54 protein-coding genes are annotated in these 55,946 nt (G+C 66.2%); 33 read left to right on the forward strand and 21 right to left on the reverse strand.

What is annotated here, in order from left to right; all coding sequences use genetic code 11:
• The first annotated feature begins 73 nt into the window (after positions 1-73).
• A complete protein-coding gene (locus D7Y61_RS14465) occupies positions 74-847 on the forward strand; it encodes an NAD kinase (RefSeq protein ID WP_180867045.1) in 774 nt (257 codons plus the stop codon).
• 47 nt (positions 848-894) lie between these two features.
• Positions 895-1,839, forward strand: a complete 945-nt coding sequence (locus D7Y61_RS14470; protein WP_005410242.1) for a 5'-nucleotidase — start codon at positions 895-897, stop codon at positions 1,837-1,839.
• A gap of 126 nt (positions 1,840-1,965) precedes the next feature.
• Here the strand turns inward: D7Y61_RS14470 and D7Y61_RS14475 are convergent, their stop codons facing one another.
• The 12 genes from D7Y61_RS14475 to asnS form a co-directional block, all read right to left on the reverse strand.
• Positions 1,966-2,505, reverse strand: coding sequence for a DUF2939 domain-containing protein (locus D7Y61_RS14475; RefSeq protein ID WP_180867048.1), 540 nt, complete (start codon positions 2,503-2,505; stop codon positions 1,966-1,968).
• 42 nt (positions 2,506-2,547) lie between these two features.
• A complete protein-coding gene (locus D7Y61_RS14480; protein WP_180867050.1) occupies positions 2,548-3,528 on the reverse strand; it encodes an aldo/keto reductase in 981 nt (326 codons plus the stop codon).
• Positions 3,528-4,214 carry a TIGR02453 family protein gene (locus tag D7Y61_RS14485; RefSeq protein WP_180867053.1) on the reverse strand — a complete coding sequence of 229 codons (687 nt, stop codon included), beginning with the start codon at positions 4,212-4,214 and terminating at the stop codon, positions 3,528-3,530. Before D7Y61_RS14485 ends, D7Y61_RS14480 begins: the two co-directional genes overlap by 1 nt.
• Positions 4,211-5,650 (reverse strand): exodeoxyribonuclease I, encoded by a 1,440-nt coding sequence (sbcB, locus tag D7Y61_RS14490; protein ID WP_180867056.1) that lies wholly within the window; start codon positions 5,648-5,650, stop codon positions 4,211-4,213. The genes D7Y61_RS14485 and sbcB overlap by 4 nt, the downstream gene beginning before the upstream one ends.
• Positions 5,650-7,017 (reverse strand): FAD-dependent oxidoreductase, encoded by a 1,368-nt coding sequence (locus D7Y61_RS14495; protein ID WP_180867059.1) that lies wholly within the window; start codon positions 7,015-7,017, stop codon positions 5,650-5,652. The genes sbcB and D7Y61_RS14495 overlap by 1 nt, the downstream gene beginning before the upstream one ends.
• Positions 7,018-7,048: 31 nt before the next feature.
• The gene (kynU, locus tag D7Y61_RS14500; protein ID WP_180867062.1) at positions 7,049-8,323 is read right to left on the reverse strand and encodes a kynureninase; all 1,275 of its coding nucleotides are present in this window, start codon (positions 8,321-8,323) and stop codon (positions 7,049-7,051) included.
• 139 nt (positions 8,324-8,462) lie between these two features.
• On the reverse strand, positions 8,463-8,984 hold the full coding sequence (locus tag D7Y61_RS14505; RefSeq protein ID WP_180867065.1) for a 3-hydroxyanthranilate 3,4-dioxygenase: 522 nt from the start codon (positions 8,982-8,984) through the stop codon (positions 8,463-8,465).
• Positions 8,985-9,003: 19 nt separating this feature from the next.
• The gene (can, locus tag D7Y61_RS14510) at positions 9,004-9,666 is read right to left on the reverse strand and encodes a carbonate dehydratase (RefSeq protein WP_014037740.1); all 663 of its coding nucleotides are present in this window, start codon (positions 9,664-9,666) and stop codon (positions 9,004-9,006) included.
• 72 nt (positions 9,667-9,738) lie between these two features.
• Positions 9,739-10,377 carry an FMN-binding negative transcriptional regulator gene (locus tag D7Y61_RS14515; protein WP_180867068.1) on the reverse strand — a complete coding sequence of 213 codons (639 nt, stop codon included), beginning with the start codon at positions 10,375-10,377 and terminating at the stop codon, positions 9,739-9,741.
• A 7-nt stretch (positions 10,378-10,384) separates the two neighbouring features.
• The gene (locus tag D7Y61_RS14520; RefSeq protein ID WP_006453002.1) at positions 10,385-10,699 is read right to left on the reverse strand and encodes a hypothetical protein; all 315 of its coding nucleotides are present in this window, start codon (positions 10,697-10,699) and stop codon (positions 10,385-10,387) included.
• A 7-nt stretch (positions 10,700-10,706) separates the two neighbouring features.
• Complete coding sequence (locus D7Y61_RS14525; protein WP_180867071.1) at positions 10,707-11,006, reverse strand: hypothetical protein; 300 nt, start codon at positions 11,004-11,006, stop codon at positions 10,707-10,709.
• A gap of 29 nt (positions 11,007-11,035) precedes the next feature.
• Positions 11,036-12,430, reverse strand: a complete 1,395-nt coding sequence (gene asnS / locus D7Y61_RS14530) for an asparagine--tRNA ligase (protein WP_079222389.1) — start codon at positions 12,428-12,430, stop codon at positions 11,036-11,038.
• Between the two features lie 129 nt (positions 12,431-12,559).
• On the opposite strand from asnS, the gene D7Y61_RS14535 reads away from it, so the two are divergent.
• The 7 genes from D7Y61_RS14535 to zipA all read left to right on the forward strand — a co-directional run bounded on the left by D7Y61_RS14535 (position 12,560) and on the right by zipA (position 19,485).
• Entirely contained in the window at positions 12,560-12,898 is a 339-nt protein-coding gene (locus D7Y61_RS14535; RefSeq protein WP_079222388.1) for a HesB/IscA family protein, read from the forward strand.
• 85 nt (positions 12,899-12,983) lie between these two features.
• Entirely contained in the window at positions 12,984-13,526 is a 543-nt protein-coding gene (locus D7Y61_RS14540; RefSeq protein ID WP_180867073.1) for a CbrC family protein, read from the forward strand.
• Between the two features lie 177 nt (positions 13,527-13,703).
• On the forward strand, positions 13,704-14,141 hold the full coding sequence (rpsF, locus tag D7Y61_RS14545) for a 30S ribosomal protein S6 (protein WP_005410228.1): 438 nt from the start codon (positions 13,704-13,706) through the stop codon (positions 14,139-14,141).
• A gap of 11 nt (positions 14,142-14,152) precedes the next feature.
• A complete protein-coding gene (rpsR, locus tag D7Y61_RS14550; protein WP_002804494.1) occupies positions 14,153-14,383 on the forward strand; it encodes a 30S ribosomal protein S18 in 231 nt (76 codons plus the stop codon).
• 105 nt (positions 14,384-14,488) lie between these two features.
• On the forward strand, positions 14,489-14,938 hold the full coding sequence (gene rplI, locus D7Y61_RS14555) for a 50S ribosomal protein L9 (RefSeq protein WP_014037734.1): 450 nt from the start codon (positions 14,489-14,491) through the stop codon (positions 14,936-14,938).
• A 259-nt stretch (positions 14,939-15,197) separates the two neighbouring features.
• On the forward strand, positions 15,198-18,701 hold the full coding sequence (gene smc, locus D7Y61_RS14560; protein WP_180867076.1) for a chromosome segregation protein SMC: 3,504 nt from the start codon (positions 15,198-15,200) through the stop codon (positions 18,699-18,701).
• A gap of 46 nt (positions 18,702-18,747) precedes the next feature.
• Entirely contained in the window at positions 18,748-19,485 is a 738-nt protein-coding gene (zipA, locus tag D7Y61_RS14565; RefSeq protein WP_180867078.1) for a cell division protein ZipA, read from the forward strand.
• A 115-nt stretch (positions 19,486-19,600) separates the two neighbouring features.
• Here zipA and D7Y61_RS14570 read toward each other — a convergent pair whose 3' ends face one another.
• Positions 19,601-20,725 carry a pyridoxal phosphate-dependent aminotransferase gene (locus tag D7Y61_RS14570; protein WP_180867080.1) on the reverse strand — a complete coding sequence of 375 codons (1,125 nt, stop codon included), beginning with the start codon at positions 20,723-20,725 and terminating at the stop codon, positions 19,601-19,603.
• Positions 20,726-21,040: 315 nt separating this feature from the next.
• Here D7Y61_RS14570 and ligA point away from each other — a divergent pair, with 315 nt between their 5' ends.
• The 6 genes from ligA to gyrA all read left to right on the forward strand — a co-directional run bounded on the left by ligA (position 21,041) and on the right by gyrA (position 29,957).
• Positions 21,041-23,512, forward strand: a complete 2,472-nt coding sequence (gene ligA, locus D7Y61_RS14575) for an NAD-dependent DNA ligase LigA (RefSeq protein ID WP_180867275.1) — start codon at positions 21,041-21,043, stop codon at positions 23,510-23,512.
• 50 nt (positions 23,513-23,562) lie between these two features.
• Complete coding sequence (locus D7Y61_RS14580) at positions 23,563-24,048, forward strand: GNAT family N-acetyltransferase (protein WP_180867083.1); 486 nt, start codon at positions 23,563-23,565, stop codon at positions 24,046-24,048.
• Positions 24,045-25,001 carry an EF-P lysine aminoacylase EpmA gene (epmA, locus tag D7Y61_RS14585; protein ID WP_180867086.1) on the forward strand — a complete coding sequence of 319 codons (957 nt, stop codon included), beginning with the start codon at positions 24,045-24,047 and terminating at the stop codon, positions 24,999-25,001. Before D7Y61_RS14580 ends, epmA begins: the two co-directional genes overlap by 4 nt.
• Before the next feature lie 139 nt (positions 25,002-25,140).
• Positions 25,141-25,869 carry a DUF3011 domain-containing protein gene (locus D7Y61_RS14590; RefSeq protein WP_180867088.1) on the forward strand — a complete coding sequence of 243 codons (729 nt, stop codon included), beginning with the start codon at positions 25,141-25,143 and terminating at the stop codon, positions 25,867-25,869.
• Positions 25,870-25,916: 47 nt separating this feature from the next.
• Positions 25,917-26,981 (forward strand): S-methyl-5-thioribose-1-phosphate isomerase, encoded by a 1,065-nt coding sequence (gene mtnA / locus D7Y61_RS14595; RefSeq protein ID WP_180867090.1) that lies wholly within the window; start codon positions 25,917-25,919, stop codon positions 26,979-26,981.
• Between the two features lie 261 nt (positions 26,982-27,242).
• A complete protein-coding gene (gene gyrA, locus D7Y61_RS14600) occupies positions 27,243-29,957 on the forward strand; it encodes a DNA gyrase subunit A (protein ID WP_180867093.1) in 2,715 nt (904 codons plus the stop codon).
• Positions 29,958-30,038: 81 nt separating this feature from the next.
• Here the strand turns inward: gyrA and D7Y61_RS22480 are convergent, their stop codons facing one another.
• A complete protein-coding gene (locus tag D7Y61_RS22480) occupies positions 30,039-30,278 on the reverse strand; it encodes a hypothetical protein (protein ID WP_219627950.1) in 240 nt (79 codons plus the stop codon).
• Positions 30,279-30,298: 20 nt separating this feature from the next.
• Here D7Y61_RS22480 and D7Y61_RS14610 point away from each other — a divergent pair, with 20 nt between their 5' ends.
• From D7Y61_RS14610 to D7Y61_RS14625, 4 genes are all read left to right on the forward strand, one after another.
• A complete protein-coding gene (locus D7Y61_RS14610; RefSeq protein ID WP_180867095.1) occupies positions 30,299-32,824 on the forward strand; it encodes a membrane-bound PQQ-dependent dehydrogenase, glucose/quinate/shikimate family in 2,526 nt (841 codons plus the stop codon).
• A 216-nt stretch (positions 32,825-33,040) separates the two neighbouring features.
• Complete coding sequence (locus D7Y61_RS14615; protein ID WP_180867278.1) at positions 33,041-33,523, forward strand: REP-associated tyrosine transposase; 483 nt, start codon at positions 33,041-33,043, stop codon at positions 33,521-33,523.
• 289 nt (positions 33,524-33,812) lie between these two features.
• Entirely contained in the window at positions 33,813-34,049 is a 237-nt protein-coding gene (locus D7Y61_RS14620) for a hypothetical protein (RefSeq protein WP_258010377.1), read from the forward strand.
• The gene (locus D7Y61_RS14625) at positions 34,036-35,448 is read left to right on the forward strand and encodes a serine hydrolase domain-containing protein (RefSeq protein ID WP_180867098.1); all 1,413 of its coding nucleotides are present in this window, start codon (positions 34,036-34,038) and stop codon (positions 35,446-35,448) included. Before D7Y61_RS14620 ends, D7Y61_RS14625 begins: the two co-directional genes overlap by 14 nt.
• Positions 35,449-35,568: 120 nt before the next feature.
• Here D7Y61_RS14625 and D7Y61_RS14630 read toward each other — a convergent pair whose 3' ends face one another.
• Positions 35,569-35,970 carry a DUF3037 domain-containing protein gene (locus D7Y61_RS14630; RefSeq protein WP_180867101.1) on the reverse strand — a complete coding sequence of 134 codons (402 nt, stop codon included), beginning with the start codon at positions 35,968-35,970 and terminating at the stop codon, positions 35,569-35,571.
• The gene (locus D7Y61_RS14635) at positions 35,948-36,724 is read right to left on the reverse strand and encodes a HipA family kinase (RefSeq protein WP_180867104.1); all 777 of its coding nucleotides are present in this window, start codon (positions 36,722-36,724) and stop codon (positions 35,948-35,950) included. Before D7Y61_RS14635 ends, D7Y61_RS14630 begins: the two co-directional genes overlap by 23 nt.
• A 162-nt stretch (positions 36,725-36,886) precedes the next feature.
• On the opposite strand from D7Y61_RS14635, the gene D7Y61_RS14640 reads away from it, so the two are divergent.
• The 4 genes from D7Y61_RS14640 to D7Y61_RS14655 all read left to right on the forward strand — a co-directional run bounded on the left by D7Y61_RS14640 (position 36,887) and on the right by D7Y61_RS14655 (position 41,163).
• A complete protein-coding gene (locus D7Y61_RS14640; RefSeq protein WP_180867107.1) occupies positions 36,887-37,216 on the forward strand; it encodes a hypothetical protein in 330 nt (109 codons plus the stop codon).
• Positions 37,217-37,384: 168 nt separating this feature from the next.
• Entirely contained in the window at positions 37,385-39,847 is a 2,463-nt protein-coding gene (locus tag D7Y61_RS14645) for a S9 family peptidase (protein WP_180867109.1), read from the forward strand.
• Positions 39,848-39,956: 109 nt separating this feature from the next.
• A complete protein-coding gene (locus tag D7Y61_RS14650) occupies positions 39,957-40,724 on the forward strand; it encodes a hypothetical protein (RefSeq protein WP_180867112.1) in 768 nt (255 codons plus the stop codon).
• 118 nt (positions 40,725-40,842) lie between these two features.
• Positions 40,843-41,163: a hypothetical protein gene (locus D7Y61_RS14655; protein WP_180867115.1), complete on the forward strand. Its 321-nt coding sequence runs from the start codon at positions 40,843-40,845 to the stop codon at positions 41,161-41,163.
• Positions 41,164-41,176: 13 nt separating this feature from the next.
• Here the strand turns inward: D7Y61_RS14655 and D7Y61_RS14660 are convergent, their stop codons facing one another.
• Complete coding sequence (locus tag D7Y61_RS14660; protein WP_180867119.1) at positions 41,177-42,160, reverse strand: hypothetical protein; 984 nt, start codon at positions 42,158-42,160, stop codon at positions 41,177-41,179.
• A 138-nt stretch (positions 42,161-42,298) separates the two neighbouring features.
• On the opposite strand from D7Y61_RS14660, the gene D7Y61_RS14665 reads away from it, so the two are divergent.
• Positions 42,299-43,261, forward strand: coding sequence for a DUF2268 domain-containing putative Zn-dependent protease (locus D7Y61_RS14665; protein ID WP_180867122.1), 963 nt, complete (start codon positions 42,299-42,301; stop codon positions 43,259-43,261).
• 49 nt (positions 43,262-43,310) lie between these two features.
• Positions 43,311-44,120, forward strand: coding sequence for an SGNH/GDSL hydrolase family protein (locus D7Y61_RS14670; RefSeq protein WP_180867124.1), 810 nt, complete (start codon positions 43,311-43,313; stop codon positions 44,118-44,120).
• On the opposite strand, the gene D7Y61_RS14675 is transcribed toward D7Y61_RS14670, so the two are convergent.
• Positions 44,068-44,937 carry a LysR substrate-binding domain-containing protein gene (locus tag D7Y61_RS14675; protein WP_180867127.1) on the reverse strand — a complete coding sequence of 290 codons (870 nt, stop codon included), beginning with the start codon at positions 44,935-44,937 and terminating at the stop codon, positions 44,068-44,070. The genes D7Y61_RS14670 and D7Y61_RS14675 overlap by 53 nt on opposite strands.
• A gap of 105 nt (positions 44,938-45,042) precedes the next feature.
• On the opposite strand from D7Y61_RS14675, the gene D7Y61_RS14680 reads away from it, so the two are divergent.
• Positions 45,043-46,173, forward strand: coding sequence for an agmatine deiminase family protein (locus D7Y61_RS14680; RefSeq protein WP_180867130.1), 1,131 nt, complete (start codon positions 45,043-45,045; stop codon positions 46,171-46,173).
• 6 nt (positions 46,174-46,179) lie between these two features.
• Here the strand turns inward: D7Y61_RS14680 and D7Y61_RS14685 are convergent, their stop codons facing one another.
• Complete coding sequence (locus tag D7Y61_RS14685; protein WP_012511531.1) at positions 46,180-46,725, reverse strand: thioesterase family protein; 546 nt, start codon at positions 46,723-46,725, stop codon at positions 46,180-46,182.
• Positions 46,726-46,794: 69 nt separating this feature from the next.
• Between D7Y61_RS14685 and D7Y61_RS14690 the strand changes: the two genes are divergently transcribed.
• From D7Y61_RS14690 to D7Y61_RS14710, 5 genes are all read left to right on the forward strand, one after another.
• Positions 46,795-47,370, forward strand: a complete 576-nt coding sequence (locus D7Y61_RS14690) for a TetR/AcrR family transcriptional regulator (RefSeq protein WP_110712785.1) — start codon at positions 46,795-46,797, stop codon at positions 47,368-47,370.
• Between the two features lie 52 nt (positions 47,371-47,422).
• A complete protein-coding gene (locus D7Y61_RS14695) occupies positions 47,423-47,806 on the forward strand; it encodes a nuclear transport factor 2 family protein (protein ID WP_180867133.1) in 384 nt (127 codons plus the stop codon).
• A gap of 153 nt (positions 47,807-47,959) precedes the next feature.
• The gene (locus D7Y61_RS14700) at positions 47,960-48,739 is read left to right on the forward strand and encodes a hypothetical protein (RefSeq protein ID WP_180867135.1); all 780 of its coding nucleotides are present in this window, start codon (positions 47,960-47,962) and stop codon (positions 48,737-48,739) included.
• A 52-nt stretch (positions 48,740-48,791) separates the two neighbouring features.
• Entirely contained in the window at positions 48,792-49,637 is an 846-nt protein-coding gene (locus D7Y61_RS14705; protein ID WP_180867138.1) for an energy transducer TonB, read from the forward strand.
• Positions 49,637-50,509, forward strand: a complete 873-nt coding sequence (locus tag D7Y61_RS14710) for a hypothetical protein (RefSeq protein WP_180867141.1) — start codon at positions 49,637-49,639, stop codon at positions 50,507-50,509. The genes D7Y61_RS14705 and D7Y61_RS14710 overlap by 1 nt, the downstream gene beginning before the upstream one ends.
• Before the next feature lie 48 nt (positions 50,510-50,557).
• Here the strand turns inward: D7Y61_RS14710 and D7Y61_RS14715 are convergent, their stop codons facing one another.
• Together D7Y61_RS14715 and D7Y61_RS14720 are read right to left on the reverse strand one after the other, a co-directional pair.
• Positions 50,558-52,669, reverse strand: a complete 2,112-nt coding sequence (locus D7Y61_RS14715; protein ID WP_180867143.1) for a TonB-dependent receptor family protein — start codon at positions 52,667-52,669, stop codon at positions 50,558-50,560.
• Positions 52,670-52,856: 187 nt separating this feature from the next.
• Entirely contained in the window at positions 52,857-54,293 is a 1,437-nt protein-coding gene (locus D7Y61_RS14720; protein ID WP_180867146.1) for a serine hydrolase domain-containing protein, read from the reverse strand.
• Positions 54,294-54,617: 324 nt separating this feature from the next.
• Here D7Y61_RS14720 and D7Y61_RS14725 point away from each other — a divergent pair, with 324 nt between their 5' ends.
• The gene (locus tag D7Y61_RS14725; RefSeq protein ID WP_219627951.1) at positions 54,618-55,031 is read left to right on the forward strand and encodes a hypothetical protein; all 414 of its coding nucleotides are present in this window, start codon (positions 54,618-54,620) and stop codon (positions 55,029-55,031) included.
• A 108-nt stretch (positions 55,032-55,139) separates the two neighbouring features.
• Positions 55,140-55,808 carry a GAD-like domain-containing protein gene (locus D7Y61_RS14730; RefSeq protein ID WP_180867148.1) on the forward strand — a complete coding sequence of 223 codons (669 nt, stop codon included), beginning with the start codon at positions 55,140-55,142 and terminating at the stop codon, positions 55,806-55,808.
• Positions 55,809-55,946 lie beyond the last annotated feature (138 nt).

Below are 55,946 nucleotides of genomic sequence, written 5' to 3' on the forward strand. Positions count from 1 at the left end.
TGGGGGCGCCCCCCCCCCCCCCCCCCCCCACTACCGGGTATGCTCTTGCTGGCACACCCACCCGGATCCACCGATGAGCGACACCCCCCGCATCGCTTTCCTGGCCAGCTCCACCGAGCCCGCGCAGATGGCCCGCGCGGCCATGGTCTCGCGCTATGGCGACTATGCGCCCGAGCAGGCCGACGTGCTGTGCCCGCTGGGCGGCGATGGCTTCATGCTGCAGACCCTGCACCGGCATGGGCATCTGGGCAAGCCGGTGTTCGGCATGAAGCTGGGCACGGTCGGCTTCCTGATGAACCAGTACCGCGGCGACGAAGACGTGCATGCCCGCATCGGCCGCGCCGAGCCGGCCCATCTGCGCCCGCTGGAAATGGTGGCGCTTACCGAGTCCGGTACCAGTACCGGTTCGCTGGCCTACAACGATGTTTCGCTGCTGCGCCAGACCCGGCAGGCCGCGCATATCGGCATCGATCTGAACGGCCAGGAGCGCGTGGCCGAACTGATCGGCGACGGCGTGCTGGTGGCCACCCCGGCCGGCAGCACCGCCTACAACTACTCCGCGCATGGTCCGGTGCTGCCGCTGGGCTCGCACACCATTGCGCTGACGCCGTTGGCCCCTTACCGGCCAAGGCGCTGGCGCGGCGCGATCCTGAAGGCCGACACCGAAGTGCGCTTCCGTGTGCTGGACCCGTACAAGCGCCCGGTCAGCGTGACCGCCGATTCGCACGAGACCCGCGACGTGGTCGAAGTGACCATTCGCGAGTCGAAGGACCGCCGCGTGACCCTGCTGTTCGACCCGGAGCACAACCTGGAAGACCGGATCCTGAGCGAACAGTTCGTTTTTTGAGGACAATGGGCGGCCGGCCGTGCCGACCGCTTGAAGGACCCCCACCGATGGGCGACAACTCCCCCCGTTTGCTGACCGTCGCGGTGACCTCGCGCGCGCTGTTCGACCTCGAGGAAAGCCACGCGCTGTTCGAGAGCGATGGCGTGGCGGCGTATGCCGAATTCCAGCGCCAGCACGAGGACGACATCCTCGGCCCCGGCGTGGCGTTTCCGGTGGTACGCAAGCTGCTGGCACTGAACCAGGGCGCCAGCCCGGAGAATCCGCGGGTCGAGGTGATCCTGCTGTCGCGCAACTCGGCAGATACCGGCCTGCGCATCTTCAATTCGATCCAGCACTACGGCCTCGGCATCATCCGGGCTACGTTCACCGCCGGCGAGCCGACCTGGCCGTATGTGAAGCCGTTCGGCACCGACCTGTTCCTGTCGGCCAACCCGGAGTCGGTGCGCAGTGCGCTGCGCCACGGCATCGCCGCGGCGACCATCCTGCCCAAGCCGCCGGGTGAAACCGCTGCGGCGGCGGCTGACCAGATCGATACTGGTCGCCCGGCCGGGCAGCTGCGTATCGCCTTCGACGGTGACGCGGTGATCTTCGGTGATGAAAGCGAGCGCATCTCGCGCGAGCAGGGTGTGGAGGCGTTTGGCCGACACGAGCGTGAACGTGCGCGCGAACCGCTGAGTGGCGGACCGTTCCGCGGCTTCCTGTCGGCCCTGCATACGCTGCAGGAAGTCTTCCCTGCCGGCGAAAGCGCACCGATCCGCACCGCATTGGTGACCGCGCGCTCGGCACCGGCGCATGAGCGGGTGATCCGCACCCTGCGTGAGTGGGGCGTGCGCCTGGACGAGGCACTGTTCCTGGGGGGGCGGCACAAGGGACCGTTCCTGCAGGCCTTCGGTGCCGACATCTTCTTCGACGATTCGCAGCACAACATCGACAGCGCCCGCGAACACGTGGCCGCTGGCCACGTGCCGCATGGCGTCGCCAACGAAGGTTGACCCGACGGGGACATCCGGCGGGGTAGAGTCGACTGTTAGTCGACTGGCGCGCCAGCGCGTGTCTTTTTTGGGCGCTGAAGAGCAGTCGATTAACAGTCGACTCTACCGATACGCTCAACGGGCGGCCTACATCCCCAGCTGCAGGTCCACCACCTTCCAGCGCAGCCCCTGCGGCTCCAGCACCACCTTCATCGGCGGCTGGCCGGGACCGCGATCGACATCGATCACGAAGCGGTCCAGCGCTTCGAAATGATGTTCGGCATTCTTCAGCGGTTGCGCCGGTTCGGTCGGGCCGAAGGCATCGCCGCGCTGCAGTTCATTGCGACCGCGCTTCCACAGCACGTGGCCCTGCAGCATCGCGCCGATCCCGGTCGGGGTCACCATCGTCTCCACCGCGGCACCGCCCAGCTGGTCGCCGAGCCCATAGAGCAGGGCGCCGAACGGGCTGGCCGCTACATCCGGACTGGTCTGGCGCACCAGGTAGTCGTTGAGCTGGGCGCGCAGGCTGCTGCGCACGCGCGGGAAGTCGACATAACGTTCCAGACGCGCGGTGTCGCGCTGTTCGATGGCCTTGGACAGGCCATTGACGGTCATGTAAGGGCCGCCGAACCACCAGGCCGCCACGGCCAGGACCAGCAGCACAACCAGTGCGATGAGCTTCTTCATGCTGGACAGACTGCCGCAACGGCGGCAGTGCGGGGTGAAGACTCAATGACTGGGCGAACCATGGCCATCGCCAAAGGCGTCCACCAGTTGCTGGCGCTCGGTAGTGCCCAACGCCTCCAGCCGTGTCGCCAGCACTTCGTCCAGGCTGCGGATGCGGGTGGTACCGAGGATGCCGCTGGCCACGCCCGGGTGTCCCAGCGCATAGGCAAAGGCGGTCTGGGCAGGGCGCTGGCTGCGGATCGCGGCCACGGCGCGACGCATCTGGTGGGCACTGCGCATCAGTTGCCGGCTGCTGGGCTTGAGCCAGGCGCGCGCCAGATACCAGGCATCGGCCAGCCGCGGCAGGCGCGGACGTGCGGGCAACAGGTGGCCTTGTGCCAGTACGGTGCCTGCCAGTACACCGATGCCTGCGGCGTGCAGCTGGTCGATCAACGGTTCGCGGTCCTGCTGCAGGGCGTTGTAATCCAGCAGGACCACGTCGAAGGCGGTGGGGTGGTCGATCATCCAGCGCAGGGTCGATGCCGTGTGCGTATTGATGCCGGTGTGCCGGATCAGCCCACGTTCGCGCAGGCGTTGCAGCGCGGCCAGCAGGTCATCGTTGATGTCGTGCTGGCTGGCACCGTGCAGCTGGTAGATATCCAGGTAATCCAGGCCGAGGTTGCGCAGCGAGGCCTCGCAGCTGGCAGTGATGGCTGCCGGCGAGAAATTGCGTTGCTCGGCGCCGCTGACGCCGGCCTGGCCGGTCAGCGTGCCGCCTTTGCTGGAAATCACCAGCGACTCGCGCGGGTATCGCTTCAGCAACGGGCGTAGGATGCGGCCCAGCCGCGGCTCGGCGTGGAAACCGGAATAGTTGTGGCCGGTGTCCAACAGGTTCACGCCCTGTGCCAGTGCATGCTCGACCACGTGCGCGGCCGACTGTTCCGGGAAGCGGCGATGCCCCCAGAAGCCGGAGCAGCCAAGGCCCACCGGCGAAACCGCCAGGCCGGTGCGGCCCAGCGTGCGACGTTGCTGTGCCAACGGCATCAGAACTCCAGGTCCAGCGCCGCGCACAGGTAGTCGACGAACGCGCCGAGCCCGGCCAGATCCTTGCCCAGCGTGGACAGCAGGCGCGGGCCGGTCATGGTGGCGTCGTCCAGCGAGCGCCACATCACCCAGTTGCGGTGCTTGAGGTCATCGATGAATTCGAAGTCGGCCGGGAAGCCGCGCGGCGGCCGCACCAGCTTTTCGCTCTCCTCGAAGTCGAAGCGTTTGCGCAGGGCCGGTGCATGCGCGGCGGCCTTCCAGCTGCCGGGGTTGTCGAGGATGAAATGGCGCACGCGCCGCTGGGTCTCCGGTTCCGGGTGCCACAGGCCGGCGCCGACGAAGCTTTCGCCGGGCTGCAGGTGGATGTAGAACGAGGGCGCGGCCACTTCACGGCGGCGCTCATGGAACAGGCGCGCGCCCTGCCAGGTCTTGTACGGCGATTTGTCGTTGGAGAAGCGCGCGTCGCGGTGGATGCGGAACAGCGAGCCACCGACGCCACGGGTATCGGCGCGGAAGTGGTCGCTGACCTCCGCCAGTGCCGGCTGCAGGTCACCCAGCAGGCGCAGGAACGGCTGCCGGACGTGGTCTTCATACTGCTGGCGATGATCGTTGAACCACGCCTTGTCGTTATGCCGCGCCAGGCTGCGCAGGAACTTGAAGCTGGCGTCCGAGAAATAGGTACTCACAAGGTCTCCTGCAGCTGCTGGCCCCAGTCGCGCAGCGATTGCAGCAAGGCCTGGCGCCGGGTGTCATCGGGCGCTTCGGCGGCCAGTGCATCGAGCTGCTGCTGGTACTGGGGCAGGTTGAGTTCGCCCAGGCCGCCGTCTCCGAGCAGGCGCTGGCGGCGGTAATCCTGCCAGCGCTGGCGTTCAGCCGGCGCGAGGCTGTCGGGATGGTTGCGCGCACGGTAGCGGAACAGCAGTTCGGGCAGGCGCGGGTCGCGGAAGCGGCCTTCCAGCGCGGTCAGCTGTTCCGGCGCCGTGGTGCGGGCCAGCGCCAGCAGCGGCTTGTCGCCGTTGCCGAGGAAGCCGTCGTACAGCGATGCATCGACATCGGCCACGGTGGCCACGCGCGGTTGGTTGTAGACCTGGCGCGCCTTCTCTGCCAGCTGTGGGGCGAATTCGCGCAGGCGCTCGATCTTGGCTTCGATGGCCGCCACGTCCAGGCCCAGGCGCTCGTGGTCGTCGGCACGCAGGTGGTTCCAGGCGATCAGCGCCGGCACCTTGTTCAGGTGCACTTCCTTCAGCGGCACCCGTGCGACGCCTTCGGGCAGCTCGCTGGCGCGCATGTACAGGCGTTGTGCGATCACATCGGCCGGCAGTGCCAGCAGGTCGTCGATGTCGCCGTCCAGGTCGAACACGATCACGCGGTTGTTGATGGTGGGGTGCACGGCCAGCGGCAGCACCGGTGCCGCGCACAGGCGGCTGGCGGGGTAGCGCATGGAAATGTGCAGCACCGGCTTCATCGCGGTCACGTCCAGCAGGCTGCCGACGAAGCGCTTGTCGCGCAGCTTCAGCGCGTACTCCCACAGCCGCGGCTGCGACTGCTTGAACAGCCGCGCCATGCCGATGGTGGCGCGCACGTCGGACAGCGCTTCGTGCGCATCGCCTTCGCGCACGTTGTTGGCCTCGGCCAGGTGTTCGAGCTTGAACGAGGTGGCGCCGTCTTCGCGCAACGGCCACTGGATGCCGTCCGGGCGCATCGCGCGCATCAGCCGCAGCATGTCCAGCAGGTCCCAGCGCGAATTTCCGTTGCGCCACTCGCGCTCGTACGGGTCGTGGAAGTTGCGGAACAGGCCGTAGCGGACGAACTCGTCATCGAAGCGCAGCGTGTTGTAGCCCAGCGCGCAGGTGCCGGGGCGGGACAGCTGCTCGTTGATGCGGTCGAAGGCTTCGGCTTCGCTGATGCCATTGGCAAGCGCCTGTTGCGGGGTGATGCCGGTGACCAGGGTCGCCATCGGTGAAGGCAACAGATCATCGGCCGGGCGCACGAAGAAGCTGACCGGGGTGTCGATCTCGTTCAGATCGGCGTCGGTACGGATGGCGGCGTACTGCGATATGCGCGTGCGCCGCGGGTCCTGGCCGAAGGTTTCCAGATCGTAGAACAGGAAGCTGTCAGCCATCAGTGCGCGCCCTCCAGGACCGGCAGCTGCGCATGGACCTTCGCTTCCAGTGCGGCCCAGTCGATGTTGTCCAGTGAATCGAGGCCAGCCGTGGCCGCCACCAGCATGTCGCGCTGAAGCTCGGTACGGCGCTGGGCGTCCGCGTACGGCGTATGCAGGAAGGTGACCATCGTGTAGTGCGGCACGAAGCGGGTCGGCCAGCGTCGCTGCAGTTCCTGTTCCAGTTCGCGCTGTAGCAGGAAGGCGGGATCGGCGACGCGGTCGCGCATTTCCAGGTAGTTCTCCAGCGCCATCTGCTGGATGGCACGTGCGTTCGGCTTGCGCTCGTTTTCGAACGCCGCGAACGCGCCTTCCAGGTCGTCGGCTTCCATCAGATGGCGGGCCAAAGCCACGCAATCCTCGAACGCGCAGTTCATGCCCTGGCCGTGGAACGGCACCATCGCATGTGCGGCATCGCCGATCAGTACGGCGCGGCCCTGCTGGTGCCAGCGATCGAGCGTCAGCGTGCCAAGCAGGCCGGGTGGGTGCTGTTCCCAGTCCGCGCGCAGGTTCGGGATCAGCGGCAGGGTATCGGCGAACTCGCGCGCGAACAGTGCTTCGGCCTGCGCGCCGGTGTTGACCGTGGCGAAGCTGGGATCACCCTGGTTGGGCAGGAACAGGGTGACGGTGAAGGTGCCTTCGTGGTTGGGCAGGGCGATGCACATGTAATGGCCGCGCGGCCAGATATGCAGCGCGTTGCGCTCGATGCGGAAGCTGCCGTCGGCGGCAGGCGGAATTTCCAGCTCCTTGTAGGAGTGGTCGAGGAACGCGATGTCCTCACCCAGCGGCGCCCGCCGGTTCATCGCCGCGCGCAGCGCCGAGCCTGCACCATCGGCACCGATCAGGGTGTCGAAGCGGATGTCGTGCGGGCTGTCGTCGCGGTCATCGATGAAGCGTGCGTAGCCGGCATCGAAATCGACGGTATGCAGACGGCGGTGGAAGTGCACGGTCGCGCCAGCCTGTTCGGCCAGTTCCAGCAGCGTCGTGTTCAGATCGCTGCGATGGATCGACCAGATTACTTCGCTGTCGTCGCGGCCGTAGCGTTGCAGCTGCGGTTCGCCTTCGCGCGGATGCACCATGCGTCCGCGCATCATCACCGCACGCGCCATGACCTCGTTTTCCACACCGGCCTGGCGCAGCGCGTTGCGCCCACGCTCGGCCAGCGCCAGGTTGATCGAGCGGCCGCTCTCGTAGTCGGCTACGCGAGGATCGCCGCGGCGTTCGTACAGGGTGATGCGCCAGCCCTGCCGTGACAGCAGGATGGCCAGCAGGGACCCGGCAAGGCCGGCACCGATAATGCTCAATGAGCGGGAAGCGTGTGCGATCAACGAACTGTCCAGCAGTTGGGGAGGGGACGGCTCAGAGGCCGGCCCAGGCTTCCACTTCCTCGACGAAGTGGTGCACGTCCAGGTAGCGGTTGTAGAGCGGGGTAGGCGAGATGCGGATCACGTCCGGCTCGCGCCAGTCGCCGAGCACGCCGATGCCGCGCAGGTGCTCGAACAGGGCACGGCCGCGCTCGCGGCCACCGATCACGCGCAATGACAACTGGCAGCCACGGCGCTGCGGCTCGGCCGGGGTGATGATGTCGAGCACGCTGGACAGGCGTGCGCGTACAAGCGCTTCGAGCATGCCGGTCAGTGCCAGCGATTTGCTGCGCAGCGACTCCATGCCGGCGCGCTCGAACAGGTCCAACGAGGCCCGCAGCGGCGCCAGGCCGAGGATCGGCGGGTTGCTCAGCTGCCAGCCTTCGGCGCCGATGGCAGGGGTGAACTGTGGTGCCATCTGGAAGCGGGTGGACTCTTCATGGCCCCACCAGCCGGCAAAGCGCGGCAGCGTGGAGTCACGATGGTGGCGTTCGTGCACGAAGGCACCGGCGACCGCGCCGGGGCCACTGTTCAGGTACTTGTAGTGGCACCACACGGCGAAATCCGGGGCGACGTCATGCAGGCGCAGCGGCAGGTTGCCGACCGAGTGCGCCAGGTCGAAGCCGATGCGCGCACCCTGCAGACGGGCGGCGCGGGTGATCGCATCCAGGTCGAAGGCCTGGCCGGTGCGGTACTGCACGCCCGGCCACAGCACCAACGCCAGGCGCGGGCCATGTTCGGCGATGGCACGTTCGATCGCGGTGAGCGAAATCGTGCCGTTGGCTTCATCTGGCTGCACTTCCACCAGGCACTCGGCCGGGTCGAACCCGTGGAAACGGATCTGTGCTTCCACCGCGTGGCGGTCGGTCGGGAATGCGCCGGCTTCCATCAGGATCACCGGGCGCTCGGCTGTCGGCCGGTAGAAGCTGACCATCATCAGGTGCAGGTTCACGCTCAGCGTGTTCATCGCCACCACTTCGCTGGGCAGCGCGCCGACCACACGGGCCAGCTGGGCACTCACCAGGCGGTGGTAGGACAGCCACTGCGTCGGGCCGGTGAAGTGGCCTTCCACCGCCAGTTCGCCCCACTGCTTCATCACTTCCTGCACGGCCGCCTGTGCACTGCGTGGCTGCAGGCCCAGCGAGTTGCCGACGAAGTAGGTCTGCTCGCCGCCGCCATGGCGCGGAATCAGGAATTCATTGCGCAGCGGGCGCAGCGGATCGGCGGCGTCCAGGGCAATGGCGTGGGTGCGGCTGAGCAGGTCGGACATGGTCGGGCAACAGGCTGCAACGGGGCTGCCAGTGTAGCGCTTGGCTGCGTGCCTGCCGCTGATCCTGTAGAGCCGAGCCCATGCTCGGCTACGGGGGGGGCGGCAGCCGAGCATGGGCTCGGCTCTACAAGGCGGTGGCTCAACCCGCCGCCGGCGCCGGCAATGGATCCACGTGCCCGCATTCGCTGCAGGTACGCAGCTCCAGGCTGGCGTGGTAACGCGCGAACACCTTGGGCAGGTCGGTTTCGATGTTCTGCAGCGCGAAATACTCTTCGTGCAGCTTGTGGTTGCAGCGCTCGCAGTGCCAGATCACGCCGTCCATCTCATGCGGCAGGCGCTTGCGCTCCACCACGAGGCCGATACCACCGGGTGGGCGCCGCGGCGAGTGTGGCACTTTCGCGGGCAGCAGGAAGATCTCGCCGGCACGGATCGGAATGTCGCGCACCGCGCCGTCTTCCTGCACCTTCAACACCATCTCGCCTTCAAGCTGGTAGAACCACTCCGGGCCTTCGTCGTAGTGATAGTCGGTGCGCGAGTTCGGCCCGCCCACCACCATCACGATGAAGTCGCCGTTGTCGATCATCTTGTTGCCCACCGGCGGCTTCAGCAGGTGGCGGTTTTCTTCGATCCAGGCGTGCAGGTTGATCGGCGAAGCGAGCATGGTGGTCATCCGTAAGGGATCAGTCGCGCTTGCCCTTGCGCGGGACGTAGGACAGGGCCTTTTCATACGCCGGCTGCAGCTCTTCCTGCGAACCGACGTCGATGCCCATCTCGCGCACGCGTCCGTCCTTCAGGCTGTAGACCCAACCATGCACCATCAGCTTCTGGCCGCGGGCCCAGGCGTCCTGCACGATGGTCGAGCGGCACAGGTTGGCCACCTGCTCGATCACGTTCAGTTCGCACAGGCGTGCGTGCTTGAGCTCGTCGGTCTCGATCGCATCGAGGATGCCGGTGTGCTTCTGCATCACGTCGCCAACGTGGCGCAGCCAGTTGTCGGCCAGGCCGACGCGGGTGTTGTGCAGGCAGGCATGCACGCCGCCGCAGCCGTAGTGGCCGACGATCAGGATGTGCTTCACCTTCAGCTGGTCCACCGCGTACTGCACCACGCTCAGGCAGTTCAGATCGGTGTGGGCGACCACGTTGGCGACGTTGCGGTGCACGAACACTTCGCCCGGGGCCATGCCGATGATCTGGTTGGCCGGCACGCGCGAATCGGAACAGCCGATCCACAGGTATTCGGGGTGCTGCTGCTTGGCCAGCTGGTGGAAGAACTCGGGGTCTTCCTTCTCGATCCGGTCGGCCCAGTCGCGGTTGTTCTGCAGCAGTTTGTGGATGTCTTTCATGTATGGGTCCCTGGCGTCGGGTGGGGGCTCGCCGCAGCCGTCCGGCTGCGGCGTCGCGGGAATCTGGGGCGTTCAGTCGCTGCGGGCGGCCTGTTCGCGGTGCCAGCGCATCCACTGCGCCAACTCGGTGGAAGCGGGGGTGCCCAACTGTTCCAGTTCGGCGATCACCGCGCGCTGGTTGGCATCGGGATGGTTCTGGCTCAGTTTGAGCTTCAGCTGCACCTGCTCGACCTGGAAGCGGAAGCCGGCGATGGCACGCAGCTCCGGGCCATGTTCGGCGCGCGAGGCATCGAACTGCCAGGTCTGGCCGACCCTGGCTTCGAAATGATCGCTGATCGCGCCGACCAGCCCGGCCAGCGCGTCGACGTCGTCGAAGGGCTGCAGCTGGCCGCGCAGTTCGGCGACGGCGTAGTTCCAGGTCGGCACCCGCGCCGCAGGTTCCTTGTCCGGATACCAGCTGGCCGAGACATAGCCATGCGGGCCGTCGACCAGCATCTTGGCCGCACCGTTGTGGCGCGACTGCGGGTTGGCGCGGGCCCAGTGGCCGCGCAGTTCGATCTGCTGCCCGTCACGCCGGTACAGCACCGGCATCCGGGTCAGTTCCGGCAAGCCATCGCTGCCGGTCGTGAGCACGGTGACGAACGGATCGCGCGCCAGCAGGCGATCCAGCCAGAGCAGGTCGGTCTCGGCGAAGGCGCGCGGGGTGAACATGCTGGGGTCAGGCGCGCCCGCCCAGCGACTGGATCATGCGGCCACGCAGGCCCTCGTCGCTGTCGGCCTGCGGCGGCTGCACTTCGTGCAGGCTGAAGCCGCGCACCAGCGCGTCTTCTTCGTCCAGGCCGTCGTACTCGACGAATTCGGCGTCGAACAGCTGCGAACGGGCGGTGTCTTCGCTGTCATAGCTCAGCGTGTTGCCGTCGCTGTCGAGCACTTCGGCGGTACCGGCCGGGCGCACGCGCAGGCGCGCCCAGATCAGGGTGTTGCCGAGGCTGGCCAGCCACCAGCTGTCGCGCGAGGCGGTGATGTCATTCATGGATGTGTTACCAGAGCGAGGCCAGCCAGAGCAGGGCGGCCATGCCCAGTCCGGCCAGCAGGGTCAGCAGCGATACCCAGGCCGGCGTCGCCAGCCCGGACAGCGAACGGTCCGGCTGCTGGCGGTAATCGCGGCGCAGCAGCCAGGCCAGGGCATCGGGCTTGAGGAAGGCGCCATTGCCGAAGCGCGCGGCAAGCGCCGGGTGGCGGTCGCGCACGTGCACCAGGGTCAGCGGCCAGAAGATCACGAATGCACTGAACCCGGCCACTGCGACGCCGACGAAACAGAGGGCGAAGAACAGGGTCATGGGGCAGTACCTCCGTGGTCGTATGGGGCTTAGAAGTCCGCGCTGCCCGGGGCGCGCGGGTAGGGGATCGCATCGCGGATGTTGGACAGGCCGCAGACGTAGACCACCAAGCGCTCGAAGCCCAGGCCGAAGCCTGCGTGCGGCACCGAACCATAGCGGCGGAAATCGCGGTACCAGCTGTAATGCTCGCGATCCAGGCCGAACTGGGCCATGCGCGCGTCCAGCACGTCAAGGCGCTCTTCGCGCTGGCTGCCGCCGATGATCTCGCCGATGCCCGGAGCCAGCACGTCCATCGCGGCAACGGTCTTGCCGTCGTCGTTCAGGCGCATGTAGAAGGCCTTGATGTGCTCCGGATAGTTGGTCACCACCACCGGGCGGCCGACGTGCTCCTCGGTCAGCCAGCGCTCGTGCTCGGTCTGCAGGTCCAGGCCCCATTCGACCGGGAAGTCGAACTTCTTGCCGGACTTCTGCAGCAGGCTGACCGCATCGGTGTAGTCGATGCGCTCGAACGGGGCATTGATGAAGTCTTCCAGCTTGGTGATCGCGTTCTTGTCCACGCGCTCGGCGATGAAGGCCAGGTCGTCGCCACGCTCGTTCAGCACCGCGCGGAACAGATACTTCAGGAACTCCTCGGCCAGGCGTGCGTCTTCGGCCAGATCGGCGAAGGCGATTTCCGGCTCGATCATCCAGAACTCCGCCAGGTGGCGGGTGGTGTGGCTGTTCTCGGCGCGGAAGGTCGGGCCGAAGGTGTATACCTTGCTCAGCGCCAGGCAGTAGGCCTCGACGTTCAGCTGGCCGGACACGGTCAGGAAGGTTTCCTTGCCGAAGAAGTCGCGGCTGAAGTCGATCGCGCCCTTCTCATCGCGCGGCAGGTTCACCATGTCCAGGGTGGACACGCGGAACATCTGGCCGGCACCCTCGGCGTCGGAGGTGGTGATGATCGGGGTGCTGATCCAGTTGAAGCCGTTCTCGTGGAAGAAACGGTGCACGGCCTGGGCCAGGCAGTTGCGGATGCGGGTGACCGCACCGAACAGGTTGGTGCGCGGGCGCAGGTGGGCCACTTCGCGCAGGAACTCCGGCGACATCGGCTTGGGCTGGATCGGGTAGGTGAGCGGGTCTTCGACCCAGCCGACCACCTCCAGCGCGCTGGCCTGGATCTCGAACGACTGGCCCTTGCCCTGCGACTTCACCAGGGTGCCGGTGGCGATGACCGAGCAGCCGCTGGTCAGGCGCTTGATCTCGTCGAAGTTGGCCAGAGTGTCGTTGGCCACGACCTGGATCGGGGCGAAGCAGGAGCCGTCGCTCACATTCACGAAGGCCAGATTCGCTGAACCGCGCACCGTGCGCACCCATCCGCGTACCGTGACTTCGCCGCCTTCCGGGATCTTCCCGGCAAGCGCATGTTCAACGCTGACCACCGTCATGACTTGAATCCTCTGCTGATCGACTCGATCTGTGAACACGGGAGTTTACCGGTTGCAGCGTTCTGCTTGCGAGGCATTTTTTCGGCCGCTGGCTCCCTATAATGCCCCTGTATTCCTGGAGTGAGCCTCATGGCCGTCAGCCTGACCCCCATCGCCTTCGAGCGCGTGCAGCGCTTCGTTGCCCAGACCCCCGGCGCACTGGGCCTGCGCTTCGGCGTGACCAAGACCGGTTGCTCCGGCTGGGGCCACGTGACCGACCTGGCCCGTGACGAACGCGACGGCGACACCGTATTCGACCAGGACGGCGTGAAGATCTATGTCGATGCCAAGAGCCTGGCCTTGGTGGACGGAACCGTGATCGACTTCGGCAAGCATGGCCTGAGCGAGACCTTCACGTTCAGCAACCCGAACGCCACCGCCGAGTGTGGCTGTGGTGAAAGCTTCACCACCGACGCCGACAAGGCCTGAAGCACGGCTTTGGCGCCCGCCGGGCATGGCCCGGCGCTACCCGCCTGGTAGGTGCCGACCTTGGTCTGCACGAAAGGATCCACGGATGGAACGACCGGTTTTCACCTATCACCCCAACGCCTACGCATTGTCCTTTGAGGACATCGATGGTGTCTGCGACTGCTGCGGCGAGCCGCGGACACTGCGCTACCGGGGGCCGTTCCACACCTGCTTGGCCCCGGACTACCTGTGCCCGTGGTGCATTGCCGATGGCAGGGCCGCCGCCAGCTACGGCGGCGAGTTCACTGCCTGGAGTGATATCGAGGGGGTGTCGCCGGACCCGGACGATCCGCCGCCGAGCATCGCCCGCCCGCTGCTGCTGGAAATCTGCGATCGCACGCCGGGCTACGCCTCCTGGCAGCAGTCGGTCTGGCTCAGCCACTGCGAACGGCCCTGCGCCTTCCTGGGCTACGCCGGCAGTGACGATCTGCTGCCGATCCTCGATCAGGTCCGGCCGGACGTGGCGGAGGCCAACCCGGGCGACGCCGACTGGGTGCTGGAACACCTGACCCGTGACGGAGAGATGGTCGGGTGCCTGTTCCAATGCCTGGAATGCGGCCAGCACCGCCTTCACGTCGATCTGGGCTGATACCGTCACTGTTCAGGCTTGGTTGGCACGACGGCCGGGCGGGGCGGGTTGCCCGGCTCCCCCATCTGCGCCATAATATGCGGCTTCCTGCCTACCCGGCGGGAATCCTTGCCCCACCGCGGTATCCACGGCGGGGGGCTGTCCGGCCGCAAGGCCACATCCGAAAGGTAGAAAAACATGAGTCGTCATTACGAAATCGTGTTCATGGTCCACCCGGACCAGAGCGAGCAGGTCCCGGCCATGATCGAGCGCTACAAGTCGCTGGTCGAGAACGGCAACGGCACCATCCACCGTCTGGAAGACTGGGGCCGCCGCCAGCTGGCGTACCCGATCCAGAACCTGGTGAAGGCCCACTACGTGCTGATGAACATCGAAGCCGATCAGGCCGTTCTGAACGAACTGACCGAGAGCTTCCGCTTCAACGACGCCGTGCTGCGCAACCTGGTCATCAAGCGTGACGAGGCTGACACCGAGCAGTCGCTGATCATGAAGAGCAAGGACGAGAAGGGTGACAAGCCGGAGCGCGGTGAGCGCCGTCGTCGTGACGACGAAGAAGGCGAGTCCAACAACACCGCTGACAACGAAGCCGGCGACGACGCCGCTTCCGCCGCCTAAGGAGCCTTCCCATGTCCAAGTTCTTCCGTCGCCGCAAGTTCTGCAAGTTCACTGCTGAAGGTGTGAAGGAGATCGACTACAAGGATCTCAACACCCTGCGCCAGTACCTGACCGAGAACGGCAAGATCGTGCCGAGCCGCGTCACCGGTACCAAGTCGAAGTACCAGCGCCAGCTGGCGACCGCCGTCAAGCGCGCTCGCTTCCTGGCCCTGATCCCGTACACCGACAACCACGACGTCTGATGCCCGGCGGGGCGGCCCGGTGCCGCCCCCGCTGTGCCAGCTATTCGGACAGCCTTTGTTGCGGGGCACTGCCTCGCTAACGAATAACTCATCTGGAGCAATACCATGCAGCTGATCCTCCTGCAGAAAGTCACCAACCTCGGCAACCTGGGCGACCTGGTCGACGTGAAGCCGGGCTACGGCCGTAACTTCCTCGTGCCGCAGGGCAAGGCCGTTCCGGCCACCGAGAGCAACAAGGCCGAGTTCGAAGCCAAGCGCGCCGAATACGAAGCCAAGGCCCAGGCCATCCACGCCGATGCTGACGCCCGCAAGGCCAAGCTGGAAGGCGCGAGCGTGACCATCCCGGCCAACGCTTCGACCGAAGGCAAGCTGTACGGCTCGGTCGGCGCCCGCGAAATCGCCGATGCCTTCACCGCTGCCGGCCTGCCGGTCAGCAAGAGCGAAGTCATCCTGGGCGAAGGCGCCTTCCGCAACATCGGCGAATACGACGTGCTGGTCCACCTGCACGCCGACGTCGAGACCACCGTCAAGGTCGTCGTCGTCGCCGAAGCCTGATCCCACGCCGCAAGGCCTGGCATCACCGCAGAACGGGCGCCCGCAAGGGTGCCCGTTTTGTTTTATGGCTCGGTTTCGTGGGGTCGGGCCAGGTCCGGCCGACGGGGCGGGGCTGGACAATGTTCCACGCCCATTCGTAGAACACGGCCACATCGGTATACTCAGGGCGTCACACCCGTTCCACGGGCATCGATCCCAACAGGATCAATGACTTGGAGGGTAAACGCAGGCCGCTTGCCGGCCCCAGTCCGGAACCCCTATGCGTCTTTCCACGATCAAGCTGTCCGGCTTCAAGTCGTTCGTCGATCCGACCACCCTGCACCTGCCGACCAACATGACCGGCGTGGTGGGGCCCAATGGCTGCGGCAAGTCGAACATCATCGACGCCGTGCGCTGGGTCATGGGCGAGAGCTCGGCCAGCCGCCTGCGCGGCGACTCGCTGACCGACGTGATCTTCTCCGGTTCCAACGCCCGCAAGCCGGTCTCGCAGGCCACCGTCGAGCTGATCTTCGACAACTCCGACCACACCATCTCGGGCGAGTACGCCTCCTTCAACGAGATCTCGGTCAAGCGTACGGTCAGCCGCGACGGCACCAGCAATTACTATCTCAACGGCACCAAGTGCCGCCGTCGCGACATCACCGATCTGTTCCTCGGCACCGGCTTGGGCCCGCGCAGTTACTCGATCATCGAGCAGGGCATGATCAGCCAGATCATCGAGGCACGCCCGGAAGACCTGCGCGTCTACCTGGAAGAGGCGGCCGGCATCTCCAAGTACAAGGAGCGCCGCAAGGAGACCGAGACCCGCATCCGCCACACCCGCGAAAACCTGGACCGCCTGGGTGACCTTCGCGACGAGATCAGCAAGCAGCTCGAGCATCTCAAGCGCCAGGCCAAGCAGGCCGAGCAGTACCAGGCGCTGCAGGAAGAGCGCCGGGTCAAGGATGCCGAGTGGAAGGCGCTGGAATTCCGTGGTCTCGACGGACGCCTGTCCAAACTGCGCGAAGGGCTGTCGCAGGAAGAGACCAGGCTGCAGCAGCTGATCGCTGACCAGCGTGATGCCGAGGCCCGCATCGAGACCTCGCGCGTGCGCCGCGAAGAGGCGGCCGACGCGCTCAACACCGCGCAGGCGGCGGTCTATCAGGTCGGCAGCACGCTGGCCCGCCTGGAGCAGCAGATCCAGCACCAGCGCGAGTTGTCGCAGCGCCTGCACAAGGCACGCGATGAAACCCAGCAGGCCCTGGCCGAACTGGGGCAGCACATCAGTGGCGACGAAGCCAAGCTGATGGTGCTGGCCGAGGCGGTGGAGGCCGCCACTCCGCAACTGGAAGAGCTACAGGAAGAAAACGAGATCAAGCAGGAAAGCCTGCGCGAGGCTGAAGACCGGCTGGCCAGCTGGCAGCAGCGCTGGGAACAGCACACCTCGCAGAGTTCGGAAGCCTCGCGCGCCGGCGATGTCGAGCGCACGCGTGTGGACTACCTGGACAAGCAGATTCTCGATGCCGACCGGCGTCGTGAAGCCCTGGCCGCCGAGCGCACCGGGCTGGACGTGGACGCACTGGAAGAAGCCTTCGAGCAGCTGCACCTCCAGCACGACACGCAGAAGACCGCGCTGGATGAGCTGAGCGAAGACGTCGAGCTGCGCAAGCAGGGCGTGACCGCTGTGCAGGAGCAGCAGCGCAATGGCCAGAACGAACTGGCGGAACTGCGCAAGCAGGCCAACGGCCTGCGTGGCCGCCTGGCCTCGCTGGAAACCCTGCAGCAGGCCGCACTGGGCCAGGAGCAGGGCGCGGCCTTGGCATGGCTGAAGGTGCATGGGCTGGATTCGGCAGCGCGTGTCGGCGAGCGCCTGGACGTCGATGCCGGCTGGGAAAACGCGGTGGAAAGCGCGCTTGGCCAATTGATCGAAGGCGTGCTGGTCGATGACCCGGCGAGCCTGGTCGACGCGCTGGGCGAACTGGGCGATGGCCATATTGCGCTGGTCGCCAACGGCGGTGCCGACTTCAAGGCTGCACCAACCTCGCTGGCGGCACGCGTGCGTGGTCCAGCAGCGATCCGTCGCCTGCTGGCGCACCTGCACGGTGCCAAGGATCTGGCCGAAGCCAAGGCACTGCAGGCCAGCCTGCCGGAAGGCGATTCGATCATCACCCAGGGTGGTGAGCGCCTGGGCGAGGGCTGGTTGCGTGTGTCGCGTTCCGGCGCGGCCCAGCAGGGCGCGCTGCTGCGCGAACGCGAGATCAATGAGCTGCGCGAGCAGATCGAGCAGCTGCAGGACCGCGAAGCCGAGCTGGAAGAGCAGCTGGCAGGCTTCCGCGAGCAGTTGCAGGCCACCGAGCAGCAGCGCGAAGACGCCCAGCGTGCGCTGTACCAGGCGCACCGCGCGGTGTCCGAGCTGGCCGGGCAGCTGCAAGGCCAGCAGGGCAAGGTGGACGCGGCGCGTACCCGCATCGATCGTATCGAAGGTGAGCTGAAGCAGCTGCAGGATACGCTGGAGGCCAACAACGAACAGGCGCGCGAGGCGCGTTCGCGATTGGAGAACGCGGTCAGCAGCATGGGTGACCTGGAATCGACCCGGCAGCGGCTGGAGGGTGAGCGCCGCCAGCTGACCGAGGCCCGCGACCTGGCCCGCGACGCCGCACGTGCGGTGCGCGAGCGTTCGCATGCGCTGGCGTTGACACTGGAATCACAGCGGGCGCAGCTGGCCTCGTTGAGCCAGGCACTGGAACGCATGGGCACCCAGCGCGGGCAGCTGGATTCGCGCCTGGGCGAGCTGCATTCGCAGCTGGACGAGGGTGATTCGCCGGTCGAATCACTGCAGGCCGAGCATCAGAACGCGCTGGAAGAGCGCGTGCGGGCCGATCGCGTGCTGACCGAGGCGCGCACGCTGCTGGACGGCATCGACGCGGAGCTGCGCAATTACGAACAGACCCGCCACCAGCGCGACGAACAGGCGTTGGCCCAGCGCGAGCGCATCTCGCAGCGCAAGCTGGACCAGCAGGCGCTGGTGCTCAGCGCGGAGACCCTGCAGGGGGCGGTGGAGAAGGCCGGGTTCGTGCTGCAGGATGTACTCAACGCACTGCCCGAGGACGCCCGCCTGGGCGACTGGGAGCAGGCCGTGCACCAGATCGATGCCCGCATGCGCCGGCTGGAGCCGGTCAATCTGGCCGCCATCCACGAGTACGGTGAGGCGTCGCAGCGCTCGGACTACCTGGATTCGCAGCACACCGACCTGACCACCGCGCTGGAAACCCTGGAAGATGCGATCCGCAAGATCGACCGCGAGACCCGCGGTCGCTTCAAGGACACCTTCGATCGCGTCAACGCCGGCGTGCAGGCGCTGTACCCGCGACTGTTCGGTGGCGGCCATGCCTATCTGGAACTGACCGGTGAAGACCTGCTCGACACCGGCGTGACCATCATGGCGCGCCCGCCGGGCAAGCGGGTGTCCAGCATCTCGCTGCTGTCCGGTGGCGAGAAGGCGATGACCGCAGTGGCGCTGGTGTTCGCCATCTTCCAGCTCAATCCCGCTCCGTTCTGCCTGCTGGACGAGGTGGACGCACCGCTGGACGAAGCCAACGTGGGCCGCCTGGCCAACATGGTCAAGGAAATGAGCGAGAAGGTGCAGTTCCTGTTTGTCAGCCACAACAAGGCGACGATGGAGGCCGCGCACCAGCTGTCGGGTGTGACCATGCGCGAGCCGGGCGTCAGTCGCCTGGTCAGCGTAGACCTGGAAGAGGCTGCGCGATTGGCGGGCGCGGCCTGACGTGCCATCCTAGTTACCTGAATGAACTAGCCGGAGAACCTATCGAATGTCCGACACGGCACTGTTGCGCATCGGCATCCTGGCCGCCGGCCTGCTGTTGATCGCCGCGATCTTCCTGTTTGGTCGTCCGAAGAAGAAGCCCCAGGGGCGCCGCGTGGAAGGCGCGGAACCGACCAGCGGCGAGCGCCGCGAACCGGTGCTGGGCGAAGACGGCGTCACCGTGGCCGAGGGCCGCGTGGAGCCGGGCATGGCCGCGGAAGGCGAGCAGGCCGAGCTCGGTCTCGCCGACACCGACCCGGGGGCCAGCGACCTCGGCAAGCGCGCCACCCAGGACTTCGACAAGATCGTTTCGCTTTTCGTGGCCGCCCGCGCCGGCGAGCAGCTGCGCGGCGAGGACATCGTGGTGGCAGCGGAGAAGACCGGTCTGGTGTTCGGCCACATGAACGTGTTCCACCGGCTGGTGGAAGGCCACCCCGAGCGTGGTCCGATCTTCTCCATGGCCAGCATCATGAAGCCGGGCAGCTTCGACATGGCCAACATCCGTGCCATGGAAACCCCGGCCATCGCCTTCTTCCTGACCCTACCGGCGCCGCTGACCGCGCTGGACGCCTGGGAGAAGATGCTGCCGACCGTACAGCGCATGGCCGAGCTGCTGGACGGCGTGGTGCTGGATGACAGTCGCAACGCCCTGGGCCGCCAGCGCATCGCGCACATCCGTGACGAGCTGCGCGCGTATGATCGCCAGCACCAGGCACCGCCGCTGACCAAGACCCCGCGCTGGTAAAACCTGATGTGCCGACCAACGGTCGGCACCCACCGCCGGCCGTCGATTGGTATCCCCGGGTAGATCCACGCCATGCGTGGATGGGGCGAACCAAGGTTCGCCCCCACCAACAGGGTCAGGCCGGTACGCCGGCCACCTTCGCGAACGCATTGCGGAACGCGGCCATCTCGTCTTCGGTGCCGACGGTCACGCGCACGCGCTGCGGCCAGATCGGCCAGCTGCGGCCGATGACCACGCCGTTGTCGGCCATCGCCCTGGCAAAGGCAGCACCGTCACGCTGCACATCCACCACGAAGCAGTTTGCTTCCGACGGAACGCAGCTGAAACCGCGCTTGCCCAGCCACGCGATGGTGGCCTGGCGTGCCTTGGCATTCTGCAGACGCCGCTGCGGGATCAGCTGCGGGTCGCGCAGGCTGGCCAGTGCCGCGGCCAGGGCCGGCGCCGGTAACGGGTTGTCGCCCAGGCGGGCCAGTTCGCGCAGGCGGTCGGGATGTGCGGCCGCCAGGCCCAGGCGCAGGCCGGCCATGCCGTACAGCTTGGAGAACGTGCGCAGCACGATCAGGTCATCGCGCTGCGTCACCTGCGCGATCAGGCTCGGCTGCTCGCTGTACTGCAGGTAGGCCTCGTCGATCAGTACGCGGGTGGCGGCTGGCTTGTGGGCCAGCAGCCAGGCAAGCTCATCGGGAGGGCTGATCGAGCCGGTCGGGTTGTTCGGGTTGCAGACATACAGCAGGCCGGTCGGTTGCGCGTGCGCCGCAGCCACCATCGCGCGCAGGTCATGTGCGCCGTCGTCGCGCAATGGCACTTTCTGCACTTGGGCACCGTGGGCCGCAGCCACCTCGCCCAGCGTCTCGAAGGTCGGGTCGGCCACCACCAGACCGGCCTGCGGGCCGGTCCATACCATGGCGGCGCGATTCAACGGTTCACTGGAGCCGGGATAGAGGCGCACATGGTCGGCCGGCAGTCCTGCCTGTTCGATGAAGCTGTCGCGTACCTGCCCGGCCAGCTCGAAACGGTAGCGGCCGCAGCTGGCGATGCTGTCCCGCGCGGCCTGCTGGGCTGCAGGCGAGGGGCCGTAGGGGCATTCGTTGAAATTCAGCAGCACCGCGTCTTTGCCTGATGCAGGGGCCGCTGTCGCAGCCGCAGCGGGTTGGGCATCGGCAAGGCGGGGCACGCCGGCGACGGCGAGGCCGGCACCGGCCAGTTGCAGGAAGCGTCGACGGGAAGCGGGCAGGGTCACAGGCGGGATTCCGAAGGGCAGCCAGCGCACGCTAGCGCTGGTGGGGATTGGCGGCAAGCTGGTTCTTCAGAGTCGAGTCGTGCTCGACTGCAGGCGCGCCAACCAAGGTTGGTACCTACCGGGGCGAGGGGCGAAGGTTGGCACCTACCGGGGCGAGGGGCGAAAGTTGGCACGTACCAGGGCGAGGGGCGAAAGTTGGCACGTACCAGGGCGGGGGAACACCCGTCGGGCATGGCTCGACGCCACAAGGGCGGAGGCGTTACCGGGCTTGACGGCCGGGCGCGGTAGAATCCCCGGCCATCCCAGAACCACCGGATCTCGATGAGCCCCAGCCCCGCCGAACGCGCCGAAGACCTTCGCCGGCAGATCGCCCAGGCCAACCGCGCCTACCACGAGCTGGACGCGCCGGAGATCCCCGACGTCGACTACGACCACATGGTGCGCGAGCTGGAAGCGCTGGAGCGCGAGCATCCGGAGCTGGCCCGTGTGGACAGCCCGACCCAGCAGGTCGGTGCGCGTCCTTCCGGCCGCTTCCCGGAGGTGCGCCACGCGGTGCCGATGCTGTCGCTGTCCAACGCCTTCAGCGACGAGGAAGTGGCCGACTTCGTACGCCGCATCGACGAGCGCCTGGGCCGTCGCAGCCTGCAGTTCTCCGCCGAGCCGAAGATGGACGGCCTGGCAATCAGCCTGCGCTACGAGGATGGCCATTTCGTGCTGGGCGCGACCCGCGGCGATGGCAGTACCGGCGAGGACGTGACCGCCAACCTGCGCGAGATCGGCGATGTTCCCAAGCGGCTGCACGGCAGGGACTGGCCGGACGTGCTGGAGGTGCGCGGCGAGGTCTACATGGCGCGTGCCGATTTCGAGGCCTACAACGAACGTGCACGTCAGCACGGTGGCAAGGTGCTGGCCAATCCGCGCAACGCCGCGGCCGGCTCGCTGCGCCAGCTCGATCCGAAGATCAGTGCGCAGCGCAGGCTGAGTTTCTTCGCCTACGGCACCGGAGAAGTGCAGGGCGGTGAACTGCCGGACACCCATTCAGGCACCCTGGCCCAGCTCGGTACGTGGGGTTTCCCGGTCAGCACACTGTGCAAGGTCGTGGAAGGCACCGACGGCCTGCTCGGCTACTACCGCGATATCGGTGAGCGCCGCGACGGCCTGCCGTTCGATATCGATGGCGTGGTCTACAAACTCGATGACCGTGCCGGCCAGCAGGCGATGGGCTTCGTCTCGCGCGCACCGCGCTGGGCCATCGCGCACAAGTTCCCGGCGCAGGAACAGAGCACGACGGTGGAGGCGATCGAGATCCAGATCGGCCGCACCGGTGCCGCCACGCCGGTCGCGCGACTGGCGCCAGTGGCGGTGGCCGGCGTGATTGTGTCCAACGCCACGCTGCACAACGCCGACCAGATCGCGCGCCTGGACGTGCGCGTCGGCGACAGCGTGATCGTGCGTCGTGCGGGCGATGTCATTCCCGAGGTGGTCAGCGTCATCCTCGACCGGCGACCGCAGGGCACCACGCCGTGGCAGATGCCGACGCGTTGCCCGGTATGCGGCTCGGAGATCGTGCGCGAGGAAGGTGCTGCGGCGTGGCGCTGCTCCGGTGAGCTGTCGTGCCCCGCGCAGCGCAAGGAAGCCATTGCCCATTTCGCTTCACGCCGCGCGATGGACATCGACGGCCTGGGCGACAAGTACATTGAAACCCTGGTCGATGCTGGCATCGTCAAGAGCGTGGCCGACCTGTACCGGCTCAGCCGCGATACGCTGCTGCACTTGAAGCTGGTGCTGGATTCGGAGGACCCGTCGGCACTGGCGGCGGCGCTGAAGCTGCACCTGCCCGCCGAAGGGAGTGGTGCCGTGCTCAATGCGGCGCTCAAGCTGGACGGCAACGATCCGGGCTGGCGCGCGCAGGCGCTGGTACAGCCGGCCAGCTTTGAATGGAACACGAAGAAGATCGCTACCAAGTGGGCCGACAACCTGATCGCGGCGATCGACGCCAGTCGTGCCGCCACGCTGGAGCGTTTGCTGTTCGCGCTTGGCATCGAACATGTGGGCGAGAGCACGGCCAAGGCGCTGGCGCAGTGGTTCGGTGACCTGGAACTGATCCGCCACCTGCCGTGGCCGCTGTTCAAGCGCGTGCCGGACATCGGTGGCGAAGTGGCGCGGTCGCTCGGCCACTTCTTCGAGCAGCAGGGCAACCAGCAGGCCATCGATGACCTGCTGCAGGTCGGCCAGGTCCGCATCAGCGATGTGCACGCGCCCAGCGCCAAACTGCGCGAGGGGCTGGATCTGGCGCAGCTGCTGGTCGAATCGGAGATCCCTGGCATTACCCGCCTGCGTGCGGAGAAGCTGGTCGCGGCGCTGCCCGGCGCGCAGGCGGTGCTCGACGCCGAGCATGGCCAGTTCGTCAACGCCGGGTTGCCGGACGACACCGCGCGTGGCCTGGCCCTGTGGCTGGACAGTGAGGGCCATGGCGCGATGCTGCTGGCGGCCGAGAAGGCGATGCAGCAGATTCTGGCCAAGGCACCGGCGCTGGCCGAGATCGTGGCCGGTCCGCTGGATGGGCAGACCGTGGTGCTGACCGGCACCCTGGCCCAGCTTACCCGCGATGTGGCCAAGGAGCGCCTGGAGGCGCTGGGTGCCAAGGTCTCCGGCAGCGTCTCGAAGAAGACCAGCTTCGTAGTGGCCGGCACCGAGGCCGGCTCCAAGCTGGACAAGGCGCAATCGCTGGGCGTGCCGGTGTGGGACGAAGAGCGCCTGCTGGCCTATCTGGCCGAACACGAATGATGACCCCGCCGGGTGCCCCCGCGCCCGGCATGAAACACGAAGGAACACCGATGCAGACCGCCCCGCTGGATTTCCGCCTGGCCACCCGTGCTGACGAGGAGCTGCTGATCGCATTGATGCGCGAGTTCTACGCCGAAGACAGGATCGACTTCGACGATGCGCGCGTGCGTCGCGGCGTGGATGCGTTGCTGGCCGATCCGCGCAATGGCGAAGTGCTGCTGTGGCTGGACGAGGCCGGCGAGGTGGTCGGCTATGCGGTGATCGCGATGGGCTTCAGCTTGGAACAGGGTGGCCACTTCATGCTGCTGGACGAGCTGTACCTGGCCCACCGGGCGCGCGGTCGTGGCCGCGGCAAGCAGGCGCTGGCGATCTGCGAACAGCGTGCGCGCGGCCGTGGCGTCAGCCGCCTGCGCCTGGAAGTGAATCACCACAACGAGCTGGCGCGTCGCCTGTACCTGGCCAGTGGCTACATCGACGACACCCGCGACCTGCTGACCCTGCCGCTGGATCATCAGCGTCCGGAGGGCATCCTGTGAGCGAGGCCCTGCTGCACGCGCTCCAGCAGCGCGCTGCGCTCAATGCGCTGGTGCGTCGCTTCTTCGCCGATCGCGATGTGCTGGAGGTGGAGACGCCGATCCTGTCGGTGGCGGGCAACACTGAGCCGAACATCGACAGCTTCCATACCGATTTCACCGGCCATGTCGATGCCGGTGGCCGGCGTCGATGGCTGCGCACCTCGCCGGAGTATCCGCTCAAGCGCCTGCTGGCGGCCGGCGTGGGCGACTGCTACGAGCTGGGCCGGGTATTCCGCAACGGGGAGGCTGGCGGCCGCCACAACCCCGAATTCACCATGCTGGAGTGGTACCGGGTTGGTTGGGATCATCATCGCCTGATGCAGGAAACCGCCGAGCTGGTTGGCCAGGCGCTGGCGCTGGTCGGGCGTAGTGCGACGCTGCGCGTGCTGAGCTACCGCGAGCTGTTCCAGCAGTACGTGGGCGTGGACCCGTTCGAGGCCGACGAGGCTGCATTGCGGGCCGCGCTGGGCGATGTGCACATCGACCCGGTAGGCCTGACCCGCGATGACTGGCTGGACCTGCTGTTGACTCACCACATCCAGCCGCACTTCGATGACGCCGTCATGACCGTGGTGCATGACTGGCCAGCCAGCCAGGCTGCGCTGGCGCGCATCCGCCCTGGCACGCCACCGCTGGCGGAGCGTTTCGAGCTGTACCTGGGCGCGGTCGAGCTGGCCAACGGCTACCACGAACTGAATGATGCCGGCGAACAGCGTGCACGATTCCAGCGTGACCTGCAGCGTCGCCACGCGCGGGGCCAGGTGCAGCCGGCTCTCGATGAGGCATTGCTGGCAGCATTGCCGTCGATGCCTTCCTGTGCCGGTGTCGCGGTAGGTGTGGATCGCCTGTTGATGGCGATGAAGCGCACGCCGCGCATCGCCGATGTGCTGGCCTACGATTTCGCCCACGCATGAGCGGCACCCTTTCCTGAACATCGGAGACTGAACGGATTTCCGCGTTTCCGCGCTTGCTTCGGTCAGCAGGATGATGCTCTTATCACGGCAGATGCGGGACACTGGCATCGGAATTCGTTCACTCCTGTTGGGGAATGCATTGGTCAAGTGGTTTGCGATCATCGCGGCACCGGTTTACTCCATCGCGTTGTGGGGCGCCTGGCTGCCATCGTCGGCGTCTGCCCAGCAGGCGGGCTATGACGGCGAAGTGGTGACCTGTGAATCCCGCGACATGGGGTGGGTGCACTGCGATATCGATGTCAGCAACGGCATCGATCTGGTCCGCCAGCTGTCCAGCAACAGCTGCATCCGTGGCAGCGAGTGGGGTACCGACCGCAGTGGCGTGTGGGTCACCCTTGGCTGTCGTGCCGAGTTCCGTGCGCGCCGTGCGGAGGGCGCAGCACCTGCGGCAAACGAAGGCAAGCGCCTGGTCCGGCGAGTGGTGCGCTGTGAATCCAACGGCCGCCCGCAGAGCTGCCCGGTCCGCCTGGACGGGGCGCCGGTTCGACTGCTGCGCCAGTTGTCGGTGCTGCCTTGCCGGGAGGGGCAGGGATGGGGTTACAAGCGCAATGAAGTCTGGACCACCCGCGGTTGCCAGGGCGATTTCGAAGTCGCTGACGAAGATGGCCGTTTCGTAGACGTACCACGTCGCCTGACCTGCGAATCGAAGTCGAAGAAGCGCCGGTTCTGTGGTGCCAGCATCTCGGTTGGCGCGGTGGTGACCGAGCAGTTGTCCAATACGCCCTGCGAGGAAGGCAGCACCTGGGGCTGGAACCGCAACGGGGTCTGGGTGGACGGCGGTTGCCGCGCCGAATTCTCGGTGAACTGAGCCTGGGCGGGCTCCAACCACGCGGGGTGTGGCCCTACAATGGGTCCATGAACACTGCCTCCGATATCGACTACGCTCGTTACGACCATATCCGCCCGATCCTGTGGACCGGCGATGCCCTGCAACTGCTGGACCAGCGCAAGCTGCCGTTCGTGGTCGAGCATGTGGTCTGCCATGACAGCGACGAAGTGGCCGCGGCCATCCACGCGCTGACCGTGCGCGGTGCACCGGCGATCGGCATTGCGGCCGCCTGGGGCGTGGTGCTGGCGGCGCGTGACGTGCAGGCGGCCGATGGCGTGCAGGCACTGCAGCAGCTGGAACCGGCGCTGCAGCGGTTGAATGCTTCGCGTCCGACCGCGGTCAACCTGGCCTGGGCGCTGGCGCGCATGCGCCGTTGCCTGAACGCTGCCGGCCCGGACTGGAAGGCATTGCTGGCCGCGGAAGCGCAGGCCATCGCCGAGGAAGACCTGGCCGCCAACCGGCACATGGGCGCGCTGGGCGCGGGCCTGATCGACGCCGGCAGCGGCGTGCTGACCCATTGCAACACCGGCTCGCTTGCCACCGCCGGTTTCGGTACCGCACTGGGCGTGATCCGTGCCGGCATGGCCCAGCATCGCATCGCCCGCGTGTTCGCCGGCGAGACCCGGCCGTGGCTGCAGGGCGCGCGCCTGACCGTGTGGGAGCTGCAGCAGGATGGTATCGACGCCACCCTGATCGCCGATTCGGCCGCCTCGCACCTGATGAAGACCGGTGCCGTGCAGTGGGTGATCGTCGGTGCCGACCGCATCTGCGCCAACGGCGATACCGCCAACAAGATCGGCACCTACCAGCTGGCGATTGCCGCGCGCCACCACGGTGTGAAGTTCATGGTCGTGGCGCCGTCCTCGACGGTGGACATGGAGACCGTGGACGGCAGCCAGATCGAGATCGAGCAGCGTGACCCGGGCGAGCTTTACGGCGTGGGCGGTACCCGCACCGTGGCCGAAGGCATTGCCGCCTGGAACCCGGTGTTCGACGTCACCCCGGGCGAGCTGATCGACGCCATCGTGACCGAACGTGGGGTCATCCTGAACCCGACCCCGGAGAACATGCGGGCCGCCTTCGGCGGTTGAGGCGGGGCTGGTTCGAGGATGTCTGTAGAGCCGAGCCCATGCTCGGCTCCGCCGGGGAATCCGCCGCAGCCGAGCATGGGCTSGGCTCTACAGGGGCGGATGAATCCCTAAGTTCCTGATTTATGCCGGTAAAATCCCCGTAAAGGGAGGCGGAAAACGACCCGTTGTGGTAGTATCCACAGGTTGAATCGAGGTTCCGGCGCGACCCCCTCCCGCAGAGGGCTGCGCCGGACTGGACCGCTACCAGACAACGGAACCCGAATGGCAGAAACCGCCAAGGAAATCATCCAGGTCAACCTGGAAGACGAGATGCGCAAGAGCTACCTCGATTACGCCATGAGCGTGATCGTGGGCCGCGCGCTCCCGGATGCGCGCGACGGCCTCAAGCCGGTGCATCGCCGCGTGCTGTTCGCGATGAACGAGTTGAACGCGCACAGCAACAAGCCCTACTTCAAGTCGGCGCGTATCGTCGGTGACGTCATCGGTAAGTACCACCCGCATGGCGATCAGTCGGTGTACGACACGCTGGTGCGACTGGCACAGCCGTTCTCGCTGCGCTACATGCTGGTCGATGGCCAGGGTAACTTCGGTTCGATCGACGGCGACTCCGCCGCGGCAATGCGATACACCGAAGCGCGCATGTCGCGCCTCGCGCATGAGCTGATGGCCGACATCGACAAGGAAACCGTCGATTTCCAGCCCAACTACGACGAAAAGGAATTGGAGCCGACGGTCATGCCGACCCGGTTCCCGAACCTGCTGGTCAATGGTTCGGCCGGTATCGCGGTGGGCATGGCGACCAACATCCCGCCGCACAACCTGAGTGAATCGATCAACGCCTGCATCGCGCTGATCGACAATCCGGAAATCGACGTCGACGGCCTGATGGAGTACATCCCGGGCCCGGATTTCCCGACCGCCGGTATCATCAATGGCACCGCCGGCATCGTCGCCGGCTACCGCACCGGCCGTGGCCGCGTGCGCATCCGTGCCAAGGCCGATATCGAAGTGGCCGACAACGGCCGCGAATCGATCATCGTCACTGAAATTCCTTACCAGGTGAACAAGGCGCGTCTGATTGAAAAGATCGCCGAGCTGGTCAAGGAAAAGAAGATCGAAGGCATCAGCGAGTTGCGCGATGAGTCCGACAAGGACGGCATGCGCATCTATATCGAGATCAAGCGCGGTGAATCTGCCGAGGTTGTGCTGAACAACCTGTACCAGCAGACGCAGATGGAATCGGTGTTCGGCATCAACATGGTGGCGCTGGTCGACGGCCGCCCGCAGTTGATGAACCTCAAGCAGATGCTGGAGGCCTTCGTCCGCCACCGCCGTGAAGTGGTCACCCGCCGCACCGTGTTCGAGCTGCGCAAGGCGCGCGCCCGTGCCCACGTGCTGGAAGGCCTGACTGTCGCGCTGGCCAACATCGACGAGATGATCGAACTGATCAAGACCTCGCCGAACCCGAACGAAGCCCGCGAGCGCATGCTTGCACGCGTGTGGGAGCCGGGCCTGGTCGGTGCGATGCTGGGCGCCGCCGGTGCCGAAGCCTCGCGCCCGGAAGACCTGCCCAAGGGCGTGGGCCTGATCGAGGGTGGCTACCAGCTGACTGAGATCCAGGCCACCCAGATCCTGGAAATGCGCCTGCACCGCCTGACCGGGCTGGAGCAGGACCGCCTGACCGACGAATACAAGCAGCTGCTGGAAGTGATCGCCGGGCTGATCCACATCCTGGAAGATCCCGACCGCCTGCTGCAGGTCATCCGTGAAGAGCTGGTCAGCGTCAAGGCGGAGTTCGGCGACGAGCGTCGTACCGAGATCCGCCACAGCGAAGAAGACCTGGACATCCTCGACCTGATCGCGCCGGAAGACGTGGTGGTCACCGTGTCGCACGCCGGTTACGTGAAGCGTCAGCCGGTGAGCGTGTACCGCGCGCAGCGCCGTGGCGGCCGTGGTCGTAGTGCGGCGGCGACCAAGGAAGAGGATTTCATCGAACAGCTGTGGCTGGTCAACACGCATGACACGCTGCTGACCTTCACCAGTTCGGGCAAGGTGTTCTGGCTGCCGGTCTACCAGCTGCCGGAAGCGGGTTCCAACGCCCGTGGCCGTCCGATCATCAACTGGATTCCGCTGGAACCGGGCGAACGCGTGCAGGCCGTGCTGCCGGTGCGCGAGTACGCCGATGGCCAGTTCGTGTTCTTCGCTACGAAGAACGGTACGGTCAAAAAGACCCCGCTGGGCGAGTTCGCCTTCCGTCTGGCCCGCGGCAAGATCGCGATCAACCTCGACGAGGGCGATGCGCTGGTTGGCGTCGGCCTGACCGACGGTGAGCGCGACATCCTGCTGTTCGCCTCCAACGGCAAGACCGTGCGCTTCGGCGAGGACAAGGTCCGCTCGATGGGCCGTACCGCCACCGGCGTGCGCGGCATCAAGATGCCGGCCGGCGAGGAAGTGGTCAGCCTGATCGTGGCCGAAAGTGCCGGTGGGGTCGAGGACGAGAACGAGGACGACAGCGGTGTCGAGGAAGCCGTCGCCAATGGCGATGCGGTGATCGACGGCGCCGACGACGCCAGCGTGCAGTACATCCTGACCGCCACCGAGAACGGCTACGGCAAGCGCACCCCGCTGCCGGACTACCCGCGCAAGGGCCGTGGTACGCAGGGCGTGATCGGCATCCAGACCACCGAGCGCAACGGCAAGCTGGTGGCCGCAGTGCTGATGGGGTCGGATGACGAAGTGCTGCTGATCTCCGATGGCGGCACCCTGGTGCGTACCCGTGGCTCGGAAATCAGCCGCGTCGGCCGCAACACCCAGGGCGTGACGCTGATCCGCCTGTCCAAGGACGAGAAGCTGCAGGCGGTGGAACGCATGGATGCCTCCATCGACGAGGGCGAGGACGAGGTGGCTGCCGCCGCACCGGCCGCGACCGACGGCGCACCGGCTGCGGCCAGTAGCGAGGACGCCGCGCAGGAGTGATCCTGCCGCGAAGCCGAGGTACCCGACGACGCCGGCCCTGTGCSGGCGTCGTCGTTTCTGCGGATCATCCGATTTGGCGGGTCATCCGATCATGGCGGTAGAGTCGACTGTTGGTCGACTGCTCTGCACATGACGATGAAACGCCCGCGCTGCGCGCGAAAGTCGACTAACAGTCGACTCTACCCAGTCGACGATCGCCCAGTCGACGATCGCCCAGTCGACGATCGTCCAGTCGACGATCGTCCAGTCGACGATCGCCCCCTTCAGGTCCACCCAGAAAATACGCGCGCGCTTCACGCAGGCGGTGGGATAACGGCGCATGCTGCCCCCGGAGATCGACGATGTCCGCCACGCCGCAGTCTGCTCCCCCCGTCCATGCGCCACGCCATCCGCTGGTGACCGTGCTGTCGCTGCTGCTGGTCGTGCTCGGCCTGGTCATCGGCGGCCTCGGCGCGTGGCTGCTCAGCCTGGGAGGTTCGGCGTACTACGCCAGCGCCGGCGTCGGCCTGCTGGCCAGCGGCATTCTGCTGTTCGGCAATCGCCGCAGTGGCGCGCTGCTGTACGCGCTGGTGTTCATCGGAACGCTGCTGTGGACCTGGTGGGAGTCGGGCAGCGACTACTGGCGGTGGGTACCGCGATTGGGTCTGGTGACCGCACTGGGCATCGTGCTGGCGTTGCTGGCGCCGACATTGCGTACTCCAGTTCCCAAACGCCTATCGCGTGCAGCGGCTGCTGTGCTGATGCTGGTGTTCGTGGTGGCGTTCGGCCTCGCGTTTGCGCCGCATGGTGAAGTGGATGGGCAGCAGCCGTTCCCGGAAGGTGCGGTCAGCGCCGGCCTGGAACCGACCCGTGATACCACTGGCCTGCAGCCGGCCGACCTGCCCGCCGACGGCGATTGGCCAGCGTGGGGCCGCAGCAACGCCGCCACTCGCTACTCGCCGCTGCAGCAGATCACGCCGGCCAATGTCGCCACCCTGCAGCTGGCCTGGCAGTTCCGCACCGGCGACCTGCCGAAGAAGCGGTGGGGCGCGGAAACCACACCGCTCAAGATCGGCAGCCGACTGTACCTGTGCACCGCACGCAACCGCTTGATCGCCCTGGATGCCGGCAGCGGCAAGGAGCTGTGGCGGTTCGACCCCAAGGTCAAGGATGCTTCGATTCCATACACGGCCGCCTGCCGTGGTGTGAGCTACTACGAACAACCGAGCGGGCCGACCGTGGCCGATGTGGCGCTGGCCGATGTGGCTGCGGATCTGGCCCTGCCAGCGCCGCCACCCACGGTCACCCGAAGTGCCGCGCCCGGCAGCCGCCCGGCGTGCTGGGCGCGCATCATCGAAGGCACGCTGGACGGTCGCATCATCGCGGTGGACGCTGACAGCGGGCGTCCCTGCGCCAACTTCGGCAACAACGGCCAGGTCGACATCACCTTGGGCATGGGCGAGGTGCCACCCGGTTACGTGTCGATCAACTCGCCGCCGGCCATCGTACGCGGCGTGATCGTGACCGGTCATCAGGTGCTGGACGGGCAGCGCCGCGACGCGCCGTCGGGCGTGATCCAGGCCTACGACGCCATCACCGGCAAGCTGCGCTGGGCGTGGGACATGGACCAGCCCGATCGCAGCGGCCTGCCGTCGCGCGAGCAGACCTATACGCGCGGCACGCCCAACATGTGGACCACGGCCACCGGGGACGAGGCGCTGGGCCTGGTCTACCTGCCGCTGGGCAATTCTGCGGGCGACTACTGGAGCGGCTCACGCACGGAAAACCAGAACCGCTATTCCACCTCGCTGGTGGCGATCGACGTGACCACCGGCAAGCCGGTCTGGCATTTCCAGGCGGTGCGCAAGGATGTGTGGGACTACGATCTGGGTTCGCAGGCCAGCCTGATCGACTACCCGACGGCCGCGGGCAAGGTGCCGGCGATCCTGCTGCCGACGAAGCAGGGGGACCTCTATATCCTCGATCGCCGCAACGGCCGGCTTTTGACCGCCGCCGAAGAGCGCAAGGTACCGGTGGGCGGTGTCGAACCGCAACAGCGTTCGCCCACCCAGCTGTTCTCGCTGTACCACACGCTGCGTCGCGAGCATGACCTGACCGAGCGCGACATGTGGGGGTTGACCCCGATCGACCAGCTGGTCTGCCGCATCCAGTTCCGCAAGGCCTACTACGAAGGCTTCTACACGCCGCCGAGCAGCGAGCGCCATTCCATCGAGTACCCCGGCTACAACGGTGGCTCGGACTGGGGCAGCGTGTCCATCGATACGCGCCGCGGCGTGATCGTTGCCAACTACAACGACATGCCCAACTACAACCGGCTGGTGCCACGCGCGGAGGCTGACCGGCTGGGCTGGCTGCCACGCGAGAAGATCCGGTTCGACAAGGGGGGGGGCGAAGGCGCGGGCGACCCGCAGGTGGGCACACCGTACGCCATCCAGGTCAATGCGGGCTGGCGACTGCCGTTCACCGGCCTGCTGTGCAAGCAGCCGCCCTATGGAGGCATCCGCGCCATCGACCTGCGCACCGGTAAGCTGCTGTGGGACCGTCCGTTCGGCAGTGCGCGCGGCAATGGGCCGTTCGGCATCCGTTCCGGCCTGCCGATCGAAATCGGCACGCCGAACAATGGTGGTTCGGTAGTCACCGCCAGCGGCCTGATCTTCATCGCAGCCGCCACCGATGATCTGCTGCGTGCCATCGACCTGAAGACCGGCAAGGAGCTGTGGCATGCCAAGCTGCCAGCCGGCGGCCAGGCCAATCCGATGGTGTACGAGCAGGGCGGACGCCAGTACGTGGTGATCATGGCCGGCGGCCACCATTTCATGGAAACGCCGAAGGGCGATTACGTGATGGCCTACGCGCTGCCAAGATAGATCCGGCAGGATAGAACCGACTGGGTAGAGTCGACTGTTAGTCGACTGCACTTCTCTCCCCAGCTGGAAAGCCCGCGCTTATCGCGATAGTCGATTGGCAATCGACTCTACCCGGGCGACTCCACATCTCCGGGTGCAGTATCGAGATGATCCCTGATCCTGGCATTGGTAGTGTACCGATGCCGGGAATCCATGCAGACGGGCATTCTCGAGTTCATGCCCAGTCCCCAACTTCTTGTCGGCCGTCGTTCCATCGTTGGCAATGTCTACACCATCACCATCGTGTGCTGGAACCGCCATCGGGTTTTCGATTGCCCGGTCAACGCCGACCTTGCCATGCAGCTCCTCGAATCGATGGATCGGGAGGGCCTGACTGCGTCGCTTGCCTGGGTGATCATGCCGGATCACATCCACTGGCTGGCTCAGCTTCGCGGCCACTCCCTCGGCTACTGCGTGCAGCGTTTCAAGGCGCGCAGCAGTTTTCTCATCAACCGGCAGCGAGGGAGCCAGGGTGCAATCTGGCAGGCGGGTTATCACGACCATGCGATCCGAAGAGAAGCATCGCTACGTAGGCATGCGCACTACATTCTGGCAAATCCCATTCGCGCAGGCCTTGCTGCGCAGATCGGTGAACACCCATACGGGTGGTGTCGCTGGCCGCTGAACGAGCTTGAGTTGGCTTACGAGGACGAATGCTGAAACGGCCAACTGGGCAGATTCGACTGGGTAGAGTCGGCTGTTGGTCGACTGCTCTTCCCGATCACACTGGAAAACCCCGCGCTTCGCGCGACAGTCGACTAACAGTCGACTCTACCCCGTCGATTCGCCAACGTATCAGACTTTCGCTACCACCTTGCCGATCTGTTCGTTCGATTCCAGGCGACTGCGTGTCTCTGCAGCCGACTGGGTAGAGTCGACTGCTCTTCCCGATCACGCTTGAAAGCCCCGCGCTCACGAGTGCCTGGGCTTCGCGCATTCGATCATCCGCATGCGCTGGAGCTTCCGCGATGCCGATGGCATCGTGCTGACCGTGCCGGTGTCCAGCCGCTTCATGGTCAACCAGGCCGAGCCGCTGCTGACAGCGGCCGTGGGTGGTCTAGGGGTGATCCTGCAACCCTACGAAATGCTTGCCGCCGCGCTCGCGCAGGCAGTGATCCACCGCGCAGGATCTACTAGCATGGCCACAGGCCCCGTATGCGGAAGGAAGCGCCATGCCACTACGTAGTCGTTCTGCCTGCCGCGCGTTGCTGTTCTCGTGCCTCGTCGCTCTGGCTGTCATTGCGTCGGCGCGTCCTGCGCCAAGCGCACGGCAGGCTGCCGAAGATTGGCTGGTTGCCTTCAACGCAGGCAGTCTTGATGCGCTGCAGGCATTCGCCGACCGACATGCGAAGAAGGAAGGTGGTGGCCCCAGTGACTATCTCGAGTTTCGTGAAAGCAGCGGTCCGCTGCGCGTACTGGAAGCCAGCGGTAGTGCTCCTGCCGAGGCGAAGTTGCTGTTGCTGGGGCAATTGAACGAGCGGGCGTTGCTGCTGACTGTCGAGATGGATCCTGCCAACCCGGCGCACCTGAAAAAGTTCCGGATCGAAGGCACCGAAACACCAGACAAGTACAAGCCGGAGCGTGTTGCGTTGGCGGCGCTGATGGCGGATGCCAGGACGCGGCTGGAGGCGCTGCGTACACAGGACGCGCTGTCGGGAGCGCTGCTGGTGGCGCGCAAAGGCGAGGTGCTGCTGGACTGGCGCGGTGGCGATGCAGACCGGGAGGCTGGCATTCCGGTGGACGCGGATACGCGCTTCCGGTTGGCGTCATCCAACAAGATGTTCACCGCGGTGGCCATCCTGCAGCTGGTACAGGCCGGCAGGCTGGGCCTGGACGATAGGATCGGCGAGCGCCTTCCGGACTACCCGAACCAGGGCGTCGCCGATGCGGTGACCGTTCGCCAGCTGTTGACCCACACCAGTGGCCTTGGCGACTTCTTCGGCGATGATTTCGAGCAGTATTCGTCCTCGCTGAAGACGCTGGATGACTACGTGCAGCACTTTGCCAAGGATGCGCCGCATTTCACGCCCGGCAGCCAGGACAGCTACTCCAACTATGGCTTCATCGTGCTTGGGCGCATCATCGAGGCGGTTTCAGGGCAGTCGTACTACGCCTATGTGGAAGACCACATCCTGCGTCCGGCTGGCATGACCGGCACCGGCTTCGAGCCGGAAACAGTGAAGGTGCCGCAGCGCGCCGTCGCCTACACGAAGACGAACGGTCAATGGACGCGTGAAACGAAGTCGCTGCCCTGGCGCGGCATGTCCTCCGGCGGCGGTTACAGCACGGCCACGGACATGCTGAAGTTTGCCGAGGCATTGCGCGGCGGAAGGCTGGTCTCGCCGGCACTGCTGCAGCAGGCCACCACGGCGCAGAATCACATGCGCTGGTATGGCTTTGGCTTCGTGGTGCAGGGCGAGGGCAGGGAGCACCAGTATGGCCACGAAGGCGGTGCGCCCGGTTCCAATAGTGCCATCGTGGTGTTGCCTGCACAGGGCTATGTGATCGTCGGCCTCGCCAATGTTGATCCGGATGCGATTGGCAACATGGTCAACTACATCGCGCGGCGGTTACCGTTGCAGTGAGCGCGGGCGTTTCGATCTTTCCGCGAACGGCAGTCGACTAACAGTCGACTCTACCCAGTCGAGATCACCCAGTCGAGATCACCCAGTCGAGATCACCCAGCCAGCGTCACCCGATCGTCGCTATCCGGTCGGCGCAGGCACCCGCACCATCTTCGTCATCAGATGCTCCACCACACCCGCAGGATCGGCGGTACGACCCACATGCGTGCTGGACATCTGCACGATCGAGCTGCGCTTGGCGGTGAGGAAGTGGAAGCGCGCACGCGCGGGCAGCTGCGCGATTGGTCCGGCGCTGGCGTCGCCGCGGCAGATGGCCACGATCGCATCCAGCCATGGCTGCAGCGCATCCTGGTCCAGCGCCGGCGCAAAGGCGCGCAGGCGCGCAGGATCGATCCCGATGGCCGCCTCCAGATGACGCGCGCCAGGACAGGACACGATCACCCCGACGTTGATGAACTCTTCGCGTTCCACCCGCGGCACCACGCGGATGACCGCATAGTCATACGTGTGCAGCGTGGGCATGGATGGCCTCCTGCACGAACACCGCACGCACTTTCAGGCGATGCTTGAGATAGTCGATGTAGCCTTGGCGGTAGGCCTGCGGGCTGTCGAACGCTGGCTCATCCACCAGCCAGCTGTCCGGCACCAGGCCGACGATGCGCTCGATCTCGACATTGGTCAGGCGTGCAGCCAGCTCGGCGTCTACCTCGGCGATGCGGTTGGCGAACGACAGCAGCACATGGTCGCGGATCAGCACGAACGGCTTTTCGCAGGCATCTCCGGCATTGGCCCAATCATGATGGAAGTACATTGCCGCACCGTGGTCGATCAGGTACAGCTTGCGGTGCCAGACCATCAGGTTGGGATTGCGCGTGGTGCGGTCGACGTTGCTGGTGAACGCATCAAACCAGACGATGCGCGAGGCCAGGTCGGCATCCACCGGCATCGCCGCCGGGTCGTAGTTGATCGCGCCGGGCAGATAGTCCAGGCCCAGATTCAGGCCCTCGCTGGCGCGGATCAGTTCCTGGATCTCAGGGTCCGGCTCGGTGCGAGCAAACTCCCGATCCAGCTCCACGAACAGGATTTCCGGAATCGGCAGGGCCAGCGTGCGCGCCATCTCGCCGGCGATCAGCTCGGCGATAAGCGCTTTCGGACCTTGGCCGGCGCCTCGGAACTTCAACACAACCATGCCATCGTCGTCGGTTTCGACCACGGCGGGCAGGGAGCCACCTTCCCGCAAGGGGGTGATGTAGCGGAGGGCATGTACGGTGCGCATGGGCGCATTCTATCGTGGGCCTTCGGTGGGAGTGTCCGTGCGTCCGCTGCCACTTCACGCGATGCTGCTGCGGCAGGGCGCAAGATCCACGCGCGCCAACGTTGTTCTTCGGGGGCAGGGTCTCTGCCCGGTGCCAATCGCTGCGAATTCGGAGGTACAGGGATGAGCGACGAACTGAATGCGGCGCTGCCGCCCTTGGATGATGCCAAGGTCGAAGAGATGATCGGCAAGGTCGTGCTGGTCGGGGTCACCCGCTATGGGGGCGATGGCCAGGTGCAGGCACTTGAACAGTATGCAGGCACGGTGCTGCGCATCAGCGCCGACGAAGGCGTGGTTCTGGCCGACGAGAAAGATGGCCATGAGCGCTACCTGCCGCCGATGCTCGACCAGTACCAGCCAGCCGAGCCCGGCGAGTACCGCATGCGCAGCAGCGGCATGATCGTGATCGACCCGGACTATCTGGCCACCTGGGATCTGCACGCCCAGCAGTAGTGCCAGGCCATGCCCGGCAGGTGCCGCCCACCCGCGGCGCCTCCTGGCGCGGCTTACTTTGCTCCATCCGGCCACTAGCCCTTCCGGCCCATTCACGACACCCCCCGCGGTGCTAGATTCGGAACCTTGCCTGACCACGGGCGCCCATTCACACCCCAGGGGATAAGGATGCTGATCCGTCGAACCTCTCTGGCGGCGGCCGTTGCCGTTGCCACCGTCGGCCTGTTGGCCGCTGGCCCGGCGCTGGCCGATTACGCAAAGCCGCCGGAACACCTGCTCAAGGTGCTGAAAGCACCGCCGCCGCCGGCGCCGAACGTGGCCCCGGGCGGACAGCGCCTGCTGCTGACCACCGCGCAGACCTATCCGTCGATCAGCCGCGTCGCGCAGCCGTACCTGAAGCTGGCCGGCGTGCGCCTGGAGCCGAAGAACCGCAGCCGCCATGACACCCCGGGTGGCTATGGCATTCCGGCCTGCGTGGCCGACTTCACCCTGGTCGATATCGCCAGCGCCAAGGAGACCAAGGTCAACCTGCCGCAGGGCTGCGCCACTGGCGCGCTGTGGTCGGCCGATGGCAGCCATTTCGCCTTCCAGAATGCGGTCGATACCAGCGTGCAGCTGTGGGTGGGCGACGCCGCCACCGGGCAGGTGAAGCAGATCCCGAACGTGCAGCTGAACCCGATCTTCGGCAACACCGTGCAGTGGCTGGGCGGCAGCCAGAAGCTGCTGGTGAAGCTGGTGCCGGCCAACCAGGGCCCGGCGCCGTTCGACGGTGGCGTGCCGACCGGCCCGGATGCGCAGGAATCGCTGGGCAGCAGCGGCGAGAGCAGCACCTATGAAGCGCGCGATACGCTGACCAGCGTGCATGACGAAAAGCTGTTCGCCTACTACGGCGCCTCGCAGCTGGCCGTGGTCGACACCGCCGCCGGCAGCGTGCGCCCGGTCGGGCAGCCGGCGCTGTTCAACGAGGTCAGCGCCGCGCCCGATGGCGTGCATGTGCTGACCGAGTCGATCAAGGCTCCGTATTCGCACGCGGTGACCTACCAGCGCTTCGCCAACGACGTGGCGGTGCTGGACATCACCAGCGGCAAGGCCACCCCGATCGCCAGCCTGCCGCTGGCCGACCGTGTGCCGGTTCACGGCGTGCCGGAAGGCCCGCGCGGTTTTGACTGGCGTGCTACCGACCCGGCCACCCTGGTCTATGCCGAAGCGCTGGACAAGGGCGACTGGAAGGTCAACGTGCCGCACCGTGATCGCGTGCTGATGCTGAAGGCCCCGTTCAACGGCAGGCCGACCGAAATCACCCGCACCGCGCAGCGTTTCGAAGGCTTCGCGTGGACCGCCGATGCGGCTGTGGCCTTCCAGTACGAGAACGACGAGAACCGCCACTGGATGCAGACCCGCATCGTCGATGTGGACCAGCCAAAGAAGGAAGGCCGCCTGCTGTGGGACATGTCCAGCGATGAGCTGTATGGCAACCCCGGCAACCTGGTCTTCACCCGCCTGCCGAATGGCGCGCAGGTCGTGCGTCGTGAAGGCAACCATGTATTCCTCAGCGGCCGTGGCGCTTCACCGCAGGGCGACCGCCCGTTCCTCGACCGCCTGGACCTGGGCACGCTGAAGAGCGAGCGCCTGTTCCGCAGCAGTGCCGATGCCTACGAGCAGTTCCTCGGTTTCAGCGCCACGCCGGGCCGCTACCTGACCTGGCACCAGTCGGTGATCGATCCGCCGAATGCCTTCATCCGCCAGCAGGGCGAGGCGGTGGCCGATGCGAAGGCCGGCGAGGCGCAGTTCGCCTCCAGCGCCACTGCGCTGACCAGACTGGTCGACCCGACCCCGGAAGTTCGCCAGATCAAGAAGCAGCTGGTGACCTACAAGCGTGCCGATGGCGTGGACCTGTCGTTCACCCTGTACACGCCGCCAGGCTACAAGGAAGGCCAGCGCGTGCCGGCGATCCTGTACGCCTACCCGGCCGACTTCGCCAACGCCGCACAGGCCGGGCAGGTGTCCGGTTCGCAGCAGACCTTCACCCGCCTGCAGCCGTACCGCCTGATGCTGCTGGCCGGCTACGCGATCATCGACAACGCCTCGTTCCCGATCGTCGGCGACCCGAAGAACGCCTACGACACCTACCTGGAGCAGCTGGAAGCCGACGCCAAGGCCGCCGTGGACAAGGCCGTTGACATGGGCGTGGTCGACCGCAACCGCATTGGCGTGACCGGCCACAGCCACGGCGGCCTGATGACCGCCAACCTGATCGCCCACACCAACCTGTTCAAGGCCGGCGTGGCCACCAGTGGCTCGTACAACAAGACCTTCACCCCGTTTGGTTTCCAGAACGAGCGCCGCTCGGTGTGGCAGGCGCAGGACGTGTACCTGAAGGCGTCGCCGTTCTTCTATGCCGACAAGATCAAGCTGCCGCTGCTGCTGGTCCACGGCGAGGATGACGCCAACCCGGGTACTGAGCCGTTCCAGTCGCGCAAGCTGTACCAGGCGATCCGTGGCAACGGTGGCACCACCCGCCTGGTGATGCTGCCCAACGAGCCGCACTGGTACACCGCGCTGGAATCGAACGAACAGTTGGTGTCGGAAATGCTGAACTGGTTCGACACCTATGTGAAGAACGCCAAGTAGCGTCGAGCCTGCTCGACGGCGTTGCAGAAGGCCGCCTCCGGGCGGCCTTCTGCATCCGGTGGAACCGGTCCTACGCTGGGCTGCTGTTTGAAAGGGATGGGGAGGCCTCATGAAGACTGGATTGCTGGCACTGGCTGCGCTGTTGGTCTCTCCGGTTGCCATGGCGGTCCCGCCACGGATGAGCGTGCACGTGACGTACGACTGGTCTAGCTGGGGTTCGGTATCGGAGCGCTGGCTCATCCAGCGCGATGCCTATGGCATGACCACCCGTGTGCAGGTGGTGGATGCGCCTGACGTGAAGGCGCGCCTGCCTGAGCTGCTGCCGGTCGACGCCATGGCGGCCTTCGAGGCCGCGCTGCAGGCAGCACCACTGACACGGGAAGCCACAGTGAATCTGATCAGTTCGCGGCTCGACCGGGCCGCGATACTGGCGCTGGACCCGGGGCTGCGCAGCCTGCAGCCGGGCGCATGCTCGTTCGTCCAGCAGCGTGCGTTCGCCCGCCAGGCGCTGGCCACCTTGAGCCTGCAGGCACGTGTCGCACGCCATTTTGAAGGTCTCTGGACCGACGATTACCCGATGATGACCGTGGTGGTGACCCGGCCGGGACGCCCGGATGTCGTACTGGTATCGACATCGCAGGCGACGATGATGCTGCCCTGGAAGCGCCTGCCGTCGGCGGAGTTCGATCAACAGGTGTTGGCCGGCGCGCAGGAAGAGTGGCGCCCGGCATTGAGCGAAGCGGTGAATGCGCTGTTGCCGGAAGGCGACGCGACGCGCAGTCGATTCCAGATGGGGTGGCTGCAGGACCGGTTGCGCAGTGACCTCGCACTGGAGTCGCTGGACTGTGGTGCCTGGCGCAGACGGCGCGCAGAGTGATCCATCAGGCGTGCACTGCAATCAACTGTGGAGGCTCGGTAACGGCGTGTTACCGGCACATTCCCGCGTCAGACAAATGAGCTAGGCTGACCCTGTGAGTTTGTCCCGGGTCGGTGCAATGAAAGCCATCCTTGTTGCTGCAACGTTGTCCTTGGTCCTGGTCTCGACTGCAGGTGCGCAGCCACTGCCCACCGAGCTGGTGCAGCTGGGGATCATCGCCGGTATGCCCTACGCCAAGGCCAAGCGCCTGCTGGATGCTGCGGGATGGCAGGTGAAGCCGCTGCAGGGCGCGCCGGAATCGCTGGAGGGCTTTCCGGAAGTTGGATGCCAGAAGGGCGGAAAGCAGTGTGCAACGACCTTTGAGAAGGGCGATCAGCAGGTCGCGGTGCGGCTGGGCACTACCCTGGCAGGGCAGCCGTTCGTGCAGGGCGCTGACTGAGCGTCTGCCGCGCTCAGGCCAGTGGCAGCCGGTCCAGCGCGTGCGACAGGCGATCATGCAGGTCGCGCACATGTTCGGCCTTGGCGTGGGTCCGCGTGGTATCACCAAAGCTGCGCAGATAGGCGCAGGCGGCGAAGCCAGCGCTCTTCTTCTCGTAGTCGGCAATCCAGGCCAGGCGGTCCGGGTTGTTGGCCTGCTCGGCTGACCACGCGGCCACCGGTGGACGGATGCGGTACTTCAGGCCGACGCGCCAGGGTTTGGGTGTCAGCCGTGCGCGGAAGCAATGCTGCAACCGGCACATGCGCGCGTACAGGGTGTCGGCGCCCAGTGCCTTGAAGAACGCCTGCAGCTGTTCGTCCTCGGGTGGGAACGTGGCGTGCATGGCCAGCACGCGCAGTCCGGCCGGTGTCCGGTAGGCGCGCAGGTGCCAATCCGGATGCTGCTCGCTGAAGGCCGCGACCCGCTGCAGGGCCACTCCCTCGGCGCCACCGGCCGCGGCCAGTCGGCGCCTGCGTTGCATCAGCAGCGCGGTATTCACCAGCACCACTGCCGCCACGCCCAGCACCAGTCCCACCAGCCAGTGCCAGAGCAGGGTGCCGATGATGGCGCCGGCAAACAGCAGCACCGCCGCGATGAGGGCGGGCATCACGCAACCTGCCGGGGGCGGCGCGTGGTCGATGTCGGCGAACAGCACGTCCGGGGTGTTCAGGCACAGCGCACCGTAGCTGTTGCGGGTGATGACGACGTCGCCATCGCGCTGCACGATCTGCTCGCGGATCGGCACGCCTTCCACACCGTAATTGCTGCGCACCTCGCGTCGCGGCAGCGCCTGCCCGGCGAGGATGGCATTGAGGGCTTCATTGGCGCGGCGGTCGGCGTGCACCTGCGCCTCGGCAGGGCCTTCGTCGGACCAGCCGAAGCGGCGCACCACCACCGGCCGGCCACGGAAACGGGCCTGCAGGCGAGCTTCGGCCCAGTACGCGGGAACGATCATCATCGTGGGATGCTCCATCTTCCATGGCAGGTGCCGAAGCGAGTCTGGCACAGCGGCGGGGCGCCCGCATCCGCCTGCTGCAGTGGGCCGGGCGGAGTGATAGATTGCGCGCTTCGCATGCACTCCACCAAGGACGGAGCGATGTACATGATCCTTCGCGGCCTGCTGGCCCTGGCCTGTGCCGGGGTGGTGGGCGTGGCCGCCGCCGCACCAGCGGGGCCGCAGATCCTCACCGAGGATGTCGGCCGTTTCTATGCGATTTACGACAGTACCGAGGGAAAGCCCAGCGTGGCCCAGTTGCGCAGCTACATGGCCGAGGGCTCAACCGGCCTGGCCGAGCTGGCCAAGGCGCGCCGGGTCACCGCCGAACGCATCGCCGAAGCCATCGCCAACCAGCCGGCGCTGTACGCGCAGGGACGGAACTGCCTGGCCGAGCTGCCGGCGGTGAAGCAGCGCCTGGTGCAGGTGTTCGCCAACCTGCAGGCGATCTACCCGCAGACCACATTCCCTCCGGTGACCATCGCGGTGGGCCGCGGCCGGCCGGTCGGCCTGACCTCGAAAAGTGGCGTGATCATTGGTCTTGAAGCGTTGTGCGCGGCCGACTTCATGAATCCCGTTGTGCAGGATCGCTTCGTGCACGTGATCGCACACGAATACGTGCACATCCAGCAGACCGGTCTGACCGACTTTGAACCGGGTGATCCACGCGCGACGGTACTGCGCATCTCGCTGGGTGAGGGCATTGCCGAGTTCATCGCCGAACTGATTTCCGGCAACGTCGGCAACGGGCGCCATGCGGCGTGGACGCGTGGCCGGGAGGTGCATATCGAAAGCGCGTTCGCGCTGGACCTGGACAGTACCGATCTTTCGCCGTGGCTGTACAACTACACGCCGGGCTCGCAGGAGCCCTATGACCTGGGCTATTGGGTGGGCTACCGCATCGCCAAGGCCTATTACCTGCAGGCCAAGGACAAGCGTGACGCCGTGCGTACGCTGATCCAGCAGGACAACCCGAAGGCGATCCTGTCGGCCAGCGGCTGGACGCCGGGCATGTGGATGCCGGCCAAGGTGACCGGTGTGGCGGCGCGGTCGGCTTCGCGATGACGCTACGGTACGGCGCTAGACTGCGGGCCTGGCTTCCTGGAGAACCCGCATGCGTGGACCCGTGCTGCTTGCCGCTGCCATCGCCGTTTGCATGGCGCAGGGTGCGCCGCTGAAGGCGGCCGAACCTGCGGCGGTCAATCCGCTGCTGCTGAAGCCTGTCGAACAGCTGCGCCCCGACGAGGTTCGTTTCATGCAGCAGCGCTTGGCCGACTGGCCGCAGCTGCAGCACTATCGCGACGCCAACGCACGGTTGCCTGTCGCAGTACCCGGGCAGCCGCGCGTAGTGTTCTTCGGCGATTCCATCACCGAAGGCTGGGGCAGGGAAGGCGGCGCCTCGTTCTTTCCCGGCAAGGGCTGGCTCAACCGTGGTATCAGTGGCCAGACCACGGCGCAGATGCTGTTGCGCTTCTCGCAGGACGTACTGGCGCTGCAACCGAAGGTGGTGGTTATCCTGGCCGGAACCAACGATCTTGCCGGCAACACGGGGCCATCCACCCAGGCGATGATCGAAGACAACCTGCATGCGATGGCGGACCTGGCACGCGCGCACGGCATCGGCGTAGTGATGGCGTCGGTGCTGCCGGTCAGCGAGTATCCGTGGATGCCGGGCATCACGCCTGCGCCGAAGGTGCGCGCACTGAACGCTGCGCTGAAGGGTTATGCCGAGGCGAAGCAGCTGGTCTATCTGGACTACTACACGCCGATGGCCAATGCGGCCGGTGGCCTCGATCCACAGCTGGCCGAGGACGGTGTGCATCCCACCGCGAAGGGGTATGCGGTGATGGCGCCGTTGGCCGAGGTGGCGGTCAAGCGCGCGCTGGATCAGGCAGGCTCGCCAGCAACCACTCGCAGAAACTGATCACCAGCGGATCGGCTGCGCTGTCCTGGTGCACCAACCAGCTCCAGCGCGGGCCGCGCACGCGCGCCTCATCCAACGGCAGCAGCAGCCCTTGCTCGCAGGCGCGAGCCGCCAGCAATTCGCTGACCAGGGCAATGCCCAGGCCCTGGCATGCGGCATCCAGTAGCTGTCCAGGCTCGGAGAAATTCATGCCTTCGCGGCGCTGGCCGACATCCGCTCCGCCTTGTACCTGCCACTGGCTCCAATCCATTTCGCGCTCGCCATGCAGGGTCAGGCGTTCATGCACGGGCGTGGCCAGCAGGTCTGGATGACAGGCCGGGTAGAGACGGTCCTGCAGCAGCACGCGGTGCTGGCACTGCGCCTGGGATTCCAGGTCGTCGCGCACCGCCACGTCCAGCGTCTGCGTGGTCATGTCCGGTGCGTCCTCGCTGGTCAGCAGCCACACGTCAACGCCGGGATGCAGGCGATGGAACCCGGCCAGGCGCGGCACCAGCCAATGGCGAGCAAAGGCCGGGCTGGTGTTGACGATCAGTTGATTCGGCTTGCGGTACTGATCGAGCCGGCGGATGCCGCTGGCCAGCTGGCGCAGCAGCGACTGGGTGGTTTCCAGCAGATCCAGACCGGCGTCGGTGAGGGTGACGCTGCGGCCCTGGCGGAAGAACAGCGGCTGCTGCAGGGCGTCTTCCAAGCCGCGGATCTGCTGGCTGATGGCCGATTGGCTCAGGTGCAGTTCCTCGGCCGCGCGATGGAAGCTGCCGAGCCGGGCGGCGGCTTCGAAACCCCGCAGGGCGTTCAGCGGTGGCCAGTGCTTGAGCATTTCAGATAAGCAGAACTGTTCAGATGATGGCTGAATCTATCGTTTGTTCTTATGGGTCGGCAAGCGCAGCATAGCGTCCATCCCACACCGGCCCTGGAGCCTGTCATGAGCAACCGACGTCACTTCCTCACCCAGCTGGCGGGCGCCGCCGGTCTTGGCGGCCTGGCCGCCCTGGGTCTGGCCGGCCTGCCGGGTCGCGTGGCGGCGGCGCCGGGCGCAGGCATCTGGCGCATGCCGGACGAGCACGGCCCGCAGGAACGCGTGTTTCTGGCCTTCGCTGCGCAGCCGCGCGTGTGGGGCGCGCAGGCCGATGCGGTGAACACCGCCGTGGCGAGGCTGGCGCGCACCATCGCCCGCCATCAGCCGGTCAGCGTGCTGTGCCGCCCGGCGCAGTTGAAGCAGGCGCAGGATCGCTGCGGCCGCGACAACATCGAGTTCCTCGAGGTGCCGCTGGATGACATCTGGGTGCGCGACTACGGCGGCTGCTTCGTCACCAACGGCCGGGGCGGGCTGGGCCTGGTCGACTTCAACTTCAACGGCTGGGGTGGCAAGCAGAGCGCGCGCAACGATGGTGCGGTGGCACCCTGGCTGGCGCAGGTAACCGGCGCAACGCTGCTGGAAAGTGACCTGGTGGGCGAGGGCGGCGGCATCGAAGTCGATGGACATGGCACCGCCATCCTCACCGAGAGCTGCTGGGTGAACCGCAACCGCAATCCCGACTGGTCGCGCGCGGATATCGAAGCCGAGCTGAAGCACCACCTCGGCCTGCGCAAGATCATCTGGCTGCCCGGCATCGCCGGTGAAGACATCACCGATGCGCACGTGGATTTCTATGCACGCTTCGTCCGTCCGGGCGTGGTGATCGCCAACCTCGACAACGATCCGAACTCCTACGATTACGCGCTGACCCGTGAGCACCTGCAGATACTGTGCGGGGCCACTGATGCCGATGGCCGCCGCCTGCAGGTGCATACGCTGCCGCCGCCGCTGGACGGGCGCGACAACGCGCATACCCGCGACAACGATGACCTGGCGATGGGCTACATCAACTACCTGCCGATCAATGGCGCCGTGGTCGCACCGCAGTTCGGAGACGACGACGCCGATGGATTCTGCCGTGAACTACTGGAAGACATGTATCCCGGCCGCGTGATCGAACAGGTGGATATCGATGCCATCGCGGGTGGTGGTGGCGGTATCCATTGCGTGACCAAGAACATGCCGAAGGTGGGCTGACGCGCCTCAGGCATCGTCCTGCTTCAATGCGGCATCGGCCGCCAGCAGCGCCTCGGCGGCCGCACTGAGCGGCGGCGACGGCGGGGCGACCACGCCGATCGCTTCCATCATCTTCGGCATACCGAGGAACTGCCGCGCACGGCGGTCGTAGATGCCGGTGACCAGCAGCGCGCGCGTGGCGATCTTCTGTTCGGCGCCGATCAGCACGCGTTGCTCCATGATGCCGCGCGAACCGACCCAGCCGACCAGCCGCGTTTCCAGGGTGAAGCGCTGGAATGGCTTGAGTTCGCGGCGGAACTGGATGGTGCCGGCACCGACGATCGGTGCCCACTTCTCGCGTAGCGCCACCCGGCCCAGGCCCATGCGCAGGATCAGGTCCAGCCGGCCCAGGTCGAAGATGTTCCAGTAGCGGCCGTTGGTCATGTGCAGGTTGCTGTCCAGGTCATTGGGCAGTACCCGGAACTGCAGCCGCGAGACCCCGAACGGCGCCTCCAGCTTGGGCCGGAACAGGCTGCACAGCAGCAGATGGAGCAGGCGGAACCAGAGATTCATGGTTATGACGACTGTTATAGAATCGCCGGTACGCTAATCTATGACGACTGTCCTGGCAAGGAGCCTGCCGTGAGCCCGCGCCCCTCTGATGCGCCACAACGCGTGATTGATGCTGCGGCACAGATGCTGGCGCGTGTGGGCCTCAATGCCACCAGCATCCGTGAGGTGACCAAGCTGGCCGAGGCGCCGCTGGGTTCCACCTACCACCACTTTCCCGGCGGCAAGCAGGAGCTGCTGGCGCGCGCCACTCATATGGCCGGCGACAAGATCGAAGCGCTGCTGGTGGAGCTGCTGAAGGGCGGCGCAGTGCAGGGCCTGCAGCAGTTCCTGGCGATGTGGCGCGAGCGCCTGCTGCGCACCGATTTCCGCGCTGGCTGCCCGGTGCTGGCCGCTGCGGTTGAGGAGCCGGTGGAGGCCATGCCCAGCCAGCCGCGTGCCGCTGCTGCCGAAGTGTTCGCGCGCTGGCAGGGCCACCTGGCGGCGGCGTTCGTCGCCGAAGGTCACAACCCGGCCGCGGCGGCCGGCCTGGCCAGCCTGGTGATTGCCAGCGTGGAAGGTGCGGTGGCGATGTGCCGCGCGCTGCAGGACATCGGCCCGTTCGACCAGGTGGCCGCGCAGTTGCTGAAAGCCGCTGCGCCGCCTTGATCCGGCTGCACGGTCGCGGGAGACTCGGCGCAGGCCCTGACTGGACGCCGCCATGGACGAATCGCACTGCCGCTACCTGATCGAGCACTACCTGCTGGCCTACAACCGCTTCGACATCGATGCCATGCTGGCGGTGCTGGCGCACAACGTGCGCTTCGAAAACCATAGCGGTGGCCAGCTGACGATGGTCACCGAAGGCATCGATGCCTTCGGCGAACTGGCGCGGCAATCGGCCCAGATGTTCCACGAGCGCGAGCAGCGGTTGCTTGAGCTGACGTTCGAGGATGATGTGGCGCTGGCCAGCATCGGCTGGCGTGGCGTGTTCGCGCAGGACATGCCCGGTGGTCCCCGCGCAGGCACGGAACTGGCCCTGCAGGGACGCAGCGAGTTCGCTTTTGAGGACGGTCGCATCGTGCGGATCATCGACCGCAGCTGAGGAGCGGCTGCACAGGTCCACCGTCTGGACAGCGGACCTGCCCGCGGTAGAATCCGCCCACCACCGCTTACGCGTGCCCGGCAAGGATGTCCGCATGCAGTATCAGGTTTTCGAGCTTCCACGCTGCACGATCCGCGGCATCCGTTGGCGCCGATGAAACGCACCCGTTTCTTTTCACGCAGCCCGTTGAAGTTGCCGGTGAACCGCGGCAGTGAAGTCGTGCGCGCGCGGCAGCATCTGCAGCAACGCGGCTGGCCGCGCCTGCAGATGGCGCTGATCGTGGCCCTGACCGCTGCGGCCGGTTTCCTCGCCTCGCATCTGCTGCGTCTGGCCGGTATCGACGCAATGCTGCTTCGCTACCCGATGGCCGTGCTGTTGGCCTATGGCGTGTTCCTGCTGCTGATGTGGATCTGGATCCGCTGGCGCTGGGACAACGTGCTGGATGGCCTGTCGCCGGATGTGGGTAGTGGCAGCCCATCGCCTCGCGGAAGTGCCGTGGAATCACCGTGGAGCGGCGTCGGCGGCCGTTCCGGAGGTGGCGGCGCGTCAGCTTCGTGGAATGAGTCGGCGCGGGTCAGCGGCGGCGATGCCGGTGAGCTGCCGTTGACCGGCCTGGCCGAAGACGAAGCGGGCCTGCCGTTGCTCGCGATCCTCGGCATCGTCGCGCTGGTGGCGACCGTCCTGCTGGCCAGCGTGTGGGTGGTGTGGGCGGCGCCGGTGCTGATGGCCGAGCTGCTGGTGGACGCCGCCATCGCCGGTGGCCTGTACCGGCGCATGCAGGGCATGCAGGAGCAGGGATGGTGGCGGGTATGCGTGACGCACACGATCTGGCCGCTGCTCGGCCTGCTGCTGTTCTTCGCTGTGCTGGGTTGGCTTGCGCAGGCGCTGGCGCCAGGAGCGACCCACCTGCTGCAGGTCATTCAAGCGCTGTAGCGCCACGTTCCCGGCTGATATCCCAACCTGCTTCATTTCTTCGAGGAGCTTCATGCGACAGCGCATTGCACGGAAGCACATCCTGACGACAGCGGTCGTCCTGTTCGTGGCTGCTGGCGCAGCGCTGATGGCCAGCGTGCGCCCACAGTGGCGGCAGGATGTCAGCCCGCCTCCGATCAACCTGGGAACGGCACGGATGCAGGCCGAGGTGATGGCAGAGCTCATCGACCTGCGACCGACACCGCCAGGAACGCCGCCGGTACCGCCGATTCCAATGAAGGCAGTCTCCTCCGCGATGCTGACCGGCAACAGTGGGTTCGCGACCGCGGAGGTGCCACTGGCAGATGTCGCGCCAGCACACTTCGAGCCGCGCGACCGGGAGCCCGACATGCCATTCGCTGTGATGGAATGGACTGCGCCTGCCTGCGGTGAAGGAGACCCCGCCCCGGTCTGCCAGGTTCGTCACAACGTCGTCGAGTGGCGCGATGATGACAGTGCGGCGTCCTTTCAACTTCAGCAGCATCTGGAGGCGATGCTGCAGGTTGCGAACCGCCGGGCTGTACGCGTACCCGACCTCGCGTTTGAGCTTGCGCATGTGCGAGCGCAACGGATGACGTGGGACGAGCTTCAGCAACGGCGCGCACGCGGCGTCGAGGGATGCACGGGTGGCCCGGGCAAGCCGGATCTGGGCGTTGTCTATCTGCAGCGTCCTGTGTTCAGCCTGGACGGGAACTGGGCAATGGCATCGATCGCCTCGGATCTGTGCAGTGGAGGAACGGCGATGCGCGTCCTCTACCTTCTGCACCGCAGCAAGGGCGGATGGGAGCGTGTTCGAGTGGAGCCTGTCCGCTATATGAGCTTTGGCCACGGCCTGTGGCCCGCGTTACCGGAGTCGTGATGACAGATACCTCGTTCAAGCCAGACCGTGACTGCCAACAGCGGATCGCCTGGCGGCGCATTGCATCGTTGGCGGCGGCGCTGTCGGCTTTGGCTCTCATGGCCGGAATCTGCAGCCTGCGCCCGAGGTGGCAGCAGGAAACCGGTCCGCCGCCGGTCAACCTGGGAACCGCGCAGATGCAGGCTGAGGCGATGGCGCTGGTGATTCGGCAGGGTCCTCCATTCCGTCTTCCAGCCCCGCCAGTGCCGCAGCCGACGCCGGTTCTGCCATTGCCGTCGAGCGGCGTGCCCACCGCACCGCAGACGCCGTCCGCCCCCGTCGATCGATGGCGCCCGCAGGAGCAGCCGCAGTTGACCGACCCGGTGGGGCAGGACATCTACGTGATGGAGCAGACGTTGCCCTATTGCTGGCCGGGCAGCAGTGCCTCCACCTGCCAGGAGGTGGATGATCTGGTCCTGCCGCTGGACGACCGGTGGCCGCCGCAGATCCACGCGCTGCGGTTGCAGCTGCAGGCGGATCTGGTTCCTGCCAATCGCCGTCCCGCGCCAGTACCCGCAGCCGCATTGGCCGGTGCGCAGCGGATGGATGCCGAAGGTCTTCGAGCGCTGCGGGAGCGCGGGTGCGCATCAACGGCGCAGCAGCCGTCCCATCCGTATGATCAGTTCGTCCATCTGACCCGGCCCGTTTTCAGCGGCGATGGGCGGTGGGCCATGATCGCCGTCGCCTGGGATTCGTGCTCCGTCGATTTCGTCTACCGGGAGCTGGTCGTACTGCATCGGGAACAGGGACGCTGGATGAGCGAACCCCCGGAACGAGGTCTGGGCGGCGTATGGGATGGCCGCGTACTGCGGCCCTGGAAGTACGCCCATTGACGAGAGGGGCAGAGGGCGCCGGATCACACCCGGCGCCGCCTGCGGTCATCAGTCAAAGCGCAAGCGCACGCCTGCATAGACGCCACGACCTTCGCCCGGCGTCGAGCGGGCGACATCCTTGCCGGCATCGTCGTAGCCCGGTGTGACCGTGGCGGCGTAGCGGCGGTTGCCGATGTTGCGCATCTCCGCCCAGGCCTGCCAGCGGCCACCGGGTGCGTCGTAGCCGATGCGGCTGCCGAAGATCACATGGCTGTCGGCCCAGTAGCTGTTGGCGTAGTCGACGGCGATGCGCGAGGCGTATTCGGTATTGAGCGCAGCGTACAGGCCGGAGGCGTGATCGAAGCGCAGCTCGGCTTGATAGGCGTGGCGCGGCAGGCCGGGCAGGCGGTTGCCGCCGAAACGCGCGTCGTGGCGGTAGCGGAAATCGCTGAAGGTATACGCCTGGCGCAGCGACAGGCGGCCCGGTGCAGCCTGCCACAGCGTGCTGTCCAACCCGGCTTCGATGCCGCGGTGAACGGTGGGGCTGGCGTTGTTCTCGGCGATGAACAGGTTCGGCACCGGTTGCAGTTCAACGCTCAGCAGTTCGTGGTTTACGTGCGCGTAGTAGCCGGTCAGTTCCCAGCGACCCAGCGCTGTGTCACCGCGTGCGCCCAGTTCCAGCGTGGTGGCGGTCTGGTTCTGCATTGGCACCGGCGCGCGCTGGCGACCGCTGGACGGGCCATTGCCCGGCCCGAAGTACTGGTTCGAGCCCCAGATCATCGACCACGGGTGCGGCGCCTCCACCGAGCGGCTGAGGTTGCCGAACCACTGGGTCTGGGTGCTGTGCTGCCAGGTGAAGCCCAGTCGCGGCGCGTAGTCCCAGTCGTGGCCGCGCAGGCGGCCGCCGCTGCTCGGCCAGGTCACCTGCACATCGCGACGGGTGTTGATCAGTGCCAGCCCGGTCTGCAGGCGCAGGCGGTCGTTGAAGGTGAGGGTATTGCCGACGTGCAGCGTGCTGTCGGTGCCGTGGTGGCGGAAGTCACGCGTGCGCGTACCGGCGGCATAGCCGTTGCTGGCAAAGCGCAGCGACTCGCGCACATCGGCGTCCAGATCGTGGGTGACGCGCAGGCCGACCGTGGTCTCGCTGTCCAGGCCGAACAGCAGGTGGCGGCGGCGGTAGTCCAGCGTGGCATTGAGGTTGGCGTAGTCCAGCTGCTGCCGGTACAGGCTCTCGTTCAAGTCCATCGGGTACGTGTGATAGACCAGCCCGGCCTGCAACGAGGAGTCCTCATCGATCTGCAGCGTGGTGACGTTGCCCACCCAGGTGCTGCCCGGCTGCGGGCGACGCGCATCGATGGCCAGGTTGGCCGGGTTCGCGGCGCGTGGATCGTTGCGGATCTGATCGCGGGTCAGGCGGCCGGGCGTTTCATGATTCGTTTCGCGATAGCGCACGAAGAAACGCGTCTGCAGGTCGGGCGTGATCTGCCAGCCGATGTTGGCCATCGCACCCTTGCCGTCGCCGCGCGCGTGGCGCTGATAGCCATCGAATTCGGTATCGGTGTAGGCCAGGAAGTAGTCGACATCACCACTGACGCCGCCCCAGCTGATGCCGCGCTTCTGGTAGCCACGGCTGCCGGCTTCGTAGTGCAGCTGCACGCCCGCCGAATCACGACCGCTGCGGCTGACGTAGTCGATGGCACCGCCCAGCGCCAACGCGCCGCGCTCGAAGCCGTTGGCGCCGCGCAGGACTTCCACGCGCGACAACCACAGCGGTTCCAGCAGCTCGTAGGGCGTGCCACCCGGGCCGGTCAGTGGCAGACCGTCGATCGACACGGCGATACCCGAAGCATGCGCGCCCGGGCCACGGTTGATGCCCGAGCCACGGATCGAGATCTTGGTGCCCTCGTTGCCCGGCGACTGCGCACTGATGCCCGGCTGGTAGGCCAGCACATCGGCGCTGCTGGACAGGCGGCTGTCGGCCTTGGCCACGTCGATGACGTTGCTCGCGCCGGGTACGCGCTTCAGCGCCTCGCGCGCCTGGGCGCTGGCATCGGCAGCAGCGGTGACCTGCACGGCATCCAGCGTGGTGGCCTGCGGCGCAGCAGCGGCGGTGGTGGAGAGGCCAAGGGAAACGGCCAGGAACAACAGCGACGGGGTGGGGCGGTACGACGAGAGCGACATGCGGAAATGCTGTAAACCACAAAAGTGGCACGCAAGTTAACAGGTTGGTGGCGTCACGTCACCCATCGGCGGCGTATGGCCGCCCGCGCTCCTTGTAGAGTCGAGCTTGCTCGACTGTCTTTCGCTTTCTGTAGAGTCGAGCCTTGCTCGACTGCCTCTGTGTCCCGGAGTCGAGCACGGCTCGACTCTACAGAGCAGGCTTCGCCAGCGCCTTGGCCTTCGCATACAGCCGATCAGCCGCTTCCTTCTCACCCAGCGTCGCATGGCACTCGGCCAGGCTGTCCCAGGCATTGGCCGAATCCGGATACAGCTCGGTGTTGAGCGCGAACACCTTCACTGCCTTGCGTGCACCGAGGCTTTCGCGGATCGCGTAACCATCGGCATTGATCGCGCGTTCCAATTCACTGGCAGCAACCTTGTTGCTGTCGCGCAGCCAGCGATGCACAGCTTCGGCCGCGCCAGCGCTGTCATCCAGCGCATACGCGATCAGCCGCTCGGACAACGCCGTATGTGGGAACTCCTCCGGCGCGGCCACCGCCATCGTGCTCTCCACCAGCGTGCTCGACCAGACATTGCGTGCGCTGCCGTTGGTCAGGTACACGAACACCCAGTAACCGCTGGCCAGCGTGCCCTTGTAGGCCAGCCGCGCACGCACGCGGGTGCCACCATCGTGGCCGACCTGGGTGTAGCCGTCGCTGCGGGTGGTATCCCAACCGGTGGAGAAGAAATTGCTGCCACCGCCGGCCAGTTTCTGCGGCTGCCAGAGTTTTTCCAGGGTCGCCGTGCGCAGCAGCTTGCCGGTCGCCAGCGCCTGCAGGAAACGGTTCATGTCGCCCACGGTGGTCTGCAGGTCGGCGTGTCCCCAACCGTAGTTCGGCCAGGGGTCTTCATTGGCCGGCTGCAGTTGGCCGTCCTTGCCGATGTAAGGCACTGCCGCGCGCGTGGCTGGCACGCTGGTGACGCCCCATGAGGTGCTGGTCATCTTCAGCGGTTGCAGGATGCGTTCGCGCGCGATGGCCGGGTAGGGCTTGCCGTAATGCGCTTCCAGCAAGGCGGTCAGCACCAGGTAGTTGGCCTGGGTGTACTGCACGCGGCTGCCGGTGGCGAACTGCATCGGTGCCGCGCCGGCCACCTTCAGTGCAGCGCCAAGGTTAGGCGCCACTCCGGTGTAACCCTTGCTCACCCAGCGGTTGTCCACCCGGTCGTAATACTCGCCGATACCCGAGCTGTGGTTGAGGAAATCGCGTACGTGAATCGCCTGCCATGCCGTCGGTAGGTCCGGAACATAACGGCTGGCCGGTGCGTCCAGATCCACCTTGCCCTGGTCGACCAGCTGCATCACCAGTGTGCTGGTCAGCAGCTTGGCCATGGATTGCGCGGCGAAGATGGTGTCGACAGTGGCAGGCACATGGGCAGCGGGATCGCGTTCGCCGCTGGCGCCCTGGTACAGCACCTGGCCATTGTGCGCGACCAGTACCGCCTGGCCGGCGATGCCGTAGCGCTCGCGGTTGGCCTGCAACTGGGTGTCGAGCTGATTGGAAAGATTGCCGGCAGTTTCAAGCGCCGAAACGGATGGGATCGCAGACAGCGTGCAGAGCAATGCAGCAGCAAAGGTGCGGTACATCGCGATGGTCCGTCAGCGGTGATGGCGCATCTTGGTCACGGCGGGAGTTGGGGTCAAGCCGGGCAGGTTCTTTGTTCCACGCAGGAACATAGGGGGAGCAGGAATGAAGCAAGGCGGAAGCCCCTGGTGGCAGGCCTGTCGCGATTGCCCCTTCTAGTACGCTGGGCCTTCAGATACAACGTCGGGCCGAAGCGCGGCGATTCTGGGCCAGGCCCCAGCCGGATTTACCTGTCCATTGAAGGTCTGTTGACCGCGTCACCGCCTCGTACCACTGTGACCGCCGGATCGAGTGAATCTGTGGTTGCCTGCAACTGGAAGCAAATAATGGCCAAGCCCCGAGAATTCAAAAAACTGGTGGCATACCTGCAGAAGATTCCTGCGATGTCCGAGCCCATCCACTGGCAGCGCTGCGACGATGGAACTTGGTCTGTTGGCTTTTCACTTGCCTTGGAGCACCCGCTGGCGTGGAGCACGGTGCAGGAGTTGGCGTATGTGCTCAACACGCTTTCTGTGTCGGAGCTTCTCCCCACTCGTTTCCTGCCCACGGCGCCACCGCCCTATCTCAATGGTCCTGCATGCTGGTATCTGAGCTGGCGCATCGAATCGACGCTACCCGGCATCAAGCCTGATGAGGTGCTTGAGTGGCTTGAAGGGCGGTTGCCACAGCCGGTAGACGACGAATCGAAGTGGATACCATCCATAGTTGAAGACTGCGAATCGCCTGATGATGAAGCGTGAGCAGGGTAGGGTGGACCGTGCCGACCACGGACTGCCGTGGTCCATGACGCATCAGGTGTTCGGTCGTGTCACTCCACGTTGACGAGATTGCCCCGTACGGAGAGGACAATGGACAACGATCAGGACTTTGCACTTTTCATCGAGACGTTCGGCGAAGCCGGTGAGCACGCGTCGGTTCCAGAGACCAGTTTCACCAAGTGGACGGGCATCTTGCCTGAATCGCTCTTGAGCTATTGGCGTCGGGATGGATGGGCGAACTATGGCAATGGACGGCTGTGGACGGTGAATCCCGAGGACTACGAAGGCCTGATGCACACGTGGTTGGCTGGTACTCCATTTCCCCTGATCGATACCTACCATGTGTTTGCCAGAAGCGGGTTTGGACGGCTCTACCTGTGCGGCGAAGCATCAGGCGCTGGCGTGAGCATCGATCCGATCCGCAGTGAAGTATTTGCTCTTCAGAACTGTTTGAGACCCAAGTCTCTCGCACGGCAGGAGGGGGGCATCAAGGCGTTTTTCGCTTGCGCGGAGCTCGAAGACTTTGATCTGATGGATGGGGCCGAACAGCTGCCTTTTGATCGGGTTGTGAGTACTTGCGGGCACTTGATGGCGGATGAGATGTATGGCTTTGAGCCAGCACTGGTTTGCGGTGGCGAAGTCGCAATTGGCAACTTGCGCAGGCTCAAGCTTCAGCCGCACCTGCATATGCTGAGGGAGTTCGCCGCGCCTGCATTTCCACGCTATGCGAAAAATGTGAAGCCACTGGCCCGGAAGTGATCCGACCAAGTCGAAACTTGTAGAGCCGAGCCCATGCTCGGCTGCCTTCGGGTCAGGCTTCGCGTTCCCGGAAACATTGAGCCGAGCATGGCTCGGCTCTACAGGTGCCTTCCGGTAGTGCCGGCCGCTGGCCGGCAC

Source organism: Stenotrophomonas maltophilia, assembly GCF_013464485.1.
Classification (GTDB): domain Bacteria; phylum Pseudomonadota; class Gammaproteobacteria; order Xanthomonadales; family Xanthomonadaceae; genus Stenotrophomonas; species Stenotrophomonas maltophilia_AW.

Bases quoted from the DNA above. Each gene is read 5' to 3' on its own strand.
- D7Y61_RS14650 (WP_180867112.1), top strand. From the start codon at position 39,957: ATGAAGACTGGATTGCTGGCACTGGCTGCGCTGTTGGTCTCTCCGGTT.
- D7Y61_RS14695 (WP_180867133.1), top strand. From the start codon at position 47,423: ATGGACGAATCGCACTGCCGCTACCTGATCGAGCACTACCTGCTGGCC.
- D7Y61_RS14480 (WP_180867050.1), bottom strand. From the start codon at position 3,528: ATGCCGTTGGCACAGCAACGTCGCACGCTGGGCCGCACCGGCCTGGCG.
- D7Y61_RS14640 (WP_180867107.1), top strand. From the start codon at position 36,887: ATGAGCGACGAACTGAATGCGGCGCTGCCGCCCTTGGATGATGCCAAG.
- D7Y61_RS14620 (WP_258010377.1), top strand. From the start codon at position 33,813: ATGCGCTGGAGCTTCCGCGATGCCGATGGCATCGTGCTGACCGTGCCG.
- D7Y61_RS14705 (WP_180867138.1), top strand. From the start codon at position 48,792: ATGCGACAGCGCATTGCACGGAAGCACATCCTGACGACAGCGGTCGTC.
- D7Y61_RS14470 (WP_005410242.1), top strand. From the start codon at position 895: ATGGGCGACAACTCCCCCCGTTTGCTGACCGTCGCGGTGACCTCGCGC.
- D7Y61_RS14725 (WP_219627951.1), top strand. From the start codon at position 54,618: ATGGCCAAGCCCCGAGAATTCAAAAAACTGGTGGCATACCTGCAGAAG.
- D7Y61_RS14655 (WP_180867115.1), top strand. From the start codon at position 40,843: ATGAAAGCCATCCTTGTTGCTGCAACGTTGTCCTTGGTCCTGGTCTCG.
- D7Y61_RS14625 (WP_180867098.1), top strand. From the start codon at position 34,036: ATGCCACTACGTAGTCGTTCTGCCTGCCGCGCGTTGCTGTTCTCGTGC.
- D7Y61_RS14730 (WP_180867148.1), top strand. From the start codon at position 55,140: ATGGACAACGATCAGGACTTTGCACTTTTCATCGAGACGTTCGGCGAA.
- D7Y61_RS14505 (WP_180867065.1), bottom strand. From the start codon at position 8,984: ATGCTCGCTTCGCCGATCAACCTGCACGCCTGGATCGAAGAAAACCGC.
- rplI (WP_014037734.1), top strand. From the start codon at position 14,489: ATGCAGCTGATCCTCCTGCAGAAAGTCACCAACCTCGGCAACCTGGGC.
- asnS (WP_079222389.1), bottom strand. From the start codon at position 12,430: ATGACGGTGGTCAGCGTTGAACATGCGCTTGCCGGGAAGATCCCGGAA.
- sbcB (WP_180867056.1), bottom strand. From the start codon at position 5,650: ATGGCTGACAGCTTCCTGTTCTACGATCTGGAAACCTTCGGCCAGGAC.
- D7Y61_RS14610 (WP_180867095.1), top strand. From the start codon at position 30,299: ATGTCCGCCACGCCGCAGTCTGCTCCCCCCGTCCATGCGCCACGCCAT.
- D7Y61_RS14675 (WP_180867127.1), bottom strand. From the start codon at position 44,937: ATGCTCAAGCACTGGCCACCGCTGAACGCCCTGCGGGGTTTCGAAGCC.
- D7Y61_RS14515 (WP_180867068.1), bottom strand. From the start codon at position 10,377: ATGTTCACCCCGCGCGCCTTCGCCGAGACCGACCTGCTCTGGCTGGAT.
- D7Y61_RS14710 (WP_180867141.1), top strand. From the start codon at position 49,637: ATGACAGATACCTCGTTCAAGCCAGACCGTGACTGCCAACAGCGGATC.
- D7Y61_RS14615 (WP_180867278.1), top strand. From the start codon at position 33,041: ATGCCCAGTCCCCAACTTCTTGTCGGCCGTCGTTCCATCGTTGGCAAT.
- D7Y61_RS14540 (WP_180867073.1), top strand. From the start codon at position 12,984: ATGGAACGACCGGTTTTCACCTATCACCCCAACGCCTACGCATTGTCC.
- D7Y61_RS14720 (WP_180867146.1), bottom strand. From the start codon at position 54,293: ATGTACCGCACCTTTGCTGCTGCATTGCTCTGCACGCTGTCTGCGATC.
- D7Y61_RS14670 (WP_180867124.1), top strand. From the start codon at position 43,311: ATGCGTGGACCCGTGCTGCTTGCCGCTGCCATCGCCGTTTGCATGGCG.
- D7Y61_RS14660 (WP_180867119.1), bottom strand. From the start codon at position 42,160: ATGATGATCGTTCCCGCGTACTGGGCCGAAGCTCGCCTGCAGGCCCGT.
- zipA (WP_180867078.1), top strand. From the start codon at position 18,748: ATGTCCGACACGGCACTGTTGCGCATCGGCATCCTGGCCGCCGGCCTG.
- kynU (WP_180867062.1), bottom strand. From the start codon at position 8,323: ATGTCCGACCTGCTCAGCCGCACCCACGCCATTGCCCTGGACGCCGCC.
- D7Y61_RS14535 (WP_079222388.1), top strand. From the start codon at position 12,560: ATGGCCGTCAGCCTGACCCCCATCGCCTTCGAGCGCGTGCAGCGCTTC.
- can (WP_014037740.1), bottom strand. From the start codon at position 9,666: ATGAAAGACATCCACAAACTGCTGCAGAACAACCGCGACTGGGCCGAC.
- rpsR (WP_002804494.1), top strand. From the start codon at position 14,153: ATGTCCAAGTTCTTCCGTCGCCGCAAGTTCTGCAAGTTCACTGCTGAA.
- D7Y61_RS14685 (WP_012511531.1), bottom strand. From the start codon at position 46,725: ATGAATCTCTGGTTCCGCCTGCTCCATCTGCTGCTGTGCAGCCTGTTC.
- smc (WP_180867076.1), top strand. From the start codon at position 15,198: ATGCGTCTTTCCACGATCAAGCTGTCCGGCTTCAAGTCGTTCGTCGAT.
- gyrA (WP_180867093.1), top strand. From the start codon at position 27,243: ATGGCAGAAACCGCCAAGGAAATCATCCAGGTCAACCTGGAAGACGAG.
- D7Y61_RS14680 (WP_180867130.1), top strand. From the start codon at position 45,043: ATGAGCAACCGACGTCACTTCCTCACCCAGCTGGCGGGCGCCGCCGGT.
- D7Y61_RS14580 (WP_180867083.1), top strand. From the start codon at position 23,563: ATGCAGACCGCCCCGCTGGATTTCCGCCTGGCCACCCGTGCTGACGAG.
- rpsF (WP_005410228.1), top strand. From the start codon at position 13,704: ATGAGTCGTCATTACGAAATCGTGTTCATGGTCCACCCGGACCAGAGC.
- D7Y61_RS14700 (WP_180867135.1), top strand. From the start codon at position 47,960: ATGAAACGCACCCGTTTCTTTTCACGCAGCCCGTTGAAGTTGCCGGTG.
- D7Y61_RS14475 (WP_180867048.1), bottom strand. From the start codon at position 2,505: ATGAAGAAGCTCATCGCACTGGTTGTGCTGCTGGTCCTGGCCGTGGCG.
- D7Y61_RS14525 (WP_180867071.1), bottom strand. From the start codon at position 11,006: ATGACCCTGTTCTTCGCCCTCTGTTTCGTCGGCGTCGCAGTGGCCGGG.
- D7Y61_RS14630 (WP_180867101.1), bottom strand. From the start codon at position 35,970: ATGCCCACGCTGCACACGTATGACTATGCGGTCATCCGCGTGGTGCCG.
- D7Y61_RS14715 (WP_180867143.1), bottom strand. From the start codon at position 52,669: ATGTCGCTCTCGTCGTACCGCCCCACCCCGTCGCTGTTGTTCCTGGCC.
- D7Y61_RS14635 (WP_180867104.1), bottom strand. From the start codon at position 36,724: ATGCGCACCGTACATGCCCTCCGCTACATCACCCCCTTGCGGGAAGGT.
- D7Y61_RS14465 (WP_180867045.1), top strand. From the start codon at position 74: ATGAGCGACACCCCCCGCATCGCTTTCCTGGCCAGCTCCACCGAGCCC.
- mtnA (WP_180867090.1), top strand. From the start codon at position 25,917: ATGAACACTGCCTCCGATATCGACTACGCTCGTTACGACCATATCCGC.
- D7Y61_RS14520 (WP_006453002.1), bottom strand. From the start codon at position 10,699: ATGAATGACATCACCGCCTCGCGCGACAGCTGGTGGCTGGCCAGCCTC.
- D7Y61_RS14665 (WP_180867122.1), top strand. From the start codon at position 42,299: ATGTACATGATCCTTCGCGGCCTGCTGGCCCTGGCCTGTGCCGGGGTG.
- D7Y61_RS22480 (WP_219627950.1), bottom strand. From the start codon at position 30,278: ATGCGCCGTTATCCCACCGCCTGCGTGAAGCGCGCGCGTATTTTCTGG.
- D7Y61_RS14645 (WP_180867109.1), top strand. From the start codon at position 37,385: ATGCTGATCCGTCGAACCTCTCTGGCGGCGGCCGTTGCCGTTGCCACC.